Source organism: Haloarcula pellucida (genome assembly GCF_014647235.1).
In the GTDB taxonomy this organism is placed as follows: domain Archaea; phylum Halobacteriota; class Halobacteria; order Halobacteriales; family Haloarculaceae; genus Haloarcula; species Haloarcula pellucida.
This window is the reverse complement of the sequence record NZ_BMOU01000001.1, coordinates 220,691-273,851: the sequence shown is the minus strand read 5'-3', so window position 1 is coordinate 273,851 and position 53,161 is coordinate 220,691. Positions and strand designations below refer to the sequence as shown.

The following is a 53,161-nucleotide window of genomic DNA, read 5'->3' as shown; positions in this document are numbered from 1 at the left end:
GGCGTTCATGTAGAGGTGGTCGGTGGCCGCGGCCAGCAACATCTCGATCACGTCCTCGCGGGGTAGGACGGCGGCCGCGGTGCGGAGACAGCGCTCTGCGCCGTCGTCGTCGCGGACCTCACACGTTTCACGGAACCACGACTTGAGGCGGGCTTTCGAGAGGTCCCGATTGCTGAGTTCGTACTGGTCGAAGCGTGGCGGTTCGCCCGAGCAGTCGTCGGCGACTTCGGTGACGCCGACGTACATCGCGCGTAGCTTCTCGTCGTGGGCCACGTCGTCGTAGAGGTTCGCCATCGCGCCGAGGGTCGTCAGGCCGCGGCCCCAGCCCATCGAGCGGTAGGTCGTCCCGAAGTCCACGGCGGTTTCGAGCGGCGTCGTGAAACCCTCGCCGAGGTCGTCTACGTTGATGACGGCCTTCGCCGCGACGAGGTCGATGTTCTCCTGCATCGCGTCGGCCAGTCGGTTGCGCCAGTGGGTTTCGGGCGGCACGTCGGGTTCGGGGTCCGGATGGACGTACACGTCGCCGTCGCGTATCTCGACGGGGAACGTCTGGACGTCGTCGGCCCACGGGTCCAGAGTGTCCCCACAGGCCAACTCGAAGCGAGCGTGGTGCCAGTGACAGGTCAGGAGGCCGTCGTCGACGGTGCCCTTCGAGAGGGGAAACCCCATGTGAGGACAGCGGTTGTCGACGGCGTAGACGGTTCCCTCGTGGTGGAAGAGGGCGATAGACCGGCCGCCGACCTGCGCCAGTTGCGGCGAGTTCTCGGCGAGGTGGGCAAGCGGGAACAGTTCGCGGTAGGCGTCCTCGGTAGCCATGTATGAACAGTCGGCACAGGTGAGTGTAAAGATTCGCTGAGACGAGTGCGTGTTGTCACAGTCGCTTACGCAGTCCCGTCCCCGACGGTGACCGTCCCCAGCGTCGCCGTCCGCTCGTTCGGCGCGCCGACGAGCCGTCCCGTCCAGACGACGGCGACGGTGTCGCCCGATTCGAGGTAGAAGCCGACCGAGCCGTCACCGTCGAGGTAGTCCCCGTCGCCGTCGCTGTCGACTCGGGGGTCGTCGACGGTGACGGAGTCGCCCGTGGTGACGGGGAACTCGGACGCCTCGTCGGCCCACAGCAGCGTCGTCGTCGCGTTACGGTCGGCGTCGGTGACGACGACGGCGAGTTCGGTCGTGCTGGTGGCGGTCAGTCGGTCGCCGCCAGTGTGAGACACCGTAATCGACCCGGCCTCGGCGTCGTAGGTGCCCTGTACGTCGACGCTGGGAGTCGCCGTCCGCAGGTCGGCGCCGGGGCCCGCAACGAGCGCCGCCAGCCCCGCGATGGCCAGCGCTGCGAGTAGCCAGACCGCGACGCGCTCGACGGTCACGACACCGCGCGTGCCCGACCGGGAGGTCCCCCTCATTGGTGCATCCGTCCAGCGGCACCGAAATAAGCGCCCCGGTCACGCTCCGACGGCGGCCGCACCCGTCGACGCGACGACCAGTACCAGACCCGTTCCGTTGAAGTGGCTGAGTCCAGTATCCATCGCACAACGAATGAGCCAGGACTTCTATGAGATACTGGGCGTCTCGCGGGACGCCTCCGAGGACGAGATTCAGGAGGCGTACCGCGAGAAGGCCCGGGAGTTCCACCCCGACGTCAGCGACGACCCGAACGCCGAGGAGAAGTTCAAGAAGGCGAAGAAGGCAAAGGAGGTCCTCACGGACGACGAGAAGCGCCAGATGTACGACCAGATGGGTCACGAGCGCTTCGAACAGGCCGAGAAGCGCGGCGGCGCCGGCGGTGGCGCCGGCCGCGGCGGCATGGGCGGCGACCCCTTCGGTGGCGGCGCCGGCGGGTTCGACATGCAGGACATCTTCGACCAGTTCTTCGGTGGCGGCGGTCGCCGAGGCGGCGGCAACCGCCCGCAACAGGGCCAAGACCTCCAGACCCGACTGGAGATAGATCTAGAGGAGGCCTACACGGGGACCACGAAGCAGTTGAACATCACGCGTCCGGAGACCTGTGACGATTGCGACGGCAAGGGCCATCCGCCGAGCGCCGACTCCCAGACCTGCCCGGAGTGTAACGGACAGGGCCAGACCACGCGGGTCCAGCAGACACCGATGGGACGAGTCCAACAGACCGCCACCTGTCGCCGCTGTGAGGGTGACGGGACGCTGTACGACGAGACCTGTTCGACCTGCCGTGGCAGCGGCACCGTCCAGAACGACGCGTCGCTGGAGGTGGAGATTCCGCCCGGCGTCGAGGACGGCCAGACGCTCCGGATGGAACGTGAGGGCGCGCCCGGCGAACGCGGCGGTCCCAACGGCGACTTGCTGATACAGTTGTCGGTCCGGGACCACCCTGACTTCGACCGCGAGGGCGACGACCTCTCCCATCAGTACGCCATCTCCTTCCCGCAGGCCGTCTTCGGCGATACGGTCAGCGTACCGACGCTGGACGGCGACGTCGAGATGGACATCCCCGCCGGGACCCAGAGCGGCGAGGTATTCCGACTGGAGGGCAAGGGGATGCCCCGCCTCCGCCGGCGCGGGAACGGCGACCTCTACGTACAGGTGCAGGTCGTCACGCCCGATAGCCTCAACGAGGAGCAACGCGACGCCTTAGAACAGTTCGCGGAGGCCGGCGGCGAGGAGGTCGACGTCGAGGAAGGGTTCTTCGAGAAACTGAAGAACTCCCTGTAACTGCCTCGGCGGGTCGCGTCGAAGCGATCGATTCCGCGGCGCGGGTTCCGTCTGGCTTTTGTCCGGGCACGCCTAACAGACGCCCATGCAGGTACTCGGCGACCTCGTCGCAGACGGGCGCGGCCGTGACGGCCCCCTCTTTACCGCACCGGAACGGACCGCGCCGTACAGTTACCGGGACTTCTGTACGAACGCCTGGAAGGGCGGGAACCTCATGCGCCACTACGGCGTCCGGAAGGGGACCCGCGTCGCCGTCGTCGCCGGACCGAAGAACCCCGTCGACGGCGACGAACCCGGTTATCTCGGGACCGCTCCGGACCCGTTGTTGGCCGTCCTCGCGGCGATGCTCGACGGCGCAATCGTCGACGTGGACCCGCCGGGCGCCGTGGACGCGACTGCGCTGGTCGCCCCGGCGGCGTGGCTGGACCGCTACGAACTCGGACCGGGGACGAAGGCGCTCGCCTACGGCGGGCCGAGCGACGACCCGACCGTCGCCCAGTTCGAGCGCGAACTGTGGAGCGAGAACCCGCTGCAACCGCCGGGCGACGTCGCGCCCGACGACCCGGCGCTGGCCGGCGAACGAACCTACACCCACGGCGACCTGCTGGCGGCGAGCGAGCGAGTCGTCGCCGAGAACGACCTATCAGACGAGACGACAGTCGCGCTTCGCGCACCCGTCACGACCGCGGGCGCAATCGTGGCCGGCCTGCTCGCGCCGATGCAGGCGGGGGCGACGGTGTTGCTCGGCGACGACGACGCCGACGTGGCCGTCGCTCCGGAAGGCGTCGACGTGCCGGAAGAACGAGTGATTCGACCGAGCGATATCTCAGTGTGAGGCGCGGTACTCCCCGTGTTTGACGCCCAGAAGGAGCGTCACGACGCCGAACACGAGCAGTCCACCCAGCACCATCATCACGGTACTGGTGGTCATCGGACTCATCAACGTGCCGACGGCGAGGACGCCGAAGAGCAAGACGAAGGCGGCGGCGGTCTTTGTCAGGTCGAATTCCATGCCGGTCAAGGGTTGGGGTGGAGCGCGCCTAAACGTTGTCCTCGCGGTCATTCCGTCGGTCGGACGAAGTCCGCGAGCGTCACCAGCAGTCCCAGAACCCACCCGACGGGGAACGAGATGGCGACCCACATCACCACGTAGGCCGCGCCTTCGAGGTCGAACGTCCGGGAGAACAGGTCGGCGAGGCCGACCGGAGCGAGGAGGGTATCGAGCAACCACTGGGCGAGCGCGGTGCTGCCGGGGAGCACGACGGCGGCGAGCGTCTTCGAGAACAGCGCTGCGACCACCGGCGGGAGGAAGATGGCCGTCATCGCGAACGGGTAGGCCAGCGCGACTGTCGTCCCGCGCCCGCCCACCGTACGCGCTCCGACCGCAAGCGCCGCCGAGACGGTCGCGACGACACCCGCGAGACCGATGGCGAGGACGCCACCGGCGACGAGGTCCAGTTCGAACCGCGCCAGCGCGGTGAGCCCGCCCCAGACGAGTACCGAGAGGAGGACGACGCCGACGACGCCCAACCGCGTCGCCGTCCCGTCGATGCGGCGGGTCTGGAACCGGAGGAACGCGCCGAGCAACACGAGGGGGTAGACGAGGCCGATGACCGGGACGCCGATGGCAGACCACAGTCGATACAGCAGCATGCCGAACTGCGAGTCCGGCGTCCACGTGCCCAGTACAGTGTCGCCCGCGTTGCGCTGGCGCGGGTAGACAATCTCCATCCACGTCTCGTGTAACCGCCTGAGGTCGACGCGTATCCCACTGACGACCCCGTCACTCCCGGTAGCCATACTCGCCAGTTTACCCCTCCCACCGTTAAAGGTTTCAGGCCGATACGCCCGTCCTGACAGCCTAACGACAGAGAACCGGTCGGTTCACCGACCGGCGTAGCGACGACGGACGACGTGTGTTTCCGACCCGTCAGTCCCACGCGTCGGGTCCGAACGACGGATCGATGCGCCGGTCGGTCCGTTCGACGTCGTCGATGCGGGCGACTGCCTCGTCCGAGAGGGCGAGGGAACTGCTCGACAGGTTGTCGACGATGTGGTCGCGACCGGTGGCCTTCGGGATCGCCGTGACGCCCTTCTCGCGCAGCCACGCGAGACTGACCTGTGCGGCGCTGACGCCGTGGTCGTCCGCGACGTCGGTGAGAACGTCGCTCTCGAACACCTCGCCGCGGGCCAGCGGCGAGTACGCGACGAGTTCGTAGTCGTACTCGGCGGCGTGGGCCCGGAGTTCTCGCTGGGGGAGGAACGGGTGCATCTCCACCTGATTGGCGAACAGCGGGGCGTCGAGAACGTCCATCGCCTCTTCGACGTGGTGTGGTTCGAAGTTCGAGACGCCGACGTTCCGTATCTTGCCCCGCTCGTACAGTTCGTCGAACGCCGCCAGCGTGCCTTCGGCGTCGTAGTCACCGCTCGGCCAGTGGACGTACAGGACGTCGACGGCGTCGACGCCGAGGTCGTCGAGGCTGTCGCCCACGCTGTCGAGGACGGCGTCGTGCGAGAGGTTCGACGTCCAGACCTTCGTGGCGAGGAAGACGTCCTCCCGGTCGACGTCGGCCGCGGCGAGACCGTCGCCGACGGCGGCCTCGTTGCCGTAGGCCTGTGCGGTGTCGACGTGGCGATAGCCGGCTTCGAGCGCCGTCTGGACGCTCGTCGCACACGCGTCCGGGTCGTCGTTCTGCCACGTTCCGAGGCCGAGCATCGGCATGCCGCTCGCTCGCGGAACGCTATCGGTGGTAGAGTCCTGCTGAGACATGTACGGGACCCAAGTGCCTACGCCGGAAAGGAGTTCGGAAAGCGGTCACGGTGGGCGATTGGAAACCGACATATTCACGACGGGGTCCGTCCAAACCCGAAGTATGACAGACGGTAGTGCGGACGTGTCTCGCCGGGCGTTCATGCGGACCGCCGCAGGGGCCACCGCGGCCTCCGCTGCCGCGGGGACCGCTACTGCACAGGAAAGCGGCGGAAACAACTCGAGCGACGGCGGTGGCGGCGGTGGCGGTCCGCCGGACTACGGCAGTTGGTTCAGCAACGTCCAGAACTTCGACGGCGAGACGGTCGATGCGACCGGGCAGGATACGGTAACCGTCACTGTCGGCGCGGAAGGCAACGGTGGCGCGTACGCGTTCGACCCACCCGCAGTCCACGTCGACAACGGGGCGACCGTGAAGTTCGAGTGGACGGGCGAGGGCGGTGGCCACAACGTCAAGTCACAGGGCGACGGCCCACTCGACTCCGGGTCGCCCGTCTCGTCCGCTGGCGTCAACTACGAATACACCTTCGAGGAGGACGGAATCTTCAACTACGTCTGTGTGCCCCACGAAGGCCTCGGTATGAAAGGCGCCGTCGTCGTCGGTACCGACTACCCCACCTCGGGCGGCGGTGGTGGCGGCGGCGGGGGCGGCGGGTCTCCGGAAGTCCCGAACGGCGCGAAGACGCTCGGGGTCGCCACCTCCTTCGTGATGGTCGCGACGCTGGGTCTCGCGTACTTTTTCATGCGGTACGGCGGCGACTACGAGACGCCCGGCGTCGAGTAATCGACCGGGCGCCGGCCGGACTCAGACTGAGTCCGGCCCCGTCTGAATCGCTAGGTCGACGTCGCGGCGCTCCCCTTCGATATCCGCGACGACCCGCTCGACGATTCGCGTCGCTTCCTTGTGGATCAACGGTTTGACCTTCTCGATGACCCAGTCCAGCGAGACGAGTCGTGGCAGGTCGACGGCGTTCGACGACGCCGAGTCCGGATCGAACTCGATGTGGAGGACGACTCGCGAGGCGACGTCGACGCCGTCCGGCGCCGACACCTCCTCGACGTACCAGTACCCCTCGGCGTCGATGTCCTTGACGATACGCCAGTCGATACGCTCGGGTTCGTCGACCCCGGTCACCTCCGAACGCGCGGTGTAGGTGAGCTTCCACCACGAGAACACGAGGTCGTAGTTGGTCCCCGGCGTTCCGTCACCGTCCTGTGTAACCCGGTCGATGTACTCCGAGTAGCGCGCGTACCCCGGGAAGTCGAGCAGGAACTCGTACAGCTCCTCGGGGGGCGCATACACCACCGTGCTGACCTCGACTTCGTCCACACGCCCAATGGGGATGGGTTCGGAAGTAAACTTTCGGGCGTGACCGCCGCCAGCCGCCGATAATGTTGCCGCAAGATTTCTCGTGCGCATGAGAGAGAAGGAGAAATATTATTATCCTGTATCCGATAGGGGAGAGTACATGAGTGCATCCGACATCCAACGCGTAGAGGACGAGGACGAGGAGTCAGTCGGGTGGGAGGCCATCAGAGACCTGCCCCCGAGCGCGAAACTCGTCGCGAAGGTACTGGAGTACAACGAGACGCTTACCCAGAGCCAACTCGCCGAGGAGACGCTTTTGCCGCCTCGAACGGTCCGATACGCGCTGAACCGACTCGAAGAGGTCGGCGTCGTCGACTCCCGGTTCTCCTTTGCGGACGCGCGAAAGCGCATCTACACGCTCAGTATCGAGTGAGCGCCCCCGCGGCCCGCCACCGGGCGTCGCGTCGAACCCCGGTATTGCCGGCACCTCCTCTCGAAACAGGGCAACGTTGATTAGTTACCCGCCAGAGACGTTGGATATGAAAGTCGTCCTGATTGGTGTGGGACAGGCCGGTGGGAAGGTCACACAGTCCCTCGCAGAGTTCGACTACGAGATGGGGTTCAACGCCGTTCGCGGCGCGCTCGCGGTGAACACCGCGAGACCGGACCTCCAGAACCTCGACATCGACACAGCCCTCATCGGACAGGACCGGGTGAAGGGCCACGGCGTCGGTGGCGACAACGAACTGGGCGCACAGATAATGCAAGAAAACGCCACGGAGGTACTAGAGAACCTCGACGGCCGCATCACGACCGAGGCGGAGGCCGTCGTCATCGTCGCCGGTCTCGGCGGCGGGACTGGTTCTGGCGGCGCACCAATGTTGGCGCGCGAACTGAAGCGCATCTACGAGATGCCCGTGTACGTCCTCGGCATCCTCCCCGGCAAGGACGAAGGCGGCCTCTATCAGGCCAACGCCGGTCGCTCGCTCAAGACGGCCGCCCGCGAGTCCGACTCGCTGCTCCTCGTCGACAACGACGCGTGGCGCGGGAGCGGCGACAGCGTCGCCGACGGCTACAAGCGAATCAACGACGCCATCTCTCAGCGCGTCGGCCTCTTGCTCGCCTCCGGCGAGGCCGTCGAGGGCGTCGGCGAGAGCGTCGTCGACTCCTCGGAGATAATCAACACGCTCCGTGGCGGCGGTATATCCTCTATCGGCTACGCCAGTGCACAGGCCAGCGAGGACCCAAGCGAGAACGTCAACACCATCACGAGCGTCACCCGCAACGCCCTCCTGACGAGTATGAGCCTCCCGAACGCCGTCGAGGCGGAGTCAGCCCTGCTGGTCGTCGCCGGCGACCCGGAACGACTCTCCCGGAAAGGCGTCGAACGCGCTCGCCGCTGGGTCGAAGACGAGACGGGCAGCATGGAGGTCCGTGGCGGCGATTTCCCGCTCGGGTCGGACAAGATAGCCGCGCTGGTCGTCCTCTCGGGCGTCGAACGGTCGGGCCGCGTCGACGACTTCATGCGAAAGGCCAACGAGGCCGCAAAGTCACAGGGCGGTACCGTGGACCCCAACGAGTTCGACAACGAGAATCTGGATAGCCTCCTGTAACTCCACTTGTTACTTCGTCGGACGGATTCCGGCCACCACTCGTCGCGAAAACGTCGAGAACGGCCGGCCACTCGCTTCGTTCGTCGTCGGTGAGACGGCGGTTCACGTCCGAACCGCTCGATACAGTGGGTCTACAGTAGACTGCCGCCGTCGAACTCGGTCCGTTCGTAGTCCTGTTCCAGCAGTTCCAGAATCGTCGGCGCGATGTCGTAGAGGTCCGCGTCTCGAACGGTGGCGTCGGCGTCGTCGATCAGCAACGTCGCGTTGTCGAACGAGTGCATCCCGTTGCGGGGGCCGACGTCGAAGACGTCCTCGCTGCCCTTGAACCCGGCCTTGAGGTCGAAGCCGTGGTTCGGGACGACGACGAGGTCCGGGGCGATGTCGTCGTGGTCGCCGCGGAACGCCTCCTCGCGGGTGACCACGCGGTCGGCGACTTTGTTGCCGTTCGGGCCTTCGAGGGCCTCGAGTTTCTCCTTGAGGTCGTTCCGAACCGACTCGTACTCGTCCTCGTCGACGCCGCCGTCGGGTTCGCGCCCGTCGAGGTTGATGTAGAACCGGCCGGGGATGAGCGAGTAGGCTTTGGCGTCTTCGCTGATGTCACCCAGTTCGGAGTGGTCCTCGTCCTCGAACTCCAGCCACCCCTCCTGTTCGAGCCACTCGTTGAAGTGGACCTCGTACTCGAGCGTGGTGAAGCCGTGGTCCGAGGCGACGACCATCGTCACGTCGTCGGCGAGTTGCTCGCGGAGTTTGCCCAGATACTCGTCGACCTTCTCGTAGAAGTCGAAGAACTCCTGCTGGTACTCACCGTCCTGCTCGTAGTGTTTGAACAGGAAGTGGTTGACCCGGTCGGTGGTCATGAACACGCCGAAAAAGAGGTCCCAGTCGTCCTGCTCGACGTAGTGTGAGAACGTCTCGTAGCGCTTTTCGAGCGTCTCGTGAGCGTCCTCGATGAACTCCGTCTTGTCCTCGTCGTGACCCAGTTTGGCGTTGACGTCGATGCGGTAGTTCGTCTCTTCGAGTCGGTCGCGCAGTTCGTCGGGGTAGGCGGCCTTGTCGACGCCGGGCGAGAGGAACCCAGAAACCATGCGCTGGACGTTGCGCTGGGGCGGGAACGTCACGGGGACGTTCAGCACCGTCGCGTCTCGACCCGCCTCGGTGACCCGGTCCCAGAGGCGCGTCGCCTGCACGTCCCGACCCATGGGAACGTACGTGTCGTAGGAGCCGACCTCGCGGTCCTGAAAGCCGTAGACCCCAGTCTGGCCGGGATTGACCCCGGTCGTCAGAGCGGGCCAGCAAGCGCTGGACTCGGGCGGCACGATGCTGTCGATGGGGCCGCCGCTCCCCTCGGTCTTGAGGTCGGTGAGGTTCGGGAACACGTCCGGATGCTCGTCGATGAGGCTGTACGGCACGCCGTCGATGCCGAAGAAGGCGACGCGGGGAGCGTCGTCACCTTTCAGACGGTCGAATAGACCCATGCCCGTCGTTAGACCGGTCGGGGACAAGAAGCTTCTTTTCGTGGCTGTGTCACGGACACCGGCAAAACGCTCGCCGTCGCCGTCGCGTCGATTACCGCTCTGCGTTCTCCGGGACGACTGTCAGGTGGGCGATGCCCGGCGGCGTCGGATCCTCTCGCTCCGCTCCACCACTGGCGTCGGCAAGTGTCGTCTCGGATTGATCGGTCGCCATTGTATCTGTAACACCGGCCGCCATCCTCAAAACATTACCCATGCTCATACATAATCGGCAACGACTGCCGATATTATCGGAGAGCATACGTCCCGTATCCGTCGTGCGCTCTCGACCGACGGGGCTGTCGCTGGCGTGGACGAGGACACGGACGACACGAAAGAAAAGGGCGGTCGAGCGCGGTTCAGTTGAACTGCTCGTCGTAGAGGTCTTGGGCGTGCTCGATGGCGTCCATCGCGGCCTGCTTGTCCTCCCATCCGAGCGTCTCGACTTCCTTGCCCGCTTCGAGGTTCTTGTAGGTCGCGAAGAACTCGTCTATCTCGTCGAGTTGCTGCTGGGGGATGTCGTCGAGGTCCTCGATGTGGTCGTAGCGCGGGTCCTCGCTCGGGACGGCGATGACCTTGTCGTCCTGTTCGCCGTCGTCGTCCATTTTCATCAGCGCGACTGGGCGGGCCTCGATGACACAGCCGGGGAACGTCTGGTCTTCGACGAGGACGAGGACGTCGAAGGGGTCCTCGTCGTCGTAGTACGACTGCGGAATGAACCCGTAGTCCGAGGGATAGTGAACGTTCGAGTGGAGCACGCGGTCGAGGACGACGCCGGGGATGTCCTTGTCGTACTCGTACTTGTTGCGCTCGCCCTTGAGGCACTCGACGACGGCGTAGATCTCTTCGGGCGGGTTCGGTCCGGTTTCGAGGTCTTCCCAGAGGTTCGTCATCACCCGCGACTGCGCGACGCCGGCAAAAGTTACTTTCGTAATCGTCCCGGAGCGACGGCGCGGAGGCAGCGAGACGGCCCGGCGTCGAACGGGCGAATCGTGCGTACGACGCGCTCTTCGTAATACACAAAGTATTTATGTAGTACTCTTTCAGAGTTATCCAACACGGCAGAGACAGCTTCAGGGCACCCTACGCGACAGGAACTAGACGGGTTTGGCCCGTACAACTGCTGGACATACCGCATTTTCGATAGTTGTTGCTATATGAAATATGGGTCTCTGTCGTCCGGTAGTAATCGTTCGTACGTCGGAGTTAACAAGTGTTAAATAGCTTGATGACATTTAACTAACCATGTCAGAGGCACAATCCATCAAGGGTAGCCCCGGCGTTGCAAAGGACTTGACCGCGTTCCAGCAAAACATCCTCGTCATTCTCGCAGAAGAGCCACGATACGGCCTCGCGATCAAGCGCGAACTCGAATCGTACTACAGCGACGAAGTCAACCACGGGCGTCTCTACCCCAACCTCGACGACCTCGTCGAGATGGAACTGGTAGAGAAGAGCGAACTCGACAAGCGTACCAACCAGTACTCCCTGACCGACAACGGCAAAGACGCCGTCCTCGACCAGCTCGGCTGGGAGTTCTCGAAGTTCGTCACCGGCGAAGACCGCGCCGACGAGCTCCACGACCTCGTCGACGCTCAGGAGTAACCGACTTACTGCTCCGGTAACCGACCACCCGCTTTTTCGACCGTCACACGGACCGACTCCTCGAGCAGCGCCCGCTGTTCGTCGGTCGGCCAGACGTTCCGCTGGAAGTACTCCTCGCGGAACTCTCGCAGTTCGTCGGTCGTCGCGTCCGCGATCGGCTTCGCGTAGTGGTTGCCCATGAAATCGGCGAGCGCGTCGGCGGTAGCACCGTGGACGTCGCCGTAGTCCGCACGGACCGCGTCGACGACACGACGGTTCTGTTCTTCGACCGTCTCCCACTCGTCGGGCGCCTCCGGCCCGGAGAGTCTGACTTCGACACCGCGGTCAGTGTCCTCGACGCGGTCCGGGCGGATGACGCCGTCCTCGACCCACTCGGCGGGGTGACAGACGAGTATCTCGCCCGTATCTTCCTCGCGAATCCGCGAGGTGTAGCCGCGTTCGTCGAGAAGTGCCGCTCGTTCCGCCCGGTACGCCGCCGCTTCGTCTTCGTCGACCGCTTCCCGGGCGAGTCTGGTGAGACGTTCCACCTCGTCGACCGTCTCGCTTGGCAGGTCAGTCATCGAGTGCGTCGTTGGCTAGTTGGTCCGCGCGGTCGTTTATCTCTCGCGGAACGTGCTCGATGTCCCACTGGTCGAACTGGGTCAGCAGTTCCCGGACCCGAACCCGCTTCTCCCGGAGGTCCGGGTCGTTCGTATTCCACTCGCCGCGTACTTGCTTGACGATGAGTTCCGAATCCCCGCGGACGTGTATCTCGTCGAAGCCGTAGTCGGCGGCGACTTCGAGGACCTTGATCAGGGCGGCGTACTCGGCCTGATTGTTCGTCGCGCGGCCGATGGTCTCGCCGCCCTCGGCGACGATGCCGCTGTCGTCGACGAGTACGTACCCCACCGAGGCCGGCCCGGGGTTCCCGCGGCACGCGCCGTCGAAGTAGGCGTGGACGCGCCCGCCGTCCTCGCCACGCAGGAGCGCTTCCAGTTTGGCGGTGTCGTCGCCCTGCACGACGACCTTCCCCTCGTATGCGACGGCCGTCGCGCCGCCGTACTCCGCGCGCCAGCGCTCGTGGCCGGTGTTTCCCTCCTCGATAGTGACCCCAGCGTCGGCTAACTGCTCTCGGGCGACAGCCTCGTCACACTCTATAACCGGCATCGTTCGAGAAGGACCCGGGAATCGCAAAAACCGTTGTGGTCTGCCCGGTCGAGCGCGACCGGTCAGTTGCCAGCGCGCTTCGCGATGCGCTGGGCGCCGGTCTGGCGCCCTTCTTCGCCACCGACGTAGCGGTCGACGAGTGCTGCCGCGCCACCGGCCGTGACGACGAGTCCGAAGAGGAGCATGACCGTCAGGAACGGGTCGACGGCATAGAGGAACATCGGCGACACCGTCAGTAACAATCCACAGACGATGCCCGTCACCGCTGCCAGCGGGACGGCCTGCTTACCCGAGGCCGCCCGGTACGTGGAATGACCGACGGCGAGCGCCGCTACCTCGCCCACCAGCAGGTTCGTCAGTGCCTGTGTGTGTGGAACCGAGAAGACAGCCGGCAAGAGTATGACGACGACGCTTACGACGGTTGCAGCCAAACCGAGCCACTTCGTTGCGTTCACCATGATTTATATCACCCGTTGTTACTCAGTCCAGGTACGTAATACTTGTTCACAGACGTTCGGCAGGGACAGGTTCATGCCCGACAGGGGCAAAGCGCAGATAGATGCAGCTCGACGAGTTCATCGAGGGGTTCGAACGTGACGAGGCCGCCGAGAAGCGTCGCCTCGCCGAGGAGAAGTCCTACGCCATCACCGATCATCTCGAAGACGTCGAGCGGCAGTTCCAGGAGACGGTACAGGGCGACTCGCTCTTTGGTTCGACGGCCCCCGAGATATTCGTCGGCCGGTCGGGCTACCCGAACGTCTCGACGGGCCTGCTCTCGCCCGTCGACCGGGACGCCGCCGCCGAAGGGTTCGCGACGAGCAGCGAGTGGTACGACGCCGGTCTCGGCATCGAGGACGTCCTCCAGCGCCGTACCGGGATGCTCAACTCGACCCGACCGACCGCCGTCGACGCCGTGAGTACGGGAGGTCGCCGCGGGAGCGACGCCGGCGGCGCCTACGACGTGTGGAACGGCTTCGTCGGCGTCCAGCGCGAAGTCGCCATCGCCGACCATCCGGTCGACGTCGAGGTGGGACTCGACGGGACGCCCGAACTGGACGTGCAGTTCGACGACGTGGGGACGCCGACCGGGCCGCGTGCCCACGCGACCGGCGCGGACTTAGCGGAGAACCCCCACGTCCCCCGGCCCGTCGAGAAGACGCTCTCGGACGACGACTGGCAGGCCGAGGGCGCGATGACGTACCTCTACCGCCGCGGTTTCGACGTCTACGACATCAACACTATCCTCTCGGCCGGGGCGCTCGGACAGGCCAGCGAGCGGTCGCTGGTGCCGACACGGTGGTCTATCACCGCAGTCGACGACACCGTTGGCCAGTACCTCCGGGGGACCACGCGCAACAGCGACACTATCGACAAGCCCGAAGTCTGGTACAACGAGTACATGGGGAACCGCTACTGGGTCCTGCTGGCACCGGGCCGCTGGGAGTTCGAACTCGTCGAGATGAAAGCACCCGAGAGCGTCTGGAACCCCCGTCCCGGGACGGGGTACTACATGTCGAGCGCTCACGAGGGGTACGAGGGTCGGACGGGGTACGTAGCGGAGACGGCCGGCGCGTACTACGCCGCCCGCCTCGGCGTCCTCGAACACTTACAGGAGCGCGGCCGACAGGCGAAGTGTCTCGTCCTCCGGGAGATCACCGACGACTACTGGGCGCCCGTCGGCGTCTGGCAGGTCCGTGAAGGGGTCCGCAACGCGTTCGACGGCGAACCCGGCGTCGGCCAGTCGTTCCGCGAGACGCTCTCGGCCGTGAGCGACCGTCTGCCGGTCAGTATGGGGGCACTGCGCCGCAAGTCCGAACTCGTCGCCGGCCTGCAGTCACAGCTCTCGGACTTCTGACCGCCCAGAAGTGACAACGATTAATGCAGACGCTACGGTACTGCCCAGTGTGTCCCCTCCACTCCTGTTGTTCCCCGGCATGCCCGGTACTACCGAACTGATCATCATCCTCCTGCTGATGGTGCCGTTTTTGATCGTCCCCCTCGGCCTCGTCGCCGCCGCGTACCTGTTCGGAAAGCGACGTGGTCGGTCCGAGGTGGCCGACGGCGACGGGACAGAGCGTGTCGAGTAAGAGACAGAGAGTCCGCCTCTCACGCCCGCTGCGGCCGGAATCGACTGGTTTAACCGTCCGAATCCGTGAGGTTCGACTGTGTCCCCTCAGCCCGCAGACACCGCCCCGCCCGAGGAGTTGACGAGTCAGGCCTACCACATCACCGTCGACGACGGTCGAGACTCGTTCTGTGCACTCAGCATCGAGTCGCCCGACGTCGAGACGGCGTGGCTCATCTCGGATACGGTCCGCTCGCTAGAGAGCATGCGATAGCGTCTCAAAAGCGGTTTTAGCCCGCCCGTGCTACGCCCAGCTATGTACCTGCTACTGCAGGGTCCGGGACTGGGCGGGCTGGTCGTCGTCTTCCTCCTGCTGCTGGCGATGGTGATCCCCGTCGTCGTCGTCTTCGGTATCGCCCTGTATCTGACGAGCGATCAGTGGGACGACCGGAAAGATGTGGTCGGGACGCCGGCGGACCCGACGGTAGACACGGACGAGACGCCCGCAGAAGACCAGCGTGCCGACGACGAGTCGGCGTAGTTACTCGGTCGGGACGGGACCGGTGCCGATGACCTCACGGACCGCGGCCTCGAACTCGTGGCGGTCGGTGAAGTACGGTACGTCGACGTCCTCCATGACCACGGCCAGTTCCTGTGGGCCGTCGGGCGTCCGGATGGTGGTGTCCCCCTCTCGGTCGACGACCGTGCTGTGTTCGATGCCCCACGTGAGTCGGGCGGTGACGCGGGCCAGCGGCGCCCCCTCGACGTCGGGCCCCTCGCCGAGTTCGACGGCCGGCGCCTCTTCCTCGCTATCGTCGTCGCTCATACTCGAACTGTTCCCGCCGGCCCGATTAGTGCTTTCGGAATGCGAGCGGTCCGTCGGCACCGTTCGCCACGCGTCGCTCGCGCGCACGTCATGCGCTCGTCTGACGGGTAGTTTTGAGGAACGCCGTCCTAGAGGCGTCTATGACCAGTCTGACGGACGTCTACGAGGGGGAGGTCGGCCGCGTCGCGTCACGTCGCCAGCAGCTCGTCGGATCGGGGCTGTTCCTCGCCGGGGTCGCGGGACTCGTCGCCGCTATCGCGCTGGCGACGACGAACGCGGGGTCGACGGTCGGCCTCGGGGACTACGCCGCCCGGAAGGCCGCCGGCATCCTCGCAGGCATCGGTCTCCCAGTGGTCGTCCTCGGCGTCTTCGCCGTCCTGCCGGCGAGTCGACGCGTTCGAGCGACGGCGATTCTCGGCGCGTGCGTCTCCATGCTCGGCGTCGCCGTGTTCCAGCACATCTACCCCTACAACTGGATGACGAACGCGCCGCTTCAGGCACTCGGAACCAGCATCGTCTACGTCGCCGGCGTCCTGACGACGTTCTGGTGTCTCTTTGTGGCACTCGCGACGTTCAACACCCGGAAGTCGCCGGGCGGCACCGCTCGAATGGCGGTTACCGAGGAGGGGACTATCAAACTCGTCGAGGAAGCCCGCTCGATTCCGGGCCTCGGTGGCATCGGGTTCTTCGGCGAGGACCCGGACGGCGGCGTCGAGACGCAGACCAACCGACACGAGGCGGGGCACGGGACAGTCAGTGACGGCGGCGACGAGAGCGAGGTGCTTCGGTCCCCTGCCGGGTCGGGTACACAAAGCGGGACGGGGTCCACGACCGGCCCACAGAGCGCCGGCCGGCAGTCCGCAAACGGACGACCAGACGAGACCGACGCCGAGCAGTCCACGAGCGTCGGCCCGTCGGAGCACGAACTCGACCCGGATATCGCCAGTGCCGGCCCAGAATCCGCCCCGAGCACGGACGGCGGGACGACGCCCCACACCGGTCAGGACCCCATCACCGAGACGGCCGTCCACCGCGGCGAACCCGACAACTACTGCGGTAACTGCCGGCACTTCCAGTACGTGATGGACGGCGACGACATCCAGCCGTACTGTACGTTCCACAGCGAGCAGTTGGACGACATGGACCCGTGTCCGGCGTGGGTCACCAACGACTGACGCGAACCCCGGCGTTTAACACGCCCGCGTTGCTTAACGGAGGACAACAATGGAGTTTTGCGACGACTGCGGTTCGATGATGAAGACAGAGGACGACGTGTGGCTCTGTGAGAGTTGTGGCTACGAGAAATCGCGCAACGCCGACGCCGAACGGGAGATGGCCGTCACCACGCAGGGTCAAGAAGAGTCGGAAATCGTCGACACCTCGGAAGTGGACGCCGCGGACATGGGGCCGACGACCGGTGCCCGCTGTCCGGAGTGTGGCAACGAACGGGCCTTCTACGAGATGAAACAGATTCGGGCCGCCGACGAGTCCGAGACCCGGTTTTTCACCTGCACCGAGTGTGAACACAAGTGGCGCGAGGACGACCACTGAGATAGCGTGTCCGACGACGCCTCGTTTCCAGACGTTCCCGCAGACCACCTGCGCGAAGAGGGGTGGGAACTGACAGACGAGAGCGTCGAGACGGTGTTCAAACTGCCGACGGCCAGCGTCGTCGGCGCGACGAAACTGTACGACGACGTGCGCACGCGTGCGGCGGCCGAGGCCGCCGCCGGCGTCGACCACCAGTGGCGCTTCTTCTTCGCGACGGCGCTGACCTTCCGTCCCCCGCTGGCACCGGGTATCGGCCCGGCCATGATTCTCCCGACAGTCCGTTCGGAGGCCAACTCGACGTTCGCCGACGAACTGCGTGACCGCGGCTTCGAAGACGTCGAGCGCGGTCGACGGGAGCGGATTCGGACCGACAGCGGTGCCCGGGCGAGGCTCCGGACGTACACGGCGTCGATGCCGCTCCCCGAGACCGACGCGACGCTGTCGATAACGGGATGGGTCGGAGTCTGGCACGGTGACGGGTTCCGCATCGCCGCCGGCGCCTATCCCGACGATGCCATCGGCGAGTTACTCGGCCTGTCGGACCCGCCCGAACGGCTCCGACGCCGACCCCGCGAGTACCGCGACGACCTGCTCTCGCTCATCCGCGCCGTCGAGTGACGGCGGCCAGTACTGGCCCCTCCGGAACGAGTTCGACGGGGCCGAGTCCGAGACGCCGAGCCACGGGACTCGGGTCGGCGGCCGCTCCGATGCGTGCGACCGGGACGCCACGGGTCTGCACTTCGACAGTCAGTCCAACGGAGGCCAACGCGGCCGCCACGTCCATCGTATCGGCCGGGAGCCGACGCCACAGCGAGAGGGCGGCGGGGAGCGACGGGAGGTCGACGGCGACGACGTCGTCGTAGCCGACGACAGTCAGCCCGTAGCCGTCCACCTCGACGTCGAGGTCCGCTTCGACGCCGAGGGACGGCCGGCCCTCTATCGCGTCCAGTAGCTCTGCAACGGTCTCGATTGGGTCGTGGTTCCGCCGCTCGGTCGTCGTCGTCACTCGTTCTCGCGGGTAGTAATAGTCAGCGTGCCGTCGACACGCCAGTGTGCGTAGTCGGCGTCGTCGCCGGTCTTGCTCGGTACGTCGACTTCCATGTCCTCGAACTCGTAGGTTATCTCGGCGTTACGGCCGGTGAGCCGGTCGTACAGTCCGATGGCGAGTTCGGGCCACGTCGTCGTCTCGTCTGGAGTCTCGGCTTCGCTCATACACCCACACGTACGTGTCAATGGGGCTTGAAACCACGGCCCAACGAGTCCGGGACAGGGAGGGGAGGCCCGATATGTCAGGGCCGACGGGCGAAGGTGAGATAGCCGGTGTGGCCGACCCCACCGGTGGACGGCCGCGAGCCTCGGTCGTCGAAGTCCATCTCGCGCTGGATGGTGTCGAGGGTCTCGACGTTGTCGAGGCCCACCTCGGTGGCCGCAACGACGACCTCGCGCGTGTTCTCGACGAACGGGGAGTACACCGCGAGCGACCCGCCGCGGTCGAGCAACGTCGGCGTTCGCTCGACGACGGTCGGCGCGTCCTCGGTGTCGAGCGTCACCACGTCGAAGCCCGAGAGTTCGTCGAGGTCGTCGGTCACGTCGCCGGTCCGGACCTCGACGGCGTCCTCGACGCCGGCCACCGCCATGTTCTCGCGGGCCACCTCGGCGAACTCGGGGTCTATCTCGTAGGTCACGACGTCGGCACCCAGTCGACCCATGTACGCGCTGAGGATGCCGGTCCCGGTCCCCGCGTCGAGGACCCGGTCGCCCGCGGCGACGCCGGTCTTGCCGACGACGAGGCCCACGTCGCGGGGCATCATCGGCGCGCCGGTCCGTTCGAGGTGATTGAACAGGTCCGGGCCGCGGAGGCGTCGGACCGTAAAGCCGGTTCCCAGATGCGTCTCCACGACGTCGCCGGGTTCGACGTCTTCGGGGACCTCCAGAATGCCGAGGTCCGATTCGAAGCGCTCGCCCGGGTCCAGCAGGTACTCGCGGTCCTCGTGGACGAACAGGTAGGACACGTTACTCCAGTTGGTCGACGGCGTCCGCGAGGTCGCCGTCGTTGTCTTCGAGGGCCTCGCGGGCCGTCTCCTCGTCCACACCCGTTCGCATCGCGACGAGTTCGACGTCGTCGGCGTCGACCGCGGTTCCGTCGTCACCGCTCTCGGCCGTCTCGCTGTCGCCGGCCACGTCGTCGCTTCCGGCGCCCCGTTCGCGGGTCTCGGGATCGCCGACGACCTGATACGTCTTCTGGCCCTGCGCCTCCATCAACTGGACCTCCGCGTCGGTAAAGACGAGTTCCTCGTCCGGTGTTCGGATGATTACCTCTTCGGCATCGATGTCGTCCATGTCGATGCCCATCTGTTCCATCATCTGCTTCATCTTGCGAGGGTTCATGCCCCCGCCGCCGCCTCCAAACATACTCCGGACTGCGCGTTCTGGATAAAAAAGGCTAGCGACCCACCTTTTTCGACGGGGCATCGGGCGCGTCGTGCCCTCAACCCCCACCCAAAAACGTGGGCGAAAAAGGCCGGTCGCGCGCCGCGCGACCGGGACGGCAACCGATGAGACAGCTACCGAACGGCCCACGCCTCGGTGTGGCCGTCCGCTCTCACGCACCGTCGTCCGTCGTCTTCCGGGGTAGGTCACCGTACAGTTCGCGGTTCATCAGGTCGGCGACGAACTGCCGGACGGCGACTAGCAGTTCGTCCTCGTCGGCGTAACTGACGACTCTGGCGTCCCAGCGCTGGCCGATACTGCGAATCATCGCGCTGGAGACGGCGTCCTCGTGGGCGAACAGCACCCGTTCGCGGTCGGTGTCGTCCATGTCTTCGAGTACCGACCCGACTTCCATCCCGACGCCCAGTTTGTCGCCCAGTCCCGGGACGACGAACAGCGTCGCGTTGCTGGCCCGGGCGAAGGCGATGCTCTGGCTCGCGGCGTCCATCTCCGAGAGCGGTATCTCCGGGTCGACGGCGAGGAAGGCGTTGACGCCGGGGTTCTCTCGGAGACGACCCTGCACGCGGCGGAGCGTCGCCATCATCTCGTCGAGTTCGTCGTCGTCGGCCCTCGCGGCCGGGAGCGAGACGGCCGCCGGGTCGACGCTGTCGGGAACCAACTTCTCGACGTCGAAGGTTGTGTACGGACCCATCAGGTAGACGAGGAAGTCGCCGTAGGCCACCTCGCCGAGCGAGGACTTGATGCGGGTGCGCATATCGGGGCCACTCCCGGAGAGTATATAAAACACGGCGTTACTCAGCGTCGACTGACTCAACAACCGTTATGTCGGTCGCGCCACGAGTTACGGGTAGACAGATGGGCATCAAGACACCCGAGGAGGGGACCGGGCCGGCCGACCCGGCGGACCTCCTGCCAGAGGGGGGCGTCCTCACGTTCGAGGAGTACATGGCGATGCAACGCGCCGTCGGCAACGAGACGCGCTTTCGCATCCTCTATCGGCTGAAACGCGACGGCTCGATGAGCGCCAAAGAGCTTCGGGAGGCGCTGGACCTGCCCGGAAACACGCTCCACCACCACCTCGACACGCTGGTCGACGTCGGCCTCGTGGAGAACCGCAAGCGCAAGGAACCCGACAGCGAGGGGCTGTACTCCTACTACCGCGCGACCGGCCTCGGCGAGGGTCTGCTGGACCACGGCGTCGAGGAACTGCTGCGGCGCGAACAGGTGTTCGCGGACGCCTATCGGTAGTCACTCCTCGACGAGCAACACCATCCTGTCCGCCATCAGTTCGAGGATGTGATTCGACCCGTGGCGCACGTCGAACCCCTCGATAGTGACTGGGAACGTCCTGTTCTCGCCGCCCTCGACGTCGACCGCTAGTTCGTACTCACCGGGGTCGGCGATGCCAGTGTCGAACTCGGCACGACCGCCCGGTTCGACGGTCGGTGACTCGTCGAGTAAGGTCGTTTCACCTCGCGTGAGTGTCACACTGACGGTCTGTTCCACGTCGCGTCCGTTACTGACGACCAGCAGAATCGGGTCGTCGGGGTCGGGCGTCACCGTGTCGGTCTCTGTCGACGACGACGTGTCGGTCTCTGTCGAGTCGCCGGTAGGCGTTTCGTCTGGCGTACCGGGACCCGTACACCCGGCGAGCGATGCGATGGAGAGGGCGGCGGCCGTGAGGACCTGACGGCGGCGCATATTCCGCAGTTCCGAGCGGTCGAATAAGTGCTTTGTTCAGTCGCCGTCGGCACCACGGCGAACCTTCACGGCCATCCCCGTCTCGAAGTCGGTCATCCCGTGGCCCGGCAGTTCCGCGCGGCCCACCGCGAGCAAGTCGCCGTCCTCGTGGACGACCAGCGCCTCGTCGCCGGGACGCAGGTCGGGGTCGGCCTGCTGGACGAACTTCGCGAAGGCGTTGCGCCCCTCGCGGACGAACGGTTCGCTCTCGTCGCCGACGACGACGCGATGACGCGGCGCTTCGAAGTGCGCTTGCAGGCGGCGGCCGCCGGCAAGTCCCAGCGTGTAGCGGCCGTCGGTGCCGTAGGTGACCAGACGGCCGTCCTCGGCGATGACCTGTCGCGGCCGGCCGGAACTCGTGTGCGTTACCTCGATAGCGTCGACCGACGGGAACAGGGCCCGGCCCGCGCCGCGGCCGAACTGGTAGTCTGCGCCGCGGCGGAGGCCACGGTACTCGCTCTCGCTCATTGGCGGTGTTCACGGCCGGGGCACCAACCCCCTTTCGGTCCGGCGGCAGGCCCGCTATCGTGACACCTCAGAGATAGGAAGCCGTAATACTGTGGTGTTTGTGACTGTCTAACTCACCCCCGTCCGTCGGTTTTGGGGAAATTTATACCGGATGAACGCAAAGCGAGGGGTACAATGGCTACGGACAACCGAAAAGTGATACTGGGTGCGCTGTTGCTGTTTGTCAGCACGGCGCTCATCCTCGGGACAGGACCGATAGACGTCGCCATCCCGGCCGTCGCCGCCGGCGTCGCGTCGCTGGGGCTGGCGGCGGGTGCGCTCCTCGTTGGCACCTCCGAAGACGGTCGCCCGGTCTAAGCCCGACAGCGTATATTCGCCGAGACCGACTGCTCGTGAGTGACCACTACAGCAGGAACCGGTCCGGGTCCTCGCTCAGGTCGACGAACCCGTCGACGGCGTCTTTCAGGTCCTCCGAAGAGGACTCCTCGAAGCCCATCGCCTCGATGCGACAGCCCTCGTGACGGACGTAGCGACAGACCCGAGCGAAGTCGCCGTCGCCGGTACAGAGGACGACGGCGTCGTTGTGTTTCGCCAGCGTGACGGCGTCGAGACTCATCCCCACGTCCCAGTCGGCCTTCTTCGACCCGTCCTGGAACGTCTTTATCTCCTTGATGCGCGTCTCGAAGCCGATGTCGACGAGCGCCTCGAAGAACGTCTCCTCCTCGGGGGAGTCTGCACGGATGACGTAGGCGATGGCGCGAGTGAGTTCCCGGCCGTCGACGGCCTCCTCCAGCAGGGCCGAGTAGTCGATGTTCCGCGTGTAGAGACTCCGGGCGGTGTGATAGAGGTTCTGCGCGTCGGCGAGGACGGCGACGCGCTGACCCGGGTGTGATACGGTCATAACTGGATTTGGCGGCCCCTCTCGGATAGGTTTTCGGATGAACACGAAAGAACACAACAGCTAAGTCCCTCACGGTCTGTCACACAAGCATGCGACGCCGCTCTCACGCCACGGACGGACCGGTCGTCAGCGGCGTCTGCGTCCGCTCGAAACGTAAGCGCACGCACCACTACTGACTCGCGGCGGGCGTGGCACCCCCGTCACGGGTCGATTTCTCCCGCACCGCCTGCAACCGGACCACATATCCCAGAGCGACACCACAGCACTCAGCAATGACAGCAATCGATTTCCACGGCGTCTACCCCGCGATGTGTACGCCGTTCAACGACGACGAGGACCGCAGTATCGACTTCGAGACACTCCGAGCAGACGCCCAGCGACTCGAAGCGGCCGGCGTCGACGGCCTCGTCCCGGTCGGGTCGACCGGCGAGTCCGCGACGATGACCCACGACGAACACGTCGAGGTCGTCGAGGCCGTCATCGACGCCGTCGACGACGTGCCGGTCATCGCCGGCACCGGGTCGAACAACACCCGCGAGGCGCTCTCGCTCTCTCAGCGGGCCGCCGACGCCGGTGCGGACGCTCTCTTGCTCATCTCGCCGTACTACAACAAGCCCGAACAACAGGGCCTTATCGACCACTACACGACCATCGCCGACGAGGTCGACTGCCCGCAAATCGTCTACAACGTTCCCTCGCGCACCGGACGCAACATCGAACCGGACACGGCCGTCGAACTGGCGAGCCACGAGAACATCCGCGCGTTCAAGGCCGCCAGCGGCGATATGAACCAGATCTCGGAGATCATCGAGCGCACGCGCGACGAGGAGTTCACGGTGCTGTCGGGCGACGACGGCATGACCCTCCCCATCCTCGCTGTCGGTGGTCACGGCTGTATCTCCGTCTCCGCGAACGTCGAACCCGAACGGACCTGTGCGATGGTCGGCGCGGCACTGGCCGAGGATTACGAACGCGCTCGGGCCATCCACCACGAACTGGGGCCGCTGTTCCGTACGCTGTTCGTCGAGACGAACCCCATCCCGGTCAAGGAGGCGATGCGCATCCGGGGCTATGGGCCCGCCAACGTCCGGTCGCCGCTGACGCGCCTCTCCGAGGAACACCTCGACGACCTGCGTGACGTACTCGCGGTGCTCGAGGACGAGGACCTCGAAGACGAGTACGCGGAGATAGAACGATGACGCGGGTCGCCGTCAACGGCCTCACCGGCCGGATGGGCGGTGCCGTCGTCGAGACGGCCGCCGACCGCGACGTCGAGGTCGTCGTCGGGTTCGCCACGAGCGACGTCGAACGGGCCCACGGCGTCCCGGTCGTCCACCCCGACGAGGCGGCCGACGCGCTCCGGGAGTACGACGCCGAGGTGGTCGTCGACTTCGCGGCCCCCGAGGGCGCGCTGACCGTCGCCGACGCCTGCGCCGAGACGGGCGTCGCGATGGTCGTCGGCACTACCGGGTTCGACGAGGACGGCCTCGACCACCTCGCCGCCGTCAGCGCGGAGGTGCCGCTCCTGAAGGCGAGCAACTTCTCGCAGGGGATTCAGGTGCTCCAGCGACTCGTCGGCGAGGCCGTCCGCGCGCTGGACGACTACGACCTCGAACTCATGGAGAGCCACCACAACGGCAAGGTCGACGCGCCGTCGGGCACGGCAAACAGCATCCTCGCGACGATTCAGGAAGAGCGGGACGTCGACCCCGTCTACGGCCGAGAGGGCCACGCGCCACGTGACGAGGACGAAATCGGCGTCTTCGCTCGTCGAGCGGGCGACATCCGCGGCGAACACGAACTCATCCTCGCGGGCAACGACGAAGTGCTGTCTCTCTCACACCGGGCCGAGGACCGCGGCGTCTTTGCGGCGGGCGCGCTGGACGCGGCGACGTGGCTCGTCGGCCGCGACCCCGGACAGTACGAGTTCGGCGAGGTCGTCGACGCCTCATAGGCTCCTTCGACACCCTAATACAGTTCGGTCAATATAACGCATAGCCTTATACGAAGCGGCGCCGGAGCGACAGGTATGGCTACGCAACACAGCGGTCGACTGCCAGCGTCGAAGTGTCCCCACTGTTCCGGCGAGTTCGAGATAGCGACCAGCGTCGGACTCTGTCCGGACTGCGGGTACGTTCCGGGCGAAGGGTCGGACTGAGATACCGGCGGTTTTCGAACGCCGGTTTCCCCAGCAGGTGTCGTCGCCGTGACCGGTCGAAATCCCCGGTCGCTATACGTCCGGAGGCGGTACCGACGGCCAAGATGCTCGGACAAGACCTCGAACAGAACATCGGGGACCTCTGGACAGCGTACGAACAGGGAGCCACCGTAGAGGACGTCGAACCGCCGCAACTGGACACGCTCGATGCGTTCCTCACCGCGCTGGAGAACGGCGACGTCCGCGCCGCCGAGAAGGTCGACGGCGAGTGGCAGGCAAACGAGTGGGTCAAGCAGGGCATCCTGCTCAACTTCGCGTTCCGGAAGACCCACAGCCGAGAGTACGGCGGGGTCAAGTACCACGACGTCCTTCCCCTCCGAGACACCGGTGACCTCGGCGAGCGCGGCACCCGGAACACGCCCGACGGGACGACCATCCGCCGGGGCGCGTACCTCGGCGAGGACTGCATCATGATGTCGCCCTCCTTCGTCAATATCGGCGCACACGTCGGCGACGGCACCCTCATCGACTCCTGTGACACCGTCGGCTCCTGTGCCCAGATCGGCGAGAACGTCAAACTCGGCGCGAACACGCTCATCGGCGGTGTCCTCGAACCGGTCGAGAGCGCGCCGGTCATCGTCGAGGACGATGTCTCGCTCGGTGCCGGCTGTCGCGTGACCAGCGGATTCGTCGTGGGCGAAGGGAGCGTCGTCGGCGAGAACACGCTCCTGACCCCGCGCATCCCCGTCTACGACCTCGTCGAGGACGAGGTCATCTACGGCGAACTGCCGCCCGAGCGGCGTGCGTTCCAGCGCTTCGTCGACTCCTCGGTCGGCGAGAACGACCTCATTCCCGGCGGCGCGTACAAGCCCGCCGTCGTCGCCACCGACGTCGAGGAGGAGACGCTGGAGGCGACGGAGCGAGAGGACGCGCTCAGAGACTAAGCAGGGGAGAGCGCCCCCTCGGGTTGCGAGCGGCGACCGAAGGGAGTCGTGAGTAGTAGCGAGCAGACAGACCACGCTCTCCATCGAGTGTCGGAGCGTAAGCGCGCGTTACTCACACGGACGCCGGCGTACACTATCTGTTGTATATTTGTTACCAACTCGCATAGTGGTCGGTATGAGCGAGCGACTCGGCACCGCACGTCTCGCACACTCGCTCCGGTACGAGTGGGGTGCGGGCGCCGCTGGCGGACTCGTCGGCGGCGTCGGAATGGGAATCGTCTTCCACGCCGGTGCGAACCTCATGCCGTTCGTGGGCGCGCTCTACGGGTGGCCGACGGTGGTCGGTGGCTGGGCCGTCCACCTGCTGAACAGCGTCCTCGCTGGCGTGGTGTTCAGCCTCCTCGTCTCGCATCCGTTGGTCGACGAGCAGACGACTGAACTGGCCGAGTACGTCGCGGCCGGCGTCGTCTACGCGGCCGCCATCGGGCTGCTCTCGACGGGGGTGTTGTTGCCCGTCTCGATGCAAGCGCTGGGCGTCCAGTCGTTCCCGGAGCCACTGGTGCCGCTTCCGGGGTTGCTCGGGACGTTCCTCGTCGTCGTCTCGGTGGGCGTCGCCCACGTCGTCTACGGCGTCCTCCTCGGGGCGACCTACGCCACCGTTCGGGGCCGACTGCGGGCGGGTGTCGAGACCGCAGAGAGCATGCCCTGAGGTGCTATCGAAGCGGAACCCTTGTTAGCCGCCGTCGCCGTTGTACGGCCAATGAGTCACGACTCGCCGCCCGTCCGCCGCCTCGCGGACTGGGACCACGACCGACTCGGTCGACTCGCGGCCGAACACGGGACGCCGCTGTACGTGCTCGACGTGGACCGCGTCGCCGAGAACTACGAGCGGTTCGCGTCGGCGTTCCCCGACGCCCACGTGATGTACGCGGCGAAGGCCCACACCGGCCGCGCCGTCCTCTCGAAACTGCTGGAGACCGGCGCCGACATCGAGTGCGCCGCGTGGGGGGAACTCCAGCGTGCAATCGACGCCGGTGCGGACCCGGATACGTTGCAGTACACCGCGGTCAACCCGCCGGACCGCGACCTCGACTACGCCGTCGCCCTCGCTGAAGACCACCCCGGCCTGACCATCACCGGCGGCGCCCGGGACACGTTCGACCGCCTCGAAGCACGCGGCTACGACGGCCGCGTCGCCATCCGCGTCAACCCCGGTATCGGCACGGGCCACCACGAGAAGGTCGCGACCGGGAAGGACGCGAAGTTCGGCATCCCGTACGAGCAGGTACCCGAGGTGGCCGAAGACGTGGCCGAGCGGTTCGACCTCGTCGGCATCCACGCCCACGCGGGGAGCGGCGTCCTCCACGACGACCTGGACGACCACTGTCGGGCCATCGGGAAGGTCGCAGACATGGGCCAGCGAATCGAGACCGAAGTCACGCCGCTGGAGTTCGTCGACTTCGGCGGCGGGTTCGGCGTCCCGTACCGCGAGGACGAGGAGCCACTCGACATGCAGGTCGTCGGTGAGAAGGTCCGCGACGCCGTGGGGGAACTGGACGCCCAGATCAAACTCGAACCGGGCCGCTACGTCGTCGCCGACGCGGAATGCATCCTCACCGAGGTCAACACCGTCAAGGAGACGCCCGCAGCAACCGTCGTCGGCGTCGACGCCTCGCTGGCGACGCTCATCCGCCCGGCGATGTTCGGGTCCTACCACCCGATTCGGAACGTGACCGCGCCGGACCGCGAGGCCGACCCCGTCTCCGTCGGCGGGCCGTGCTGTACGAGCGCCGACGTGTTCTGTACCGACCGACCAATCGCTCGCCCGGAGCGTGAGGACCTCCTGGCCATCGGCAACGCCGGCGCGTACGGCTACGAACTGGCCAACCAGTTCCACTCCCAACCCCGACCTGCGGAAGTCGCCATGGAGGGCGGCGAGACGCGTATCGTCCGGGAGCGAGAGACGCTCGACGACGTGACGAGTCTGGAGCGATGAGCGCGACGTTCGACCTCGCGGAGTTCCACCGGCGGGCCGTCGAGACGGACTCCACCGAGTCGGTCGACGAGATGCGGACGGTCCTGCTCGACACCCTCGACGCGGCCGACGTGGCCGCGAGCGTGGACGACCTCGGCAACGTCGTCGCCACGCGCGGCGCGGCCGACCACGAGGCCGCCGCGAGCGCCGACACGCATCTGGTCTTCAACACCCACATCGACACCGTGCCGCCACACGTTCCCTACGAGCGACGGACGGAGCGGCCCGGTGACGAGGCAGTCGACGGGAGCGAGGACGCGGGCGAGGGCGACGTGGTCTGTGGCCGCGGGTCGTGCGACGCGAAGGGACCGCTCGCGGCGTTGCTGGACGCCTTCCTCACCGTCGACCCCGACGACGGCGCGGTGACGCTCGCCGTCTCCATCGACGAGGAGACCACACAGACCGGCGGCGCACACCTCGCCGAGACTATCGACGCCGACGGCTACATAGTGGGCGAACCGACGGGACTGGACGTGTGTACGGCGGCGAAGGGTCAGTTCGAGGGCACCGTCACTATCCACGGCGAGAGCGCCCACGCCGCCGACCCGGGGAGCGGGCTGAACGCTATTCGTGCCGCTGCGCCGATTCTGCAGGCGCTGGAGAGTTACGACGAGCGCGAGGCGCGCAGCGCCTCGGAGGGCCCGAGCGGTGACGACGGGGAACCGCGAGGACCGGACGACCACGAGACGCTGGGTCGCCCCATCCTGACGCCGTCGATGGTCGAGGGTGGCGAGGCGACCAATCAGGTGCCCGCCGAGTGTACCATCACGTTCGACCGGCGGAGCGTCCCGCCGGAGACGAGCGACGCGTTCTGTGCGACCCTGGAAGAACACCTCCGTGGGTGGCTTCCCGACGCGATGAGCCTCGACGTGGCGCTCATCCGACCCGACACGCCGTTCCCGGAGGCGTTCGCGACGGACCCCGACGCGGAACTGGTCCGGACCTTGCAAGAGGCCAGCGGCGGAACGGTCAGGCCGTTCGAGGCGGCGACGGAGGCCTCCTACTTCGCTCAGCAGGCCCCGACGGTCGTGTTCGGGCCGGGCGTCCTCACCGACGAGGTGGGCGCCGTCGCGCACTCGAAGCGTGAGTACGTCAGGCTCTCGGACGTGCGGACCGCCGCGCGCGCGGTGCGTGAGACGGTCGAGCGACTACTCTAACAGCGCCATCGCCTCCTCGTCCGTGACCTGTGAGAAGTCGCGGTAGAACTGCCCGACCGCGCTGAAGTTCGGCGGTTCCTCCAGCGTGACGACGCCGTCGGTGACGCGTTCGACGGCGTCGGCCGTCTCCGGCGAGGACACCGGCACCCCGACGACGACGCTCGCGGCTCCCGACGCTTTGATCCGTTCGACGCAGGCCCGCATCGTCGCGCCCGTCGCGAGGCCGTCGTCGACGACCAGCACGCGCTCGCCCGAGAGGTCCAGCGGCGGCCGGTCGGCGCGGTAGCGGTCGAACTTCTCTTTGGCCGCGCGCTGTTCGTGTTCGGTCTGACTCTCCAGGTAGTCGGTCGTCAGATCCAGCGAACCGATGAGCGACTCGTTGCGCCACGTCGTCCCGTCGTCGGCGACGGCCGCGACGGCCAGTTCCGGGTTCCCCGGCGCGCCCACCTTGCGGGCGACGACGATGTCTAACGGGACGTCGAGTGCGTCCGCGACGGGACGCGCGACGGGGAGGCCGCCACGGGGGATGGCCAGCACGATGTCCGCCTCGACGTCCTGCCGCCGGAGTTCGTCGGCGAGTCGGTCACCGGCATCCGTACGGTCTGCGAACATGTCAGGAGCTACGACGGTCGCCGGCTTAACGCTCGCGGTCAGTCCTGCGGGGAGAGTCGCGGGGAGTCCTCGCCCACAGACAGCGTCTCCTCGACCTGCCAGTAGGTCAGTCCGAGCGCGAACAGGGCCATCGCCGCGCCGACGGTGAAGGGGGTGCTGAAGCTTCCGAGGTTGAACAGGACGCCCGAGGCGAGGGGGCCGACGGCGACGCCGAGGCCGAAGGCCATCGTCAGCACCGACAGCGTCGTCCCCGACCCGCGCGCCCCCGCGAGGTCACCGGCCAGCGCCAGCGACGGCGCGAACACGAGGGCGACGGCGATACCCTGTACGAACCGCGCGCCGAGCATCAGCCACGGGTCGGTGACGAGACCCTGCGCGTAGACCGACGGGACGAGGACGACGAATCCGGCGACGACGAACGGACGGCGACCGAATCGGTCGCTCGCCCGGCCGATGGGCACCTGCAGGAGGACGTTCGCGATGACGACGGCGGCGAACTGGACGCTGAACATGAACGTCGACTCGTCGAGTCGCATCCGGATCGGGCCCTCCAGCGTCGCGAACAGCGCGATGGTCGTCGCCATCATGAACGTGCCGACGCCGAGGACGAACACCGAGTCCAGTCCGTTCCCGTCGGGGTCCAGCACCGCGATAGAGAGGTCCTTGCTCGCGGCGTCCTCCGCGACGGGTGGGTCCTCGATGAGCAGCGCCACCAGCGCGAAACTGACCACGGCCCCGAGGACGGCGACGGCGAAGGCGGCCGTGAACCCGGAGAACGTCAGTCCGGCGAGGACGTAGGAGACGACGCCCTCGGCACCGAGGCCACCGGTGATGACGACGCCCGCGATTATCGGCCCGAACCCGAAGCCGATCAACCGGAACGTGTTGAAGACGCCGAAGTTCCCGCCGCGTTCGCTGTCGCTCTCGGCGTAGTCGTTGACCAACGCGATCGTCGCGGGGATGGTAAAGGCCGCGCCGACGCCCTGAAACGCCCGGGCCGCCAGCACCGACCAGTACGAGGTGAGGAACGGGTAGGCGGCGCTCCCGACGGCGAAGAGGACCAGTCCCGTGAGGACGAACGCCCGGCGACGGCCGGTTCGGTCCGAGAGCCGACCGGTGATCGGTTGGCCGAAGGAGTTCAGCAGGCCAAACAGCGAGAGGACCAGACCGATGAGCGTCTCCTGACGGAGGACGAACCCGAACAGGTCGGTCCCGACGATGCCCGCGAGCGTGACCTGCCCGCTGGCGATGTACAGCGGGAGGACGATGATGAGAAAGGAGTTGCCCAGCGCGTCGGCCATCCGGGCGAACGCCAGCGTCAGGATGCGGGAGTCGGTACCGAGAACCATCTACCGACTGATAGGCGGGACGACACCTGAGCGTTCCGTTCTCTCGTCGCCTCCGATCGCAGCGCACCCGTCCACGCGCTCTCGCGAGCGACGTGTGAGCGCCAAACTGTCCCTGTAAGGGATACTTACGGCCACCAGAGATTCAAAGGACCAGTCGATACCGGGCGGTATGGGTTCAGACGACCAGTTGAGCAACAGAGTGGTGATGGCCGTCGCAGCGGCGGAGGGCGTCGACCCGACGGACCTCTCGGAGACGCTCTATCCCGCTATCGACGGCGACGCGCTGGACGCCATCTTCTGTAACGCGCCCGGCAGCGTCACCTTCGAGTACAGCGGCTACGAGGTGACCGCCGACAGCGACGGCGACGTCTCGGTCGTCCCGCTCGAACGGGCGTGAGACCGTCCCGCGGTCGACGCCACCCTACACGTCGTCTGCCAAGTCCGACGCGATACCAGTGTAGCCCGCCGGCGTCAGTGCGTCCAGTTCCGCGCGCACCGACTCGCTCACGTCGAGGTCCGCGAACATCTCGCGGAAGTCCTCGATAGTTACCTCACGGCCGCGCGTGGCCTTCTTTACCTGTTCGTAGGCGTCGTCGTGGCCCTCGCGGCGGAGGATTGTCTGGACGGCCTCGCCGATGATTTCGGGGGTGGCGTCGAGTTCCTCGCGCATCACCTGCTCGTTGGGGACGACCTTCGCGAGGCCGTTCTGGCACTTGCCGTAGCCGACGAGACAGTGGGCGAAGGCGGCGCCGATGTTGCGCTTGACCGTCGAATCCGAGAGGTCACGCTGGAGGCGGGAGTTGGTGACGTAATCGCCCAAAAAGACGAGGTCGGAGTTGGCCTTCGAGAGGTTCCCCTCGCTGTTCTCGAAGTCGATGGGGTTGACCTTGTGGGGCATCGTCGAGGACCCAGTCTCGCCCTCGACCGTCTCCTGTCCCAGATAGCGGTCCGAGACGTACAGCCACATGTCGAGGTCCATGTCGAGCAGGACGTTGTTCGCGCCACGCAAGGCGTCGAACAGCACTTCGAGGTCGTCACACGGGTTGACCTGCGTCGTCAGCGGTTCGTGGTCCAGTCCGAGCGACCCGACGAACGACTCGGCGAAGGCCGGCCAGTCCACGTCGGGGTAGGCCGCGTGGTGGGCGGCGTAGGTGCCCGACGCGCCCGCGAGTTTCCCGGCGAGGTCGTCGGCGGCGCGTTCGACCCGCGCGATAGCCTGCCCGAGACGGGAGGCGTAGACGGCCATCTCCTTGCCGAACGTCGTGGGGGTCGCTGGCTGGCCGTGCGTTCGGGCCAGCATCGGCACGTCGCCGTACTCGTGGGCCATCTCGACGAGCGTGTCCCGAATCTCGCGCAGTTCCGGCACCAGCACCTCCTCGGCGGCCGGCTTGACGAGGAGACGGTGCGCGAGGTTGTTGACGTCCTCGCTGGTCAGGCCGAAGTGAATCCAGTTGTCGGCGTCGAGGCCCTCTGGCATGCCCAGACGGATGAAGTACTCGATGGCCTTCACGTCGTGGTTGGTGGCGGTGTACTCCCCGTACCCCTCCGTCTCCAGTTGCTTGACGACGTCTGCGTCCTCGTCGTCGAAGGACTCGTACAGCCCTCGCAGGGCCGACCGCTGGTCCGTGTCGATAGAGAGCGGCGTCGTATCGAGGTCGGCGAGCGCCAGCAGGTACTCGACTTCGACTTCGACGCGAGCGCGCATCAGCGCCCGCTCGCTTGCGTACGGGACGAGCGGTTCGGTGTAGCGGGCGTACCGCCCGTCGAGCGGCGACACGGCGGATAGTGGCCCTCTCTCGGTCATGCTCGACTCTCCGAGGGAGGCCCGAAAAAGCGTGTCGTCTCGTCGTCGGCCTACGCGTTCGTCGCGCGTTCGTAGTGGTCCCGATACCGCCGGAGTTTCCGGTACAGCAGGTAGCCGACGGCAGCGTCGAAGGCGACGACGAAGCCGACGAAGACGACCGTGTTCCACGGCAGGAGTGCCGGGAGGTACGTCACCGAGGTGTTGTAGACGGCGTGGATGAGCGCCGCGACGACGATGCCCTTGACGACGATGGGGCCGGCGTCGTCGGGGTTGAACTTCGCCAGTCCGAGGTAGTAGCCCGCGAACGACGAGTACAGCACGTGGCCGGGGCCGACGAACGCTCTGCTGGTCGCCGTCTGGAGCGCCGCCACGATTGGGTCACCGTTCTGGGCCGACGCCGCCTGCGTGTACCCTTGCGAGATGTACAGCGCGTTCTCGATGGTCGCGAAGCCGAGGCCGGCGACGGCGCCGTACACCACCCCGTCGACGACGGCGTCGATGGTGCCGTACCCGCCGACGCGAATGGCGAGCCACTTCACCGTCTCCTCGATGGGGCCGACGACGACGAAGAAGAACACCGCCATCCCGACGACGGGGACGAACTGGAACAGCGGTTGCAACAGCGTGTTCACCAGCGCGGCGATGCTGGCAAAGAGGATGGCGAGGACGAACGTGACGGCCAGCGGTTCGAGCGGTTCGCGCATCGTCGGGTCGCCGTACCAGAGGTAGCCGACGATGGCCAGCGCAGGGACGACCGACAGCGCGGCCAGCACGCCCAGTTCCGGGCGGCGAATCGCGAGCAAGACAGTCGCCGCGAGTTGGGCCACGAACAGGAGCACGGCGAGCGCGATGAGGAGCCAGCGCCGGGACGCGTGCAACGCCCCGTAGAGTCTGACCGAGAAGCCGTCGAGGGCGGACCGCGGTTCCCACTCGGCGACGTCGTAGAGGTCGATCGACCCGGAGAGCGCCGCCGCCACCGGGTCGCTGTCTTGGTCTGGCACGTGCGCCACGTCACGAGGGAGCCACCTCAGACTTTCGGCGGTAGTACTGGCGCCGTCGACGGTCTGGCGGCACAGCGAGTGCGCTCCCGCCGGTCGCTAGGGCACCCACTGGTCGCCGTCTCGTTTCGACGGGGGCGCTTTGCTCACCCCTCGCTACCCCAACCAACCGTAATCCGCGTTCGCGTCCCCGAATCGGCCGTCCGGCGGGTCGTATCGATAGAGGTCCTGTCCGAGCGCGAGCCACGCCAGTCCGTACGGGAGCGCCGCCCACGTCGAGAGGTCGAACCCGAGGAACGCGACGGTCCCGACGGCGAGCGAGACGCCGAGCCACGGCGGCTGGACGCGGGTCCTGACGAGGCCGACGCTCGTAAGCAGCGATCCGCCGACGAGCGCGAGGACGCCCAGTCCGACGACCACCTCACCGACCCCGGTGAGCGCCCGGAGCAGTTGGCCGGCGGCGAAGACGACGCCGCCGGCCGCCCCCAGCCACGCTCCGCCGGTGCCGGGTCGCTTCATCCGGGCACCGTGGAAGCTCTCGACGGCGTAGTGGCCGGCGACGACGCCCAGTGCCGAGAGCGAGACGGCGACCAGAATCCAGTCCCTCTCGCGACCGGTGACGCCCAGTGCCACGGTCCAGCCGACCCACAGGAGTCCACCGAACGCGGCGACGGCTCCGGCCCGCTGACACCGTAGCTTCGACATACCCGCGACTGAACGGGCCGGCTACAAAGGAACATCGACACGGCACCGACTCGGTGCGTGTGACAACGACGCCCGTGTCCGTCGTGTTCATACGCTCAGCGTTCGTTTCGCAACTACTTTGCACGGCCCCACCCGCCACTCAGGTATGAAACTCGCCGGTATGGCCAGCAACCGTGGCCGGAACCTGATGAACATCGCGGACCGCGCCCCGGGCGGGGCGGAATTCGCCGTCGTGCTGACGAACGACGCCGACGCGCCTGTTCTGGAGGCCGCCGCCGAACGCGGTATCCCGACGGAAGTCGTCGAACGCGAGGCCGACGAGGCCCGCGAGGCCCACGAAGAGCGCGTCCTCGACGCGCTCTCGGAGTACGACTTCGACCTCGTGACGCTGGACGGCTACATGCGAATCCTCAGTGAGACGTTCCTGGAGGGCGCGCCGACGACGCTGAACGTCCACCCGTCGCTCCTGCCGAACTTCCCCGGGAAGGACACCCACGAGCAGGTCGTCGAAGCGGGCGTGAAGGTGACGGGCTGTACCGTCCACGTCGTCGACGAGACGGTCGACGGCGGCCCCATCGTCACGCAGGAACCCATCCCGGTCTTCGAGGGCGACGACGAGGAGGACCTGAAAGAGCGCGTCCTCTACGAGGGCGAGTTCACGGCCTATCCCCGCGTCGTCAAGTGGTTCGCCGAGGGCCGCGTCGATATCGACTGGGAGAGCGGGACCGTCGACGTCGAGGGTGACGAGGGCGGATCCTTCCCCGCACGCCGGTTGGTCTCCGACGACCGGGCGGCCGACCTCCGCTACGGGGAGAACCCCCATCAGGACGCCGCGCTGTACGCCGACACGACGGTTTCGGAGGCCAGCGTCGTCCACGCCGACCAGTTGAACGAGGGCGCGAAGGGCCTGTCGTACAACAACTACAACGACGCCGACGGCGCGCTGAACCTCATCAAGGAGTTCGAGGAGCCAGCGGCGGCCGTCATCAAGCACACCAACCCCGCGGGCTGTGCGACGGCCGATACGCTTTCGGACGCCTACGAGAAGGCCCTCTCGACGGACCCGATGAGCGCGTTCGGCGGCATCGTCGCGCTCAACCGCGAGTGTGACGCCGCCACCGCCGAACAGATCATCGACTCGTTCAAGGAAGTCGTCGTCGCGCCGGGCTACACCGACGCGGCACTCGACGTCCTCTGCCAGAAGGAGAACCTCCGCGTCCTCGAAGTGACTGACAACTTCGAGGTCACGGACACGCTGACCGAGAAGCCCCTCGTCGGCGGCCGCCTCGTGCAGGAACGGGACACCCAGCACCTCACGGCCGAGGACCTCGAAGTCGTCACCGAGCGGGAGCCGACCGACGAGCAGATCGCGTCGATGCTGTTCGCGTGGCACACGCTGAAACACGTGAAGTCGAACGGCATCCTCTTCGCGAAGGGCACCGAGACGGTCGGCATCGGCATGGGGCAAGTGTCCCGCGTCGACGCCGTCCGACTCGCGGCGATGAAAGCCGAGGAACACGCCGAGGGCAAGGACGCTGAGGGCGCCGTGATGGCCTCGGACGCCTTCTTCCCGTTCCCGGACGGTATCGAACACGCCGCCGAGGCCGGCATCGAGGCGGTCATCCAGCCCGGCGGGTCGAAGAACGACGAGAGCGTCATCGAGGCGGCCGACGAACACGACATCGCGATGGTGTTCACCGGCCAGCGGTCGTTCAGACACGACTGACGACGGACGGCGGGTGCGTGTGCCGTCGGTGGTTCGGACGCGGCCGGGAGCGTCCCGAAAGAGGCTTCAAAAGCGGTCGTAAACCGTGGATCTATGTCGGACGATACTGACCGGGAAACGGCGGTCCGTGACGCCGTCGACGTCTCACAGAGTGGCGCGCCGGCGGGTGGGCACACCATCCGCGACAGGTTCTCGGCCGACGAAATATTCCAGCGTATCGTCGTCGCGGCAGACGAAGAGATAACCGCCACCACGCGGGAACTGTTCTTCAGCGGACTTGCCGCGGGGTTTGCCATCACCGTCACGTTCCTGCTGTACGCGTCGCTGTACGCGTCGACGGACGGCGACCCGGTTCTGAGCGCGCTGCTTTACCCGCTCGGGTTCGTCTTCATCATCCTCGGGGACTACCAGTTGTACACCGAGAACACGTTGCCGCCGGTCGCACTGACCCTCGAACGGCTGGCGAGTCTGCCGTCGTTGATGCGCATCTGGGGACTCGTCCTCCTCGCCAACCTCGCGGGCGGGTTGCTCGGTGCGCTCGCGCTCTCCTCGACCGGCGTGCTCTCGCCGGCGGCGGCCTCGGCGGCAGAGGGGTTCGCACAGAAGGCCATCGAGACGCCCTGGTGGACGCTGTTCTCGAAAGCGGTGTTCGCCGGCCTCATAGTCGCCGGCGTCGTCTGGGTCGACTACTCGCTTCGCGACAGCATCTCGCGACTGGCGCTCGTGTACGTCTCGTTTCTCGCTATCCCGTTCGGGAACCTCTATCACGTCGTCGTCTCCGCGACGGAGATGCTGTATCTCGTCTTCAACGGCGAACTCGCGCTCTGGGTCGGCGTCTCGCAGTTCGTCGTCCCCGTCCTGCTGGGCAACTCTATCGGCGGCGTCGTGTTGGTCACTGTCGTCAACTACTTCCAGACGACCGAACGGCGGCTGGCATCGGCCCGCGAGGCCGGAAAGAAAAGCCGGCTCACGGTTCGCGAGTGGGTGCTTGGCGGCTTCTCCGATTCTGGTCGGTCATACGTTCCCGTCAACGGACACGACAGGGACTGATGACCAAACCCATATGCCCCGTCTGTGACTAGTGGGACTGTGAACTGGGTCTCGGAAAACCGCCACTGGCTACTGTTTGCCGGCGTCGTCCTGTCGACGCTGGGCGCCGTCGGCGTCGCCGTCGTGGGTCTCGTCGCGACGCTGTCGACGCTCGTGACCGGGGGCCCGATTCTGGGTATCGTCGCCGCGTGGATTCTCGGGACGCTCGTCCTCGCCGGCCTCGACGTGGTCTGTCTCGCCGCGCTCCTCTCGGAACTCGCCAGTCGAGCGTCGATGCCCAAAAGCCAGCGCGCGGCCGATTTCTTCCATCGCGTCGAGTCGGCCCTGCCGCCGCTCGCCGCACTCGGCCTCGGCGACCGGTTCGAACCGTCCGTCGAAGCGCGGCGCGCCGAACTCACCGAACGCTACGTCGACGGGGACCTCTCGGAGGCGGAACTCGAAGCGGAGCTACAGACGTTACTGGACGAGGACGGACGGGCAGGGTCCGGTCCCGTCGAGACCACGCGCGAGAGTGCCGTCGACGCGGCCAAACAGCGTGACCTCGCCGACGACCGAGAGGTCGAAACGGAGACGTAGCGACTCAGTCGCCGGCCGGCGGATGGCTCCGGCCCGCGGTCACGCGGATTTAAATCACGTCCGGCCGTCGTTCGTGGTATGGGCGACTACACGATTCTCCGTGTCGACGTGGACGCCGGCGTCGTCGCGCGGGTACTGGACGCGGTTCCCGGCGTCGCCGTCGCCGAGGCCGAGGCGTCGACGGTGGCCGACGAGGCGGTCGCAGGGACTGCGCCCGCAGGCAGTCGGGACACCACGGCGGAGACAGAGTGCGGCCCGGACGCCGACACAGGGACCGAGGCGGAAGCGCCGTCGGCACTCCGTGAGTGGGGGCTACTGGGAGTCGGCGTCTCGCTGGTCCTCCTCGGGATTGCAACGGTCGGTATCTGGTGGTACCGCCGACGTGACGGTGGCGACGACGAGTCCCTCGCGGGTGGGGAGACACCACCGCCGACGACGAGGGTCGACCGACCGACGGCAGAGCCGTCCGACGAGGAGACGGCGGCCGTCGAGTCGAGTCCGGAAACTGAGGGCGTCCACGAGACACCAGCCCCCGAAGACTCGTCGGCCGAACGCGGCGAGTCCGTCGCCAGTACCGTCCTCGACGAGGAACCGACGCCTGAGGACGCCGAACCGAACGGACGGACCGAGGACCGCTCGAACGTCGAGTGGGCCACGAAGGACGCGCGCGACCGGCAGACCGAGTCCGAGAGCGGCGACGCGGAGACGGCCGACGAACCGACCCCGCGGCCCGGTGGGTCCGTCGACGTCGCGCCGTTGCTCGGCGTGGCTTTCCTCGCGGTGAGCGGGGCCGTCGTCCGGTGGATACAGGACGACAGGCGAGACGAGCAGTAGGGGCCTGTTGGCGACGGCGCTCGGCCGAGTTGGCGGCCTCGCTCGATGCGTACACCGGTCCGACAGGCTAAAGCGCGCGGCTCCGATACTCCGGGCATGGAGTTCCACGAGGCCGCGAACTTCCTCTTCGAGTTGCGCCGGTTCGCGTCACGGGCCGGCACCGACGCCACGCGGGGCCTGTTGTCCGATATCGACGACCCACACGAGGGTCTTCGCTGTGTCCAGATCGCCGGCTCTAACGGGAAGGGCTCGACCGCCCGGATGGTCGAGCGCGCCCTCCGGGAGGCCGGACTGGACGTCGGCCTCTACACCTCGCCGCATCTCGACGACGTACGCGAACGCATCAGAGTCAACGGACGGAAGGTACCCGAGGCCGCGCTCGTCGAGTTCGTCGAGGCGGTCGAACCGTACGTCACCGAACGGGGTGCCAACGGGGAGTCACCGACCTTCTTCGAGACGCTGACCGCCTTCGCCCTCTGGGAGTTCGACCGACAGGACGTCGACGTCGCGGTACTGGAAGTCGGCATCGGCGGGCGATACGACGCCACCAGCGTCGTCAACCCCGTCGCCAGCGCCGTGACGTCGGTCACGCTAGAGCACACGCACATCCTCGGGGATACCGTCGAGGAAATCGCCCGCGACAAGGCCCACGTCGCGCCCGACGACGCGCCGCTGGTCACCGGGGCGACGGGCGACGCCCTCGCCGCGGTCCGCGAACAGGCCGGCGACGTGGTGACCGTCGGCGGCGGCGACGATGCCGACGTGACCGTCACCTACGGCGGTCGCGACGGCCTCGAAGGTGCGGTCACCGTCGACGGCCCGGACTGGCACGTCGACACCCACCTCCCCCTGCTTGGCGAGCATCAGGCCCACAACGCCGGTATCGCGGCGACGCTCGTCCGGCAGGTCGCCGACGTGACACAGGCGGACCTCGAACGCGGCCTGCGAAACGCCCACTGGCCCGGCCGCTTCGAGGTGATGGGCGAGGACCCACTGGTCGTCCTCGACGGCGCACACAACCCCGGTGGCCTCGAACGCACCGTCGAGACGCTCGACTCGTTCGACTACGACGACCTGCACATCGTCGTCGGTGCGATGGTGGATAAGGACCACGTGGGCGCCGCCGAGGCGCTGTCGGCGGCCGACCACGCCGTCGCCTGTGAACCGAACGTCGACCGGGCCGAGAGCCCGGCGGTCGTCGCCGAGGCGTTCCGGTCCGCAACCGATGCGGACGTCGAGACGCGCCACGACGTGGCCGGTGCGCTCGGGGTGGCGCTCGACGCGGCCGACGACGGCGACGCCGTCCTCGTCACCGGGTCGCTCTACGCGGTCCGGGAGGCCCGTACGCGCTGGGCGCGCGCGATGGTTCCCAAACGCGTCGACTCGGTCTCGGAGTCCCGCGAGACTATCAAGGCCGCCCACGTCACCGACGCCGGCGCGTGGCGGATGCGCGGGAAGGGCGTCCACCGCGTCCTCCGAACTCGCGTCCAACCGCGGCAGGCCCAGTACCTCAAGGAGGAACTGCTGTCGCTGGGCGGTGAGTGTGCCATCTCCGGGCTGAACGATCAGGACGAGGAGCGCGTCGACGTCGTCACGATGGCGACGATGGCCCAGTACCGACGGCTGGCCGACAAACTCGACGGCCAGCCCTACGGCCTCTCGACGTTCGCCGACGAACTTCGCGAGGCGCTGGACATCCAGCAGCAGGACGACGCGCGTGGCTATCCGTGGGAGGACGGCACCGCCGTCATGGGCATCCTCAACATCACGCCGGACTCGTTTCACGACGGCGGGGAGTACAACGCCGTCGAGGACGCCGTCGCCCGCGCCGAGCAGATGATCGCAGACGGCGCGGACATCCTCGACGTCGGCGGCGAGTCCACCCGGCCGGGGGCGGACGTCGTCCCGGCCGACGAAGAGAGAGACCGCGTCGTCCCGGTCGTCGAGGCCCTCGCCCAGATGGACGTCCACGTCTCCGTCGACACGCGGAAGGCCGAGGTGGCGCGTGCGGCACTCGACGCCGGTGCGGACATCCTCAACGACGTCTCCGGCCTCGAAGACCCCGAGATGCGACTGGTCGCCGCCGAGCGCGACGTCCCCGTCGTCGTGATGCACTCCATCGAGACGCCGGTCGACCCCGACAGCGACATCCACTACGACGACGTCGTCGAGGACTGCATCGACCAGTTGACCGAACGGGTGTTGCTGGCCGAGAAGGCCGGACTGGACCGCGAGCAGATTCTCGTCGACCCCGGCATCGGCTTCGGGAAATCGGCCGTCGAGAGCTTCGAACTACTGGACCGACTGGCGGAGTTCCGGGCGCTGGGCTGTCCGATTCTGGTCGGTCACTCCCACAAGTCGCTGTTCGGCCTCGTCGGCGAGGATCCGGGCGACTGTCTGGAGGCGACCATCGCGGGGACGACGCTCGCGGCCGAACGCGGGGCCGACGTCGTCCGGGTCCACGACGTGGCGGAGAACGCCGCTGCCGTCAACGTCGCCGAGGCGGTCCGTGACCCCGAGCGCTTCGACACTAACTGAACCCGACCACGAGGTCGCAGTTCGCACAGTGCCAGAGTGTGACCGTCTCGTCGCCTGCGACAGTTACCCTCCCGTCGTCGTGGATACGCACCCGGTGGACGCGGCGGCCGGCCCCGAGGTCGTCTGCCCGTTCGACCTGCGCACCGCAGTCGGGGCAGGTCATAGCGGGGACCATGACCCGGCTTGGTCGTACAGACATATAGTTACAGTTTCTAGCGACTGAGGTGTTCAGACCCGGCGGCGCTACGTGGATAGATTTCACACGACCTCACATAGGCAGAAAGCACTTATCGGCCGCTCCTCCAGCCACGCTATGAACCAGCGGGACGTCGTGAGGGAGGGGTACGACGAGATAGCGGCAACGTACGCGGCCGAGCGTGATGGTGCGGGGCGCGAACGTGCCCTCGTCGAACGACTCGCGTCGACGCTCGGCGATGGGAGTCTCGTCCTCGATGCAGGCTGTGGAGCGGGTACGCCAGCGACCGAGGTCCTCGCTGAGCGACACGACGTGCCCGGTCTCGATATCTCACGCGAGCAGTTGCGGACGGCACGCGAGCGAGTCTCGAGCGCCGGACTCGTACAGGGTGACCTCGCTCACCTCCCGTTCGGTGACGGGACGTTCGACGCCGTCGTCTCCTATCACGCGGTCATCCACGTTCCCCGCGAGGAACACGCCGCCGTCTTCGCCGAGTTCGAGCGCGTTCTCCGGCCGGGCGGGCACCTGCTCGTCGCGGTCGGGGCCGAGGCGTGGGCCGGGGAGAACGACGACTGGTTGGACACCGGCGAGCGGATGGCGTGGAGTTTCCACGGCGCCGATCGGAACCGTGAGTTACTCACAGATGCCGGATTCGAGATAACAACTGTCGAGGAGGTCCCCGACGAACTCGGCGGAACGTTCGCCATCGTACGGGGCCGGGCCTTATAGTAGCCATTGAAAATCAATGCACACCCGATCGCACGACCGCGGTGCGGTCGGTGTGTGAATCGTTTCAATTGTTACGCTAGTCCTCGGCTACGGGCGGGTCGACGGCCTCGGCCTCGGTCTCGTTCACGCGGATGCCCTTCGAGGCGAGGTGGCGCATCTGCCGGCGGACGAAGTCCTCCTCCGTCGTCCCCCGAGTGGCGAGAATGACCATGCGCGCGTCGCCCGCGGGCCGCATCGTCCGCCCGGCCCGCTGTGCCCCCTGCCGCCGGGACCCGCCCAGACCCGAGGCGACGACAGCGAGTTCGGCGTCGGGCAGGTCGATTCCCTCGTCGCCGACCCGCGAGACGACCAGCGTGTCACGTTCGCTCCGACGGAACTCGTCGAACAGTCGCTCCCGCTGGGCGTGGGGGGTCTCGCCGCTGATGAAGGGCGCGTCGATGGCCTCGCTGATGGCCTCGCCTTGGTCCAGATACTCGACGAACACCAGCGCCTTCGCGCCCGGCTGTTCGGCGAGCGTGTACCGTATCTCGTCGACTTTGCCGGTGTTGCTGGCGGCGGCCTGTCGCCGGTCGTGACCCGACGTGGCGGCGTACTCCGAGCGCTCCCCGTCCCCGCCCCACGGGACCAGCCGAATCTCGACTTCGGGTTCGGCGACGTAGCCCTCGTCGAACAGTTTGCCCCAGTCGGTGCCGATGGGCGGGCCGACGAGCGTGAATATCTCCTCCTCGTCGTCGCTCTCGCGGGTCGGCGTCGCCGTCAGGCCGAGGCGGTGTTTGGTCTGGAGGTCGGCGCTCCGGCGGTGGATGGGGCTCGGGACGTGGTGGACCTCGTCGTAGACGATGAGCCCCCACTTGCGCTGGTCGAACAGTTTCCGGTGGCGGTCCATCCCGGCGGTGCGGTAGGTGGCGATGGTAACCGGGCGGATCTCCTTCGTCCCGCCGTGGTACTCACCGATGTCGGCGTCGGAGAGCGACGTGTGTCGGACGAGTTCGTCGTGCCACTGCGTGGCGAGTTCCCGCGAGGGGACGAGAATCAGCGTCTCGCCGCCGATGGCGGCCATCGTCCCCATCGCCGCCACCGTCTTGCCAGACCCCGGTGGCCCGACGAACACGCCAGAGCCCTGCTCGGTGAACCGCTCCACCCAGTCAGCCTGATAGTCCCGCAGGCGGAGCAGGAGGTCCATCTCCAGCGCGTCGCCTTCCTCCAGTTCCCGGTCGTCCCGGACCGGATAGCCCGCCTCGTACAGCGTGCGCTTTACCTCGGCGGTGGCGTCCTCGTTGACCCACGCCTCGGAGTCCGAGATGGGCGCCCGCAGGGTGTCCTCGGCGAGTTTCTGCCGGGCGACGTTTCCCATCAGGTCGTCGCTGTCGGCTTCGAGGACGACGTAGCCGTCCTCGTGCGTGTAGAGACGGAACTTCCGGGCGCGTTCCCACTGGCTCGTCACCCACTCTTCGAGGTGAGGTGAGCGCTCCCCGAGAACGTCCCGCATCGTCGCCAGCAATCCGTCGAGCGACTCGTGGGGGGCCGCCCAGACGTCGGCTTCCCGAATCTCGTAGACGTAGCCGCCCGACCGATTGGAGTCCTGTAGGCGGGCGAACTGCGAGAGTTGTGCCCGCGTGAACTGGTCGGGGTGCTCGACGACGACTTCCCGGCGGTCCGGAAACAGGACGACCCGTTCGCGGTCGGTCACCTCGGCGACGTCGGTCGGGTACCAGACGGCGTCCGTCTCGGCGACGTCCTGTCGCTGGATGTCACCGTCGGCGGCGAGCGCTTCGAGGGCGTCGCGGGCCTCGTCGGGGGTCAAGTCGGTCTTCCGGGAGAGTTCCGTCGCAGTCAGATGTGGCCGACCGACGGCGTCGATGGCGTCGTACACCGCGTCGAGTTCGATAGTCGTACCGGCCGTCTCGTCGGCTGGCTCCTCTGCTGTCACTACAGGCAGGGACGGGCCAGAGGGGCAAACGGGTTTCGTCTGGGCGGTGGCGTCACTTCTCCCGGGACCGCTTACGGTCGTCGAGGTACGCCAGCACGCCGAGGACGTTCACGAGCGGCATCGCGGCGGCGTGGACCCGGATCATATCGGGGTCGTCGGGCCGTCGGCAGACGTCGAGACAGACGGCCAGCGGAATCAGCAGTTCGAGGAGGACGAACAGGAACGCGGCGAGCGTGAGCGGGCGCGAGAGTGACGCCGCGCGGCCCGTCTCGCTGGTGAGGCGGGCACCGAGATAGAGGAGGAGGATCGACAGCATCGCGAGCTCGGGAAGCACGAACGCACGAAGGAGTCGAGCGTCGTCCATTGTAAGCGTCTACGACACGATGGCGGATAACGTCCCCGCCGATGGCTCATAGTGATTGCTGTAACTATGTACCGGTTCGACCATCCGCTGGCTGGCGGTCGATACCGGAATGACTTACAGCAGTCACTATCAGAACAGGCCGTGTTCGTCGACCAATTGCTCGTACAGCGCCCCGTGTGGTAGTAACGCAGTATCTCGGAATCACGTTCCTCAGGGCAGCCGCGTGAGCTACCTTGCTATTCCGATTAGAAGACTGTCTACGAACACCAGCATATTATTACGGGAAATAATATATCGTATATTTTATACACTCTGGCACTCGTGAAGGATTCATAAGAGATGGAGCTTACTCAGTTGCCAAAGATTTCGGAGACCGGCCAATCGCTGCGGATAGCGACGATACTTGGAATCTGTTCGGTTCCGGTTACGGTAGCGGTTTCTTTGTTCTCCTCTGGGAACGTTATTTCGTTCACACCAGTGTTATTTGCAGGAGTTATTGTAGGGTATCATTACAACCGCACCCCGATATCAATCGGCCGTGCTGGCTTACGAACTGGATTACTGGGCGGCCTTCCGACAATATGGCATGTGTTTGAGATTCTGGAAGACGGCTGGTCGGCATCGTTCGAGTACGGTGTTCTAACGGTACTGTTCGTTCCTGTTGCTATTGTTTTTGGACTGTCTGTTGCTGTTCTTGCATCAGTTGTCGGTGCTGCCATCGGAGACAGAGTTGCACGAGGAATTGATCAACTCTAAGCACTCCGTTATTAATGCCGATTCTCAAACACCCCCTTAGTGGACTAAATAAAACCCGTGGTATTCATGCACCCATTATATTGAAGGTTTTATATAAAATTCTGGGTAAAGTATTTTATAAATCACTTAGACTATTTTTACTTTATGAAGGGTGAATTGAAGTCGCTAAGTAGATCTAATGAGTCTGGAGAAGAGGTCAATAAAGAAAGTTATAGTTCGCAGACTCGGAGAAATATACTTAAATTAGTTACTTCTGCGGGAGTCAGCAGTACAATTCTGACCGGAGTGGCATCGGCTAAAAACAACACCAATCGAAGAAAAACATCGGATGGTTCTAATGGCGCTTCAGAACAGTCGAACGGTAATCAGAATCATCCTGAGTGGTTCACAACTGGTTCCGAGAACGAAGTAAACCATACCGTTGATTCAGTTGCTACTGGTGTGGGCATCCAACAAGCAGACGGTGATGATTTAGATCTTGGCGGGTCATTCGATGTTGCAGGAGTTACATTTAGTTGGAGTTTCACACACGAGGCAGGCACGTGTGATTGGGACTTTTGTTTCACAGTATTCGATCAAACGACTTGTGCTGGGAAAGGCAACGACTGCAATACAGAAGTTGAGTACAATTTTACTGCGGGAGTCGCAGAGTTGGATGCCACAGTAGAGGTTGATGGATTAGGAGCGCCGCATTACGCGATATACATCGTTGAGGTGCAGGGCGAAGCATGCGTCTACGACCCAAGCTATGGATACCGATGCAAACAGTTCAGCTGGCAAATCGATGCCGAAGAGGCCAGATAAGACGGTCTGATACCAAACAACGCTTACGTCAACGCTATCGTTTGATAGGATTTTTAATCCATGCGGGAGGACCACCAACTGCATGCCTTCTCGCAGGCCAATACTCCTTGAGGAGATGGTATGGCCAGAAGTCGAATCAGCTCTCGAAAACGAGATACGGACGGCGATCGTTTCCGTCGGGTCGATCGAACAGCACGGTCCCCACCTTCCGTTGAATATGGACACACTGGACGGTGACGAACTCTCGCAGCGGATCGCGGAGAAATTGGGGGATGCTCTTGCTGCACCGACGATCCGGCCTGGCTGCTCGGGACATCACATGGAATTCCCAGGCACAATCACTATCCCACCCGAGACACTGATGGATGTAATCCGGGCATACTGCCGGTCGCTCGATGACCACGGCTTCGAACATATCGTCTTAGTCCCGACGCACGGCGGGAATTTCGGCCCAGTCAAGACTGTCGCACCTGATGTCGCTCGGGAAATCGAAGCCACTGTGATTCCCTTGGCTGACCTCGACGAGCATATGCAGTTACTGAATGATGGCCTCAGCAAGGCCGGGATCGAATACGATCAGGACGTGATTCATGCCGGTGCAGCCGAGACGGCAGTGGTGTTGGCGGTGAATGAGGATCTAGTAAGGGTTGAGAACATCGAGTCCGGCCCTGAAGGGGAGATCTCTACCGCTCGCCTTCTGAGCGAAGGATTCAAAACCATCACCCAAAACGGTGTGCTTGGCGATCCGGCTAAAGCAACCGCTAAAGCCGGCGAAACCATCATTCAGAACGTGGTTGACACCTACGTTGATCACATCGAGAATGAACGTCGTTCTGTGTAGACGCGCACCTCAACCGAGGTTGGACGATTAATGCGCAGACGTTCCACTGCCTTTTCATCCCGTTCGGCCTGAACCAAACACACTCTCCGTGCTGCATCCACCCTCTGTATCTCGCACACCGGCTCTATCAGTTTCAGAGTGTTTCAACGGAGCCTAATATCTGAGTCTAAAGGCCTAATTGATTGTATCCTTATGTGTGTGAGCACGGTATTCCTCTTGCTCTGAGCCCCCTTCTAATACCGACCGGAGCTCGGAAGCACTACTGAATAGAATAGGCGTGTTTTCAACTACTGATATGAGTAGCAATCTTCTCAAAAAGGTTTTATACTGACATATCACAGCAGTATATATGCCCGCTATAGCAGTTGTTGGAGCCCCACTATTCCTGATCGCACAAGGTGCCATCTCATTCTACGCTTATTCTCAGGCAAAAATGTATGAATCACGCTCCCCAGTAATCTTTGGCTCCTCAATATTTGTATTGGGGGTGGTCTTCGTCGTGTTAACTTTGGCATCGGTTCCACCAGACAGCGAAGGCTTCGAGCCAGGATTCTGCTGTCGCCGGCTCGACGTGACTAAACGTATTTGAAAACGAAGAGGTTCGTCGTTTTACCTCACGAAAGATACGTTCGACGCTGTTCCGATTTCCGTGGCGACGGATATGAAATCGGAGGCCGAGTCGTGAGAGTGCGTCTTTGAGATGGGCAGCGTCGTCGATGAGAAACGTCGCATCGTCGATGTTGTGTTTCTCGCGGAGTTCACGCAGAAACACGAGCGTGAGTCCCGAATTCGTCGTTGGAAACAGGCGGACGTGCAGGAATTCGTTGGTTGTGGGATCGACGGCGGCGTACAGCCAATAGCGCTCGGTCCCGAGCTGAATTACGGTTTCGTCGACCGCAACGTAATTCGACGATCTCGTGCCGGTCGGCTGTAGATCAGCCTTCTGCACCCAGTTATGAATCGCTGTTCGACTGCGTTGGACACCCAACCTCTCAAGATGCTGTTTAGTATTCGAAGGTGATAAGACAGCCAGATGCAACTGAATACCCATTTCAACGATCTGCTCGGGTGTCCGCTCACGCTCCACAAAATCCAAATCAATCCAGTCGCTATCTCCGGTGAGGCGGTCGATTTCGGACATAGAGCATTCGAAACACCGACCGCCTCATCCTTATCTTAACACGACGGCCGCTAACCCACCTTGGACTAAGGTCATCCCGAATATATACTGGAAACTCGTGATTCCCCTCGCACTGGGACTGCAATTCTTGTCTGCCGCCTATCTGGGGTTGAGATATTCGTCGTTATCTCACGGACGTCGGAAAAGGTCCGCTGCACGGCTGCTAATCGCATTTTTGTCCCTCTTCTTTTGGCCCCCGCTCGCATCAGCTTCAGGAACATTCTTCGACGCTATTGGCCACGCGATAGTGACTGAGGGGATCGAGAGGTCAGAAGTCACTTCCTGGGCAATTAGTGCTGCCGTTCCTGGAGAACATCTCTATGATGGAGTCACCCTAATCTTGCTGCTCGTTATGGCGTACGTCTTCCTCAAGTCTATCTTCATATTTGTCGGAAGATACATCGGCCTCATTCTGCTGACCCTAATGATATCGTTGATAGCTACCTTCTGGTTAGTCACAATCTGGCCACTCAATCAGTTCGACAACTGGCTCGACAAGCAGCTAGCTCGTATTTGGCTCTGTTAGTTGCCGGCCTCCCACCTGCATTCCTGCTTCGGATAGGTGCAGATGTTGGATTCGTGCTACCAGATCGTCTTTCCTGGGTAGTATTTACGGTGACTCTCTGGACCGTTGCAAAATCACAGAAATGGTTGCTGAGCCATGGAGCTCCCCCACTGGTCAAGCTGGCGGACCAAGCGCGGGCTCAGGCAGCCAAACCAGTCAATGCCGCTGAAGATGCTGCCTGGTCCGCAGCGACGGTTGGAAGCTATGCTGCAGTGGAGGGCTCGGCGGCTGTGCTGTCTCTGCTGCGCGGGGTGCTGTCGGCTCTGGACGGACTCCCTATGGTGTTCACATGGTCCACCAGCAGCTAACCAAAACCCGGGCTGATCGCGGCGCTCCGACCAGTTACGCTCCAAAAGGCGGTCGAACCAAGGCATCCGATCGGTCACGAAGAAACGCTGTCCAGAATGCATCAACTCGCGTCACAGCCAGTACGAACTCACAGACGACTAGCTCGGCTACTCAGAATGGGAGTGGTACTACCTCGGCGTCGGTTGAAAATACACGCGTCTACGATGGAGAGGCTACCCACGACGGCCGAGTGCGGTCGAAGTGGAGGCGAACTCGAACCCAATGGCATCGGGCGTAATTGATGTGCTGGAATCTGAAGAAGGGTCGGCATAGAATCAGTGGCACTACAATATAAGCGTATAAGGAATGCTTGACATGCTGTTGGTTTTCCAGATCTATACCGACCAGATTATTTCCATTGTATTAATAAATTAAAATAGAATTGATTGAAAAGAGTTATAATTGATGACTTAATTGAAGGATAATGATGTGCGAAAAAGACCGAATCTCGATTGGTCGCCGTAAAATATTGAAAACATCCGGCGCATCTGTCGCGGGCCTTGCTGGTCTTTCAGGATCTGCCTTTGGACAGAGAGGCCGCCGACGCACGGCCGATTCGGAATCCGATTGCAATAGCTGCAGTGACAAAATAGATCTACTCGCTCAAGACGACAGATACTCTCTCATTCAGGCGAGAAAATCCGAGCTGAAGCATGCTACCGAGAGTGAGGGTGCATATCTGGTCCGAGTCGACAAAGAGACTTCGGAAGTGATGGTCCAAGATGTTGACCGATCAGTAGGACCCAGTGAAGTGACTGCCCAGGGCGGAGTTCGGGGCAGAGTCCGGGTACAGGCGCACGATAAGGTGGTTGAAAAGCATTATGTTGACATTCAACAGACGGGGAACTGTCCAGCTGATCACTACGACGACCACTACTCCTTCGTTATCGCCGCCAAGACCGATAAAGAACTTGATGAACTCGGTGACGGGACGGTTGAAGCAGTACTATGTGGTGCTGTCGCTAGCAAAATAGGCACTCCAATTGCGGGAGGGTTCGCTGCAGGAATATGCTATCTCATTGGGAAGCTGTTCCTGAGCCACCTTGTTGACTATGGCGGGCGAGAGTTCACTATCGGTGGATATGATAAGAACAGTCGCGGATGGCCCGGCGGTCCCGAAATTCGCACGCTCTCAAGTACCGGTTACGATACCGATCGGTCGGATCTGTCTAAGGTCGTAGATGTACCGAAGGCCCACTTGGAAGCAGGAGAAAACATGACTGTTGGAGGCCCACTTATGCCGCCTATCCCAGATCTGGGCTAGTCTGAGTCAGCAATCACCGCTAACTACAGAGTATTCTCATCGCTCATATTTCAAAATAATCATAGGTCCTGTCGGCGGTTTTATTGGGTATTCGTAAGCAAATTTATTCTGGTTTATTTTAAGAATTTTCTAGAGAATCAATCGCCGAAGCAACGACAAGCAAACAAAGTGAGATTACAACTATGAGGGTAGCTGTTAGATATGGTTGATATTGATTTACACTCAAAAAATGAGGAAGTAGTAGATTACCAACAACAACAGATGCCACTACAGAAATAGGAAAAGTGGCGTATAATAGCAAAGGCTGTCTCCATTCCTCTGCTGGCGAAGTGATTTTACCCATCCTTATCGCAAAAGAAAAGCGAGCGTCTGTAAATGTTTTCTGATCAAATTCCGGCAAGGTGCCTCATCAAAGCGTCGCCAAATGAAGGAACTCCGCCCAATCGATCGAAAAAGTGGGCTCTGGTGAACCGGAAGACGTCGTCGGCTCCAACCGTCAGAGCGAGGAAAGTGAAGCGGGAAATCGACGATGCCTATGTCGAAGATCTCCCACTTCACGAGGAAAGCGGTCCAGTTAGCTAAAAACGCAGTTGGTGGCTTCGCCGAGTACGCGGTGCTGTCGCTGCACTGTCTGCGGGTTTATTTGAGAAATTGTACAGAGAAACCCTCGACCTGCTAAGCGAGATGCCGCAAATACTCGGGGAAATCGGTCTCGACTCGGCCGATCTCCCCGACCACTTGACGCTAGTGAAGTGGTTTGACAGGATCAAGACCGCACTCTGGCGAGTGCTGCTGCGCCTCTCGGCGCAGCTGCACGACCCGAGCGGTCACGCCGCGATCGACGCGACGTTTTTCCACCGCGAAACAGCTAGCAAACACTACTGCCGCCGGACCAATTACCGGGTCCAAACGCTCAAAACGACCGCTCTCGTGGGCACAGAGAGTCACGCGATTCTGGACGTTCACTGTACGACCGAGAAAACGCACGACACACAGCTCAGCTGGCAGGTCGCCCGCCTCACTGCGGACAAAGGCTACGATTGGATGGAGTTACGCGAAAAACTCTGCGAAGACGACGTAAGACCGGTGATCAAACATCGTGAGATCGTCCCGAAGTGTGTCGTTCACAACATCAAGCGCGCCGTGACACCGTGGAATCACCCACCGTCTGGCGATTTACCACGGCCCATTCAGTTGGACATTCACACACGAAGCAGGAACGCGTGATTGGGACTTTTGTTTCATAGTATTCGATCAGAAAACCTGTGCCGGGGAAGACGACAACTGCAATTCAACAGTAGAATATGACTTAACTGCGGGGGTAGCAGACTTGGAAGCCACAGTAGAAATTGATGGCATCGGGGTACCGCATTACGCGATATACATCGTCGAGGTACAAGGCGAAGCATGCATCTACGACCCAAGCTATGGATTCCGATGCAAACATTCAGCTGGCAAACCGATGGCGAAGAGGCCAGACAAGACGGTCTGATACCGAACAACGCTTACGTCAACGCTATCTGCGATGTTGTTTGCGAGGGTTTGAGTTCCTGCTCAGAACAGGCCATGGGCCTCGACCAGTCGCTCGTACAGCGACTCGTACTCGCCGCGCACCGCGTCGTGGTCGAAAGCCGCCAGCGACTCGTCGACGGTCCGCCGTTCCATGTCCGCCGAGGCGACTATCTTGTCGGCTATCTCCTGCGGATTCGTCACGCGGAAGGCCCGGTCGCGCTGCTCGACGAGTTCGTGGGCGCTGGAGCCGGCCTGATACTCCACGATGCCGATACACCCGGCGGCCAGCGCCCACAGGAGGTCCGTCGCGAAGTACTCGCGGAACGCCGTCTGGACGAACACCTGCGCGCCCTTATAAATGGAGACGCGCCGCTCGCGGTCACACGCGCCGACGAACTCCACGCGGTCGTCGATTCGGAGGTCGGCAGCCTCCTGTTCGTAGACCTCACGCTGGGGTCCGTCGCCGACGACGGTGGCCGACCAGTCCTTCTGGCGGAGTTCCGCCAGCGCGAGGAACAGCGACTCCATGTTCGCGCTCTCGTCCAGCGGATGGGCGTACACCACGTCGACTTCCTCGGCCGGGTCGACCTCGCGGACGAGGTCCATGTCGATGCTCTCGGGGACGATGGTCGTCCGGTCGTCGGGTGCGCCGGCCTCCCAGAGACCGGTTTGGACGAGTTCCGAGGGGGTGACGAACTGGTCCGGAGCGCGGAGCGACCAGTCGGTCCGGCGGGCCTCGGGCAGGGCCTCGTCGCCGTACCACTCGACGACCAGCGGCGCTCGGGAGAGCGTCCCGCCCAGCGAGGCAGCGAGCAGCACCGACGGCGGCGAGGGCACCGCGTGAATCACGTCGGGGCGGTAGTTCGCGAGCAGTGCGGGCAGACGCGTACAGAACGAGGGGACGGTCGGCGAGACGGTGACGGCGCGGTACGTGACCTCCTCGGGGGCGAACCGCTTGCCGTAGCCCTCCCACCACTGTGAGCAGAACACGGACACTTCGTGGCCGGCGTCGGCCAGTTCGCCGGCGACGCGTTCGATTCGGCGTCGACCTTCGGTGTCCCGGTAGTGACTCGTCTCCATGGCGACGACCGCGACACGCATACCCATCGTCTCGACGGGGGTTCTCAAAAAGCCACCCGTTCGCCGGCAAGGGTTTTGGTCGCACCACTCCTCGGGAGAGGCGTGTACGACTACGACCTCGAACGCTACCTCAACGTCCGCAGCGCCTACGGGGCCTCCATCTCCCCGGAGGGAACGCTGGCCTTCCTGATGGACACGACCGGCGTCGGACAGGTCTGGACGCTGGACGAACCCGGCGGGTGGCCGGACCAGCGGACCTTCTACGACGAACCGGTGAGCTTCGTCGACTACTCGCCGACCCGCGAGGAACTCGTCTTCGGGATGGACGAGGGGGGCAACGAGCGCGCCCAACTGTACCGGCTGGACGACGACGGCCGGGTGACCGAACTGACGGCGATGCCCGACGCCAAACACCGCTGGGGTGGCTGGCGGCCCGACGGCGAGGCGTTCGCGTTCGCCTCG

The 53,161-nt window shown here is 64.8% G+C and carries 65 protein-coding genes and 1 pseudogene (2 of these 66 cut by a window edge); 36 read left to right on the top strand and 30 right to left on the bottom strand.

Translation table 11 applies throughout. The features are described 5' to 3' along the window. Both IEY28_RS01475 and IEY28_RS01470 read right to left on the bottom strand, forming a co-directional pair. On the bottom strand, positions 1 to 816 hold the start of the coding sequence (locus IEY28_RS01475; RefSeq protein WP_188993875.1) for a Rieske (2Fe-2S) protein. Its footprint begins 924 nt before the window's first position; the window shows 816 of its 1,740 coding nt (coding positions 1-816); the start codon lies at positions 814 to 816; the stop codon falls past the left edge of the window. Between the two features lie 65 nt (positions 817 to 881). Further along, positions 882 to 1,403, bottom strand: coding sequence for a type IV pilin (locus tag IEY28_RS01470; protein WP_188993873.1), 522 nt, complete (start codon positions 1,401 to 1,403; stop codon positions 882 to 884). A gap of 133 nt (positions 1,404 to 1,536) precedes the next feature. Between IEY28_RS01470 and dnaJ the strand changes: the two genes are divergently transcribed. Together dnaJ and IEY28_RS01460 are read left to right on the top strand one after the other, a co-directional pair. Then, a complete protein-coding gene (dnaJ, locus tag IEY28_RS01465) occupies positions 1,537 to 2,688 on the top strand; it encodes a molecular chaperone DnaJ (RefSeq protein WP_188993871.1) in 1,152 nt (383 codons plus the stop codon). An 85-nt stretch (positions 2,689 to 2,773) separates the two neighbouring features. After that, entirely contained in the window at positions 2,774 to 3,523 is a 750-nt protein-coding gene (locus IEY28_RS01460; protein ID WP_188993869.1) for a class I adenylate-forming enzyme family protein, read from the top strand. Here IEY28_RS01460 and IEY28_RS01455 read toward each other — a convergent pair. From IEY28_RS01455 to IEY28_RS01445, 3 genes are all read right to left on the bottom strand, one after another. Next, a complete protein-coding gene (locus IEY28_RS01455) occupies positions 3,515 to 3,700 on the bottom strand; it encodes a DUF7333 family protein (RefSeq protein ID WP_166968854.1) in 186 nt (61 codons plus the stop codon). The genes IEY28_RS01460 and IEY28_RS01455 overlap by 9 nt on opposite strands. A 47-nt stretch (positions 3,701 to 3,747) precedes the next feature. Further along, on the bottom strand, positions 3,748 to 4,488 hold the full coding sequence (locus tag IEY28_RS01450; protein WP_188993867.1) for a hypothetical protein: 741 nt from the start codon (positions 4,486 to 4,488) through the stop codon (positions 3,748 to 3,750). 130 nt (positions 4,489 to 4,618) lie between these two features. Beyond that, on the bottom strand, positions 4,619 to 5,410 hold the full coding sequence (locus IEY28_RS01445; RefSeq protein WP_188995666.1) for an aldo/keto reductase: 792 nt from the start codon (positions 5,408 to 5,410) through the stop codon (positions 4,619 to 4,621). A gap of 151 nt (positions 5,411 to 5,561) precedes the next feature. Between IEY28_RS01445 and IEY28_RS01440 the strand changes: the two genes are divergently transcribed. Further along, positions 5,562 to 6,242, top strand: coding sequence for a halocyanin domain-containing protein (locus IEY28_RS01440; RefSeq protein ID WP_188993864.1), 681 nt, complete (start codon positions 5,562 to 5,564; stop codon positions 6,240 to 6,242). 21 nt (positions 6,243 to 6,263) lie between these two features. Here the strand turns inward: IEY28_RS01440 and IEY28_RS01435 are convergent, their stop codons facing one another. Then, positions 6,264 to 6,788: an SRPBCC family protein gene (locus IEY28_RS01435; RefSeq protein WP_188993863.1), complete on the bottom strand. Its 525-nt coding sequence runs from the start codon at positions 6,786 to 6,788 to the stop codon at positions 6,264 to 6,266. A gap of 139 nt (positions 6,789 to 6,927) precedes the next feature. Between IEY28_RS01435 and IEY28_RS01430 the strand changes: the two genes are divergently transcribed. After that, on the top strand, positions 6,928 to 7,200 hold the full coding sequence (locus tag IEY28_RS01430) for a MarR family transcriptional regulator (protein WP_166968846.1): 273 nt from the start codon (positions 6,928 to 6,930) through the stop codon (positions 7,198 to 7,200). A 106-nt stretch (positions 7,201 to 7,306) separates the two neighbouring features. Further along, positions 7,307 to 8,380 (top strand): tubulin/FtsZ family protein, encoded by a 1,074-nt coding sequence (locus IEY28_RS01425; protein ID WP_188993862.1) that lies wholly within the window; start codon positions 7,307 to 7,309, stop codon positions 8,378 to 8,380. A 131-nt stretch (positions 8,381 to 8,511) separates the two neighbouring features. Here the strand turns inward: IEY28_RS01425 and IEY28_RS01420 are convergent, their stop codons facing one another. After that, a complete protein-coding gene (locus IEY28_RS01420; protein WP_188993861.1) occupies positions 8,512 to 9,855 on the bottom strand; it encodes an alkaline phosphatase family protein in 1,344 nt (447 codons plus the stop codon). Positions 9,856 to 10,250: 395 nt separating this feature from the next. After that, positions 10,251 to 10,784: an inorganic diphosphatase gene (locus IEY28_RS01415; RefSeq protein ID WP_188993860.1), complete on the bottom strand. Its 534-nt coding sequence runs from the start codon at positions 10,782 to 10,784 to the stop codon at positions 10,251 to 10,253. A gap of 352 nt (positions 10,785 to 11,136) precedes the next feature. On the opposite strand from IEY28_RS01415, the gene IEY28_RS01410 reads away from it, so the two are divergent. Further along, a complete protein-coding gene (locus IEY28_RS01410) occupies positions 11,137 to 11,496 on the top strand; it encodes a PadR family transcriptional regulator (protein ID WP_188993859.1) in 360 nt (119 codons plus the stop codon). A gap of 5 nt (positions 11,497 to 11,501) precedes the next feature. On the opposite strand, the gene IEY28_RS01405 is transcribed toward IEY28_RS01410, so the two are convergent. The 3 genes from IEY28_RS01405 to IEY28_RS01395 form a co-directional block, all read right to left on the bottom strand. Next, complete coding sequence (locus tag IEY28_RS01405; protein ID WP_188993858.1) at positions 11,502 to 12,056, bottom strand: DUF7108 family protein; 555 nt, start codon at positions 12,054 to 12,056, stop codon at positions 11,502 to 11,504. Beyond that, the gene (gene rnhA, locus IEY28_RS01400) at positions 12,049 to 12,642 is read right to left on the bottom strand and encodes a ribonuclease HI (RefSeq protein ID WP_188993857.1); all 594 of its coding nucleotides are present in this window, start codon (positions 12,640 to 12,642) and stop codon (positions 12,049 to 12,051) included. The genes IEY28_RS01405 and rnhA overlap by 8 nt, the downstream gene beginning before the upstream one ends. A gap of 62 nt (positions 12,643 to 12,704) precedes the next feature. Further along, positions 12,705 to 13,100, bottom strand: a complete 396-nt coding sequence (locus IEY28_RS01395) for a hypothetical protein (protein WP_188993855.1) — start codon at positions 13,098 to 13,100, stop codon at positions 12,705 to 12,707. Positions 13,101 to 13,201: 101 nt separating this feature from the next. Here IEY28_RS01395 and nreA point away from each other — a divergent pair, with 101 nt between their 5' ends. From nreA to IEY28_RS01375, 4 genes are all read left to right on the top strand, one after another. Beyond that, positions 13,202 to 14,497, top strand: a complete 1,296-nt coding sequence (gene nreA, locus IEY28_RS01390; protein ID WP_188993853.1) for a DNA repair protein NreA — start codon at positions 13,202 to 13,204, stop codon at positions 14,495 to 14,497. A 49-nt stretch (positions 14,498 to 14,546) separates the two neighbouring features. Further along, positions 14,547 to 14,729, top strand: coding sequence for a hypothetical protein (locus IEY28_RS01385; RefSeq protein ID WP_188995715.1), 183 nt, complete (start codon positions 14,547 to 14,549; stop codon positions 14,727 to 14,729). Between the two features lie 78 nt (positions 14,730 to 14,807). Further along, positions 14,808 to 14,981, top strand: a complete 174-nt coding sequence (locus tag IEY28_RS01380) for a hypothetical protein (RefSeq protein ID WP_188993851.1) — start codon at positions 14,808 to 14,810, stop codon at positions 14,979 to 14,981. Positions 14,982 to 15,023: 42 nt separating this feature from the next. Then, the gene (locus tag IEY28_RS01375; protein WP_188993849.1) at positions 15,024 to 15,248 is read left to right on the top strand and encodes a hypothetical protein; all 225 of its coding nucleotides are present in this window, start codon (positions 15,024 to 15,026) and stop codon (positions 15,246 to 15,248) included. Here the strand turns inward: IEY28_RS01375 and IEY28_RS01370 are convergent, their stop codons facing one another. Further along, positions 15,249 to 15,533 (bottom strand): DUF5789 family protein, encoded by a 285-nt coding sequence (locus tag IEY28_RS01370; protein WP_166968822.1) that lies wholly within the window; start codon positions 15,531 to 15,533, stop codon positions 15,249 to 15,251. It abuts the gene before it with no gap. Between the two features lie 140 nt (positions 15,534 to 15,673). Here IEY28_RS01370 and IEY28_RS01365 point away from each other — a divergent pair, with 140 nt between their 5' ends. From IEY28_RS01365 to IEY28_RS01355, 3 genes are read left to right on the top strand one after another with little or no spacing between them, the layout of a single operon-like run. Beyond that, on the top strand, positions 15,674 to 16,708 hold the full coding sequence (locus IEY28_RS01365; RefSeq protein WP_188993847.1) for a cell division protein CdpA domain-containing protein: 1,035 nt from the start codon (positions 15,674 to 15,676) through the stop codon (positions 16,706 to 16,708). 49 nt (positions 16,709 to 16,757) lie between these two features. Beyond that, a complete protein-coding gene (locus IEY28_RS01360; protein ID WP_188993845.1) occupies positions 16,758 to 17,084 on the top strand; it encodes a transcription factor S in 327 nt (108 codons plus the stop codon). A gap of 6 nt (positions 17,085 to 17,090) precedes the next feature. Next, complete coding sequence (locus tag IEY28_RS01355) at positions 17,091 to 17,702, top strand: DUF6517 family protein (protein ID WP_188993843.1); 612 nt, start codon at positions 17,091 to 17,093, stop codon at positions 17,700 to 17,702. Here IEY28_RS01355 and IEY28_RS01350 read toward each other — a convergent pair. The 5 genes from IEY28_RS01350 to IEY28_RS01330 form a co-directional block, all read right to left on the bottom strand. After that, the gene (locus IEY28_RS01350) at positions 17,683 to 18,090 is read right to left on the bottom strand and encodes a hypothetical protein (RefSeq protein WP_229783061.1); all 408 of its coding nucleotides are present in this window, start codon (positions 18,088 to 18,090) and stop codon (positions 17,683 to 17,685) included. The genes IEY28_RS01355 and IEY28_RS01350 overlap by 20 nt on opposite strands. Then, on the bottom strand, positions 18,087 to 18,296 hold the full coding sequence (locus tag IEY28_RS01345) for a hypothetical protein (protein WP_188993841.1): 210 nt from the start codon (positions 18,294 to 18,296) through the stop codon (positions 18,087 to 18,089). The genes IEY28_RS01350 and IEY28_RS01345 overlap by 4 nt, the downstream gene beginning before the upstream one ends. A gap of 77 nt (positions 18,297 to 18,373) precedes the next feature. Then, positions 18,374 to 19,096 (bottom strand): methyltransferase domain-containing protein, encoded by a 723-nt coding sequence (locus IEY28_RS01340; RefSeq protein WP_166968812.1) that lies wholly within the window; start codon positions 19,094 to 19,096, stop codon positions 18,374 to 18,376. A 1-nt stretch (position 19,097) separates the two neighbouring features. Further along, complete coding sequence (locus tag IEY28_RS01335; protein ID WP_188993839.1) at positions 19,098 to 19,496, bottom strand: nascent polypeptide-associated complex protein; 399 nt, start codon at positions 19,494 to 19,496, stop codon at positions 19,098 to 19,100. Between the two features lie 190 nt (positions 19,497 to 19,686). Further along, entirely contained in the window at positions 19,687 to 20,289 is a 603-nt protein-coding gene (locus IEY28_RS01330; RefSeq protein WP_188993838.1) for a DUF7509 family protein, read from the bottom strand. 101 nt (positions 20,290 to 20,390) lie between these two features. Here IEY28_RS01330 and IEY28_RS01325 point away from each other — a divergent pair, with 101 nt between their 5' ends. After that, positions 20,391 to 20,783: an ArsR/SmtB family transcription factor gene (locus IEY28_RS01325; protein ID WP_188993836.1), complete on the top strand. Its 393-nt coding sequence runs from the start codon at positions 20,391 to 20,393 to the stop codon at positions 20,781 to 20,783. Here IEY28_RS01325 and IEY28_RS01320 read toward each other — a convergent pair whose 3' ends face one another. After that, positions 20,784 to 21,236 carry an Ig-like domain-containing protein gene (locus IEY28_RS01320; protein ID WP_188993834.1) on the bottom strand — a complete coding sequence of 151 codons (453 nt, stop codon included), beginning with the start codon at positions 21,234 to 21,236 and terminating at the stop codon, positions 20,784 to 20,786. 36 nt (positions 21,237 to 21,272) lie between these two features. Continuing rightward, a complete protein-coding gene (locus IEY28_RS01315) occupies positions 21,273 to 21,743 on the bottom strand; it encodes a PUA domain-containing protein (RefSeq protein ID WP_188993832.1) in 471 nt (156 codons plus the stop codon). A 174-nt stretch (positions 21,744 to 21,917) separates the two neighbouring features. Between IEY28_RS01315 and IEY28_RS01310 the strand changes: the two genes are divergently transcribed. Further along, positions 21,918 to 22,100, top strand: coding sequence for a DUF8178 family membrane protein (locus IEY28_RS01310; protein WP_188993831.1), 183 nt, complete (start codon positions 21,918 to 21,920; stop codon positions 22,098 to 22,100). Between the two features lie 46 nt (positions 22,101 to 22,146). Here IEY28_RS01310 and IEY28_RS01305 read toward each other — a convergent pair whose 3' ends face one another. Further along, complete coding sequence (locus IEY28_RS01305) at positions 22,147 to 22,644, bottom strand: LabA-like NYN domain-containing protein (RefSeq protein WP_188993829.1); 498 nt, start codon at positions 22,642 to 22,644, stop codon at positions 22,147 to 22,149. A gap of 272 nt (positions 22,645 to 22,916) precedes the next feature. Between IEY28_RS01305 and dapA the strand changes: the two genes are divergently transcribed. From dapA to IEY28_RS01275, 7 genes are all read left to right on the top strand, one after another. Further along, positions 22,917 to 23,843, top strand: a complete 927-nt coding sequence (dapA, locus tag IEY28_RS01300; RefSeq protein WP_188993827.1) for a 4-hydroxy-tetrahydrodipicolinate synthase — start codon at positions 22,917 to 22,919, stop codon at positions 23,841 to 23,843. Continuing rightward, positions 23,840 to 24,598 (top strand): 4-hydroxy-tetrahydrodipicolinate reductase, encoded by a 759-nt coding sequence (gene dapB / locus IEY28_RS01295; RefSeq protein ID WP_188993825.1) that lies wholly within the window; start codon positions 23,840 to 23,842, stop codon positions 24,596 to 24,598. Before dapA ends, dapB begins: the two co-directional genes overlap by 4 nt. A gap of 75 nt (positions 24,599 to 24,673) precedes the next feature. Next, a complete protein-coding gene (locus IEY28_RS20725; RefSeq protein ID WP_255491975.1) occupies positions 24,674 to 24,802 on the top strand; it encodes a hypothetical protein in 129 nt (42 codons plus the stop codon). A gap of 104 nt (positions 24,803 to 24,906) precedes the next feature. Then, the gene (locus IEY28_RS01290; protein WP_188993823.1) at positions 24,907 to 25,746 is read left to right on the top strand and encodes a 2,3,4,5-tetrahydropyridine-2,6-dicarboxylate N-succinyltransferase; all 840 of its coding nucleotides are present in this window, start codon (positions 24,907 to 24,909) and stop codon (positions 25,744 to 25,746) included. A 175-nt stretch (positions 25,747 to 25,921) separates the two neighbouring features. Further along, positions 25,922 to 26,455 carry a hypothetical protein gene (locus IEY28_RS01285; RefSeq protein ID WP_229783060.1) on the top strand — a complete coding sequence of 178 codons (534 nt, stop codon included), beginning with the start codon at positions 25,922 to 25,924 and terminating at the stop codon, positions 26,453 to 26,455. Between the two features lie 51 nt (positions 26,456 to 26,506). Further along, positions 26,507 to 27,742, top strand: a complete 1,236-nt coding sequence (gene lysA / locus IEY28_RS01280; RefSeq protein ID WP_188993821.1) for a diaminopimelate decarboxylase — start codon at positions 26,507 to 26,509, stop codon at positions 27,740 to 27,742. Further along, the gene (locus tag IEY28_RS01275; protein WP_188993819.1) at positions 27,739 to 28,938 is read left to right on the top strand and encodes a M20 family metallopeptidase; all 1,200 of its coding nucleotides are present in this window, start codon (positions 27,739 to 27,741) and stop codon (positions 28,936 to 28,938) included. The genes lysA and IEY28_RS01275 overlap by 4 nt, the downstream gene beginning before the upstream one ends. Here IEY28_RS01275 and IEY28_RS01270 read toward each other — a convergent pair. Together IEY28_RS01270 and IEY28_RS01265 are read right to left on the bottom strand one after the other, a co-directional pair. Then, a complete protein-coding gene (locus tag IEY28_RS01270) occupies positions 28,930 to 29,550 on the bottom strand; it encodes a phosphoribosyltransferase (RefSeq protein WP_188993817.1) in 621 nt (206 codons plus the stop codon). The two genes, IEY28_RS01275 and IEY28_RS01270, sit on opposite strands and share 9 nt — an antisense overlap. Positions 29,551 to 29,588: 38 nt before the next feature. After that, positions 29,589 to 30,899, bottom strand: a complete 1,311-nt coding sequence (locus tag IEY28_RS01265) for an MFS transporter (protein ID WP_188993815.1) — start codon at positions 30,897 to 30,899, stop codon at positions 29,589 to 29,591. A 169-nt stretch (positions 30,900 to 31,068) separates the two neighbouring features. Here IEY28_RS01265 and IEY28_RS01260 point away from each other — a divergent pair, with 169 nt between their 5' ends. Beyond that, positions 31,069 to 31,296: a HalOD1 output domain-containing protein gene (locus IEY28_RS01260; RefSeq protein WP_188993813.1), complete on the top strand. Its 228-nt coding sequence runs from the start codon at positions 31,069 to 31,071 to the stop codon at positions 31,294 to 31,296. Between the two features lie 24 nt (positions 31,297 to 31,320). Here the strand turns inward: IEY28_RS01260 and purB are convergent, their stop codons facing one another. The 3 genes from purB to IEY28_RS01245 all read right to left on the bottom strand — a co-directional run bounded on the left by purB (position 31,321) and on the right by IEY28_RS01245 (position 34,406). Next, a complete protein-coding gene (purB, locus tag IEY28_RS01255) occupies positions 31,321 to 32,703 on the bottom strand; it encodes an adenylosuccinate lyase (RefSeq protein ID WP_188993810.1) in 1,383 nt (460 codons plus the stop codon). Between the two features lie 50 nt (positions 32,704 to 32,753). Continuing rightward, positions 32,754 to 33,704, bottom strand: coding sequence for a PrsW family intramembrane metalloprotease (locus tag IEY28_RS01250; RefSeq protein ID WP_188993809.1), 951 nt, complete (start codon positions 33,702 to 33,704; stop codon positions 32,754 to 32,756). 153 nt (positions 33,705 to 33,857) lie between these two features. Beyond that, a complete protein-coding gene (locus tag IEY28_RS01245) occupies positions 33,858 to 34,406 on the bottom strand; it encodes a hypothetical protein (protein WP_188993806.1) in 549 nt (182 codons plus the stop codon). Positions 34,407 to 34,551: 145 nt separating this feature from the next. On the opposite strand from IEY28_RS01245, the gene purH reads away from it, so the two are divergent. The 5 genes from purH (at position 34,552) to folP (ending at position 41,130) form a co-directional block, all read left to right on the top strand. Next, positions 34,552 to 36,132: a bifunctional phosphoribosylaminoimidazolecarboxamide formyltransferase/IMP cyclohydrolase gene (gene purH, locus IEY28_RS01240; RefSeq protein WP_188993804.1), complete on the top strand. Its 1,581-nt coding sequence runs from the start codon at positions 34,552 to 34,554 to the stop codon at positions 36,130 to 36,132. Between the two features lie 93 nt (positions 36,133 to 36,225). Then, complete coding sequence (locus tag IEY28_RS01235; protein ID WP_188993802.1) at positions 36,226 to 37,182, top strand: formate/nitrite transporter family protein; 957 nt, start codon at positions 36,226 to 36,228, stop codon at positions 37,180 to 37,182. 39 nt (positions 37,183 to 37,221) lie between these two features. Continuing rightward, entirely contained in the window at positions 37,222 to 37,758 is a 537-nt protein-coding gene (locus tag IEY28_RS01230) for a hypothetical protein (RefSeq protein WP_188993800.1), read from the top strand. A gap of 78 nt (positions 37,759 to 37,836) precedes the next feature. Then, a complete protein-coding gene (locus tag IEY28_RS01225; RefSeq protein WP_188993798.1) occupies positions 37,837 to 38,592 on the top strand; it encodes a hypothetical protein in 756 nt (251 codons plus the stop codon). A 96-nt stretch (positions 38,593 to 38,688) separates the two neighbouring features. Then, a complete protein-coding gene (gene folP, locus IEY28_RS01220) occupies positions 38,689 to 41,130 on the top strand; it encodes a dihydropteroate synthase (protein WP_188993796.1) in 2,442 nt (813 codons plus the stop codon). Here folP and IEY28_RS01215 read toward each other — a convergent pair. Then, the gene (locus IEY28_RS01215) at positions 41,123 to 41,293 is read right to left on the bottom strand and encodes a hypothetical protein (protein WP_188993793.1); all 171 of its coding nucleotides are present in this window, start codon (positions 41,291 to 41,293) and stop codon (positions 41,123 to 41,125) included. The genes folP and IEY28_RS01215 overlap by 8 nt on opposite strands. 150 nt (positions 41,294 to 41,443) lie before the next feature. Here IEY28_RS01215 and IEY28_RS01210 point away from each other — a divergent pair, with 150 nt between their 5' ends. Then, complete coding sequence (locus IEY28_RS01210) at positions 41,444 to 42,055, top strand: class I SAM-dependent methyltransferase (protein ID WP_188993792.1); 612 nt, start codon at positions 41,444 to 41,446, stop codon at positions 42,053 to 42,055. Positions 42,056 to 42,131: 76 nt separating this feature from the next. On the opposite strand, the gene IEY28_RS01205 is transcribed toward IEY28_RS01210, so the two are convergent. Beyond that, positions 42,132 to 43,985, bottom strand: coding sequence for a DEAD/DEAH box helicase (locus IEY28_RS01205; protein ID WP_188993790.1), 1,854 nt, complete (start codon positions 43,983 to 43,985; stop codon positions 42,132 to 42,134). A 52-nt stretch (positions 43,986 to 44,037) separates the two neighbouring features. Further along, positions 44,038 to 44,349 (bottom strand): hypothetical protein, encoded by a 312-nt coding sequence (locus IEY28_RS01200; RefSeq protein ID WP_188993787.1) that lies wholly within the window; start codon positions 44,347 to 44,349, stop codon positions 44,038 to 44,040. A gap of 339 nt (positions 44,350 to 44,688) precedes the next feature. Here IEY28_RS01200 and IEY28_RS01195 point away from each other — a divergent pair, with 339 nt between their 5' ends. The 3 genes from IEY28_RS01195 (at position 44,689) to IEY28_RS01185 (ending at position 46,750) form a co-directional block, all read left to right on the top strand. Further along, complete coding sequence (locus IEY28_RS01195) at positions 44,689 to 45,105, top strand: DUF5518 domain-containing protein (RefSeq protein ID WP_188993785.1); 417 nt, start codon at positions 44,689 to 44,691, stop codon at positions 45,103 to 45,105. A 144-nt stretch (positions 45,106 to 45,249) separates the two neighbouring features. After that, a complete protein-coding gene (locus tag IEY28_RS01190) occupies positions 45,250 to 45,909 on the top strand; it encodes a hypothetical protein (RefSeq protein WP_188993783.1) in 660 nt (219 codons plus the stop codon). A gap of 82 nt (positions 45,910 to 45,991) precedes the next feature. Next, positions 45,992 to 46,750, top strand: coding sequence for a creatininase family protein (locus IEY28_RS01185; RefSeq protein ID WP_188993781.1), 759 nt, complete (start codon positions 45,992 to 45,994; stop codon positions 46,748 to 46,750). Between the two features lie 502 nt (positions 46,751 to 47,252). Here the strand turns inward: IEY28_RS01185 and IEY28_RS01180 are convergent. Beyond that, the gene (locus tag IEY28_RS01180) at positions 47,253 to 47,891 is read right to left on the bottom strand and encodes an IS6 family transposase (protein ID WP_188993779.1); all 639 of its coding nucleotides are present in this window, start codon (positions 47,889 to 47,891) and stop codon (positions 47,253 to 47,255) included. Between IEY28_RS01180 and IEY28_RS21045 the strand changes: the two genes are divergently transcribed. The 3 genes and pseudogenes from IEY28_RS21045 to IEY28_RS01170 all read left to right on the top strand — a co-directional run. Next, on the top strand, positions 47,869 to 48,456 hold the full coding sequence (locus IEY28_RS21045) for a TrbL/VirB6 family protein (RefSeq protein WP_476729784.1): 588 nt from the start codon (positions 47,869 to 47,871) through the stop codon (positions 48,454 to 48,456). The two genes, IEY28_RS01180 and IEY28_RS21045, sit on opposite strands and share 23 nt — an antisense overlap. Before the next feature lie 811 nt (positions 48,457 to 49,267). Continuing rightward, on the top strand, positions 49,268 to 50,107 hold the full coding sequence (locus tag IEY28_RS01175) for a hypothetical protein (protein ID WP_188993777.1): 840 nt from the start codon (positions 49,268 to 49,270) through the stop codon (positions 50,105 to 50,107). A 535-nt stretch (positions 50,108 to 50,642) separates the two neighbouring features. After that, positions 50,643 to 51,244: pseudogene (locus tag IEY28_RS01170) on the top strand (IS5 family transposase); the annotation flags it as partial. A gap of 417 nt (positions 51,245 to 51,661) precedes the next feature. Here IEY28_RS01170 and IEY28_RS01165 read toward each other — a convergent pair. Further along, the gene (locus IEY28_RS01165; protein WP_188993775.1) at positions 51,662 to 52,720 is read right to left on the bottom strand and encodes a glycosyltransferase family 4 protein; all 1,059 of its coding nucleotides are present in this window, start codon (positions 52,718 to 52,720) and stop codon (positions 51,662 to 51,664) included. Positions 52,721 to 52,801: 81 nt separating this feature from the next. Between IEY28_RS01165 and IEY28_RS01160 the strand changes: the two genes are divergently transcribed. Further along, positions 52,802 to 53,161: the 5' end (the start) of a S9 family peptidase gene (locus IEY28_RS01160; RefSeq protein ID WP_188993773.1), read on the top strand. The gene runs 1,440 nt beyond the window's last position; the window shows 360 of its 1,800 coding nt (coding positions 1-360); its start codon is at positions 52,802 to 52,804; its stop codon lies off the right edge, out of view.

What these genes read in the sequence shown, in the direction of transcription:
- IEY28_RS01285 (WP_229783060.1), top strand. Translation starts at nt 25,922, where the DNA reads ATGAGCGAGCGACTCGGCACCGCACGTCTCGCACACTCGCTCCGGTAC.
- IEY28_RS01320 (WP_188993834.1), bottom strand. Translation starts at nt 21,236, where the DNA reads ATGCGCCGCCGTCAGGTCCTCACGGCCGCCGCCCTCTCCATCGCATCG.
- IEY28_RS01310 (WP_188993831.1), top strand. Translation starts at nt 21,918, where the DNA reads ATGGCTACGGACAACCGAAAAGTGATACTGGGTGCGCTGTTGCTGTTT.
- IEY28_RS01450 (WP_188993867.1), bottom strand. Translation starts at nt 4,488, where the DNA reads ATGGCTACCGGGAGTGACGGGGTCGTCAGTGGGATACGCGTCGACCTC.
- IEY28_RS01260 (WP_188993813.1), top strand. Translation starts at nt 31,069, where the DNA reads ATGGGTTCAGACGACCAGTTGAGCAACAGAGTGGTGATGGCCGTCGCA.
- rnhA (WP_188993857.1), bottom strand. Translation starts at nt 12,642, where the DNA reads ATGCCGGTTATAGAGTGTGACGAGGCTGTCGCCCGAGAGCAGTTAGCC.
- IEY28_RS01440 (WP_188993864.1), top strand. Translation starts at nt 5,562, where the DNA reads ATGACAGACGGTAGTGCGGACGTGTCTCGCCGGGCGTTCATGCGGACC.
- IEY28_RS01345 (WP_188993841.1), bottom strand. Translation starts at nt 18,296, where the DNA reads ATGAGCGAAGCCGAGACTCCAGACGAGACGACGACGTGGCCCGAACTC.
- IEY28_RS01395 (WP_188993855.1), bottom strand. Translation starts at nt 13,100, where the DNA reads ATGGTGAACGCAACGAAGTGGCTCGGTTTGGCTGCAACCGTCGTAAGC.
- IEY28_RS01200 (WP_188993787.1), bottom strand. Translation starts at nt 44,349, where the DNA reads ATGGACGACGCTCGACTCCTTCGTGCGTTCGTGCTTCCCGAGCTCGCG.
- IEY28_RS01365 (WP_188993847.1), top strand. Translation starts at nt 15,674, where the DNA reads ATGACCAGTCTGACGGACGTCTACGAGGGGGAGGTCGGCCGCGTCGCG.
- IEY28_RS01430 (WP_166968846.1), top strand. Translation starts at nt 6,928, where the DNA reads ATGAGTGCATCCGACATCCAACGCGTAGAGGACGAGGACGAGGAGTCA.
- IEY28_RS01225 (WP_188993798.1), top strand. Translation starts at nt 37,837, where the DNA reads ATGGGCGACTACACGATTCTCCGTGTCGACGTGGACGCCGGCGTCGTC.
- folP (WP_188993796.1), top strand. Translation starts at nt 38,689, where the DNA reads ATGGAGTTCCACGAGGCCGCGAACTTCCTCTTCGAGTTGCGCCGGTTC.
- purH (WP_188993804.1), top strand. Translation starts at nt 34,552, where the DNA reads ATGAAACTCGCCGGTATGGCCAGCAACCGTGGCCGGAACCTGATGAAC.
- IEY28_RS01175 (WP_188993777.1), top strand. Translation starts at nt 49,268, where the DNA reads ATGATGTGCGAAAAAGACCGAATCTCGATTGGTCGCCGTAAAATATTG.
- IEY28_RS01470 (WP_188993873.1), bottom strand. Translation starts at nt 1,403, where the DNA reads ATGAGGGGGACCTCCCGGTCGGGCACGCGCGGTGTCGTGACCGTCGAG.
- purB (WP_188993810.1), bottom strand. Translation starts at nt 32,703, where the DNA reads ATGACCGAGAGAGGGCCACTATCCGCCGTGTCGCCGCTCGACGGGCGG.
- IEY28_RS01290 (WP_188993823.1), top strand. Translation starts at nt 24,907, where the DNA reads ATGCTCGGACAAGACCTCGAACAGAACATCGGGGACCTCTGGACAGCG.
- IEY28_RS20725 (WP_255491975.1), top strand. Translation starts at nt 24,674, where the DNA reads ATGGCTACGCAACACAGCGGTCGACTGCCAGCGTCGAAGTGTCCCCAC.
- IEY28_RS01165 (WP_188993775.1), bottom strand. Translation starts at nt 52,720, where the DNA reads ATGCGTGTCGCGGTCGTCGCCATGGAGACGAGTCACTACCGGGACACC.
- dnaJ (WP_188993871.1), top strand. Translation starts at nt 1,537, where the DNA reads ATGAGCCAGGACTTCTATGAGATACTGGGCGTCTCGCGGGACGCCTCC.
- IEY28_RS01210 (WP_188993792.1), top strand. Translation starts at nt 41,444, where the DNA reads ATGAACCAGCGGGACGTCGTGAGGGAGGGGTACGACGAGATAGCGGCA.
- IEY28_RS01425 (WP_188993862.1), top strand. Translation starts at nt 7,307, where the DNA reads ATGAAAGTCGTCCTGATTGGTGTGGGACAGGCCGGTGGGAAGGTCACA.
- IEY28_RS01330 (WP_188993838.1), bottom strand. Translation starts at nt 20,289, where the DNA reads ATGCGCACCCGCATCAAGTCCTCGCTCGGCGAGGTGGCCTACGGCGAC.
- IEY28_RS01415 (WP_188993860.1), bottom strand. Translation starts at nt 10,784, where the DNA reads ATGACGAACCTCTGGGAAGACCTCGAAACCGGACCGAACCCGCCCGAA.
- IEY28_RS01410 (WP_188993859.1), top strand. Translation starts at nt 11,137, where the DNA reads ATGTCAGAGGCACAATCCATCAAGGGTAGCCCCGGCGTTGCAAAGGAC.
- IEY28_RS01270 (WP_188993817.1), bottom strand. Translation starts at nt 29,550, where the DNA reads ATGTTCGCAGACCGTACGGATGCCGGTGACCGACTCGCCGACGAACTC.
- IEY28_RS01185 (WP_188993781.1), top strand. Translation starts at nt 45,992, where the DNA reads ATGCCTTCTCGCAGGCCAATACTCCTTGAGGAGATGGTATGGCCAGAA.
- IEY28_RS01325 (WP_188993836.1), top strand. Translation starts at nt 20,391, where the DNA reads ATGGGCATCAAGACACCCGAGGAGGGGACCGGGCCGGCCGACCCGGCG.
- IEY28_RS01235 (WP_188993802.1), top strand. Translation starts at nt 36,226, where the DNA reads ATGTCGGACGATACTGACCGGGAAACGGCGGTCCGTGACGCCGTCGAC.
- IEY28_RS01335 (WP_188993839.1), bottom strand. Translation starts at nt 19,496, where the DNA reads ATGTTTGGAGGCGGCGGCGGGGGCATGAACCCTCGCAAGATGAAGCAG.
- dapA (WP_188993827.1), top strand. Translation starts at nt 22,917, where the DNA reads ATGACAGCAATCGATTTCCACGGCGTCTACCCCGCGATGTGTACGCCG.
- IEY28_RS01190 (WP_188993783.1), top strand. Translation starts at nt 45,250, where the DNA reads ATGAAGGGTGAATTGAAGTCGCTAAGTAGATCTAATGAGTCTGGAGAA.
- IEY28_RS01315 (WP_188993832.1), bottom strand. Translation starts at nt 21,743, where the DNA reads ATGAGCGAGAGCGAGTACCGTGGCCTCCGCCGCGGCGCAGACTACCAG.
- lysA (WP_188993821.1), top strand. Translation starts at nt 26,507, where the DNA reads ATGAGTCACGACTCGCCGCCCGTCCGCCGCCTCGCGGACTGGGACCAC.
- IEY28_RS01405 (WP_188993858.1), bottom strand. Translation starts at nt 12,056, where the DNA reads ATGACTGACCTGCCAAGCGAGACGGTCGACGAGGTGGAACGTCTCACC.
- IEY28_RS01460 (WP_188993869.1), top strand. Translation starts at nt 2,774, where the DNA reads ATGCAGGTACTCGGCGACCTCGTCGCAGACGGGCGCGGCCGTGACGGC.
- IEY28_RS01180 (WP_188993779.1), bottom strand. Translation starts at nt 47,891, where the DNA reads ATGTCCGAAATCGACCGCCTCACCGGAGATAGCGACTGGATTGATTTG.
- IEY28_RS01195 (WP_188993785.1), top strand. Translation starts at nt 44,689, where the DNA reads ATGGAGCTTACTCAGTTGCCAAAGATTTCGGAGACCGGCCAATCGCTG.
- IEY28_RS01375 (WP_188993849.1), top strand. Translation starts at nt 15,024, where the DNA reads ATGTACCTGCTACTGCAGGGTCCGGGACTGGGCGGGCTGGTCGTCGTC.
- dapB (WP_188993825.1), top strand. Translation starts at nt 23,840, where the DNA reads ATGACGCGGGTCGCCGTCAACGGCCTCACCGGCCGGATGGGCGGTGCC.
- IEY28_RS01370 (WP_166968822.1), bottom strand. Translation starts at nt 15,533, where the DNA reads ATGAGCGACGACGATAGCGAGGAAGAGGCGCCGGCCGTCGAACTCGGC.
- IEY28_RS01420 (WP_188993861.1), bottom strand. Translation starts at nt 9,855, where the DNA reads ATGGGTCTATTCGACCGTCTGAAAGGTGACGACGCTCCCCGCGTCGCC.
- nreA (WP_188993853.1), top strand. Translation starts at nt 13,202, where the DNA reads ATGCAGCTCGACGAGTTCATCGAGGGGTTCGAACGTGACGAGGCCGCC.
- IEY28_RS01245 (WP_188993806.1), bottom strand. Translation starts at nt 34,406, where the DNA reads ATGTCGAAGCTACGGTGTCAGCGGGCCGGAGCCGTCGCCGCGTTCGGT.
- IEY28_RS01305 (WP_188993829.1), bottom strand. Translation starts at nt 22,644, where the DNA reads ATGACCGTATCACACCCGGGTCAGCGCGTCGCCGTCCTCGCCGACGCG.
- IEY28_RS01215 (WP_188993793.1), bottom strand. Translation starts at nt 41,293, where the DNA reads ATGACCTGCCCCGACTGCGGTGCGCAGGTCGAACGGGCAGACGACCTC.
- IEY28_RS01445 (WP_188995666.1), bottom strand. Translation starts at nt 5,410, where the DNA reads ATGCCGATGCTCGGCCTCGGAACGTGGCAGAACGACGACCCGGACGCG.
- IEY28_RS01455 (WP_166968854.1), bottom strand. Translation starts at nt 3,700, where the DNA reads ATGGAATTCGACCTGACAAAGACCGCCGCCGCCTTCGTCTTGCTCTTC.
- IEY28_RS01275 (WP_188993819.1), top strand. Translation starts at nt 27,739, where the DNA reads ATGAGCGCGACGTTCGACCTCGCGGAGTTCCACCGGCGGGCCGTCGAG.
- IEY28_RS01265 (WP_188993815.1), bottom strand. Translation starts at nt 30,899, where the DNA reads ATGGTTCTCGGTACCGACTCCCGCATCCTGACGCTGGCGTTCGCCCGG.
- IEY28_RS01360 (WP_188993845.1), top strand. Translation starts at nt 16,758, where the DNA reads ATGGAGTTTTGCGACGACTGCGGTTCGATGATGAAGACAGAGGACGAC.